This window comes from Clostridium sp. LY3-2 (assembly GCF_024705715.1).
GTDB lineage: Bacteria > Bacillota > Clostridia > Clostridiales > Clostridiaceae > Clostridium.
In genome coordinates this window covers 1-57671 of sequence record NZ_JAMDLQ010000005.1, presented here as the reverse complement: position 1 = coordinate 57671, position 57671 = coordinate 1, and the positions used below count along the sequence as shown (strand labels likewise).

Genomic DNA, 57671 nt, shown 5'->3' with positions numbered 1-57671 from the left:
AAGGCCGTTTATTATAACATCTATAATTCGAGTTTTTGAAATGAGTTTTTGTGTATAAATAAAATTGAGTTTAATAATAAATTAACTTTCAAAATAAAGGATGAATAACAAAAAAGCTACCCATCCTTTTAAAATTATTTAATAAGTATCCAAGATTCATCGCTTCCAGGGATAGAGTTTGTCCACCAAGCTGCTTTATAAGTTTTACCTTTATAAATAGTAGTTTCTCCGCCATTATAAGCTTTATCCTTTACGTAAGTATCTTTAGAAGAATCAGGTTTAGTTTCTGGCTTTGTTTCAGGTTTAGTTTGATCTTCTGGTTTTGAAGGCTCTGTAGGTTTATTAGAGTCTTCTGGTTTTGTTTCTGGTTTAGCAGGAGTTTCTTTATTTTCTCCTTTAAATAAGATTTGTTTTCCAAACTCAGGGCCTTTTTCTGTTATCCTTTGAGTTAAGTAAACTTCTTTTAATGAACTTAAATCAGTAGGCGCTTTTGAAGTATTTAAAGTCATAGTGTAAGTTGCACCTCTATCTATAAGTTTTGCAGAGTATATGCTACCTAAATCTATAACTGCATATCCATCTTTGTGAGTGATATTTCCTACAGTGTAGTCTCCAGAATTTATATCTAATCCTTCAGTTTTAATATATATTTTTGCGTTTTTAATAGTTTCAGCAGTTTTTTCTACCGATTCTAAAACTTCACCTTTTTCATCAGCTTTTTCGTTATTTTTAATACTTATAGTGTAGCCGCCTTTGTCGCTCCAAGATTCTTTAAAAGGTTTTACAGTGCAAGTTAAATCTAAATTATCATATTTAATTTCGTATTCTTTAAGTTTTGAACTTCCAAATAAACCTTCTTTTGAAGCGTTTGTAAGTTCTCCTCTGACAGAAGAATTATCTATAGGCGCATCTTGAGATGACATCCAAGCTATCATTCCTCCTAAGTTTTTAGAGTTTACGTAGTTACATTTTTCTTTTATAGATTTTACGTTATCGTAAGTGAAAAATGCACCTGACTCTGAATCGTATAAATAAGGAGCTTTTGCAGTATCATCCCAGTATTCTTTAAGTCCTGGGTAATCTTTTTTAAGCTTATCTAAATTTCTGTAAGCCCAAACCCCTCCAAGTCTTCCTCCGTCACCAGACTTACAAGGGAAGCCGTTTTTAGCACCGGATGTTAAGGTTTGGTCTGCATCTTTATTAACTTTTAAAACATCTTTAAACAGACCAGGGTTATTTTTATCTACATCTTTACCAGTTGATTTTTCCCATCCACGAGAGTAGTAAGCAGCACCTACAACAATCTTAGAAGGGTCAGCACCTTTTTTGATTAAGTAATTTACACTTTCATCAACAGAAAGGCCTTTTCCTTTATAAGGGTCATTTGGGTTTGTGTAAAGTCCAGTTTGATGACCTGTTATAGGGTCCCAAGCACCTCTCATGTCGTATGTCATAATATTTGCAAAGTCAACTGTATCAAATAGATTTTTTACATCTATACCAGCATCGATTTTAGCTATAGGTGCAGGAAGTGCAACTGATAATTCGTAAGTTTTACCGAGCTCTTTTCCTTGTTTATCAAGTCCTTCTCTGAAAGCTTTTAAAAGCTTAATATAGTTTTCTTTATCTTCTGGGATTGAGTTTTTAGTACCTTCATCGTTTTGGTTGTCGACAAGGTCAGGCTCGCGGACAGCAGTAGGGTATTCCCAATCTAAATCCACAAAGTCCATGTTTGTATATCTTATAAAGCTTAATACGTTATCTACGAAAGCCTTAGTCTTTTGAGGGTCTTTTGAAACACTCGTAAAATCACCTGATTTTGACCAACCTCCAAGAGATATACCTATCTTTAGGTTTGGATTTTTTTCTTTAAGCTCTTGAAAAGCGCAAAGCAAACCAGAATTAGCGTCTCCCCAAGTTACACCATCCATCCCTACAGGAGCCTCAACTGCTGCACCTTTATCTGTGAATTTTAAATTACCATTAGAATCAAAATCCATAAAGGCATAGTTAAGGTGAGTTAATTTGTCAGCTGGAATATCTTTTGGATAAAAGTTATTTTCACCACCCCAAATAGACCAGTCTCCGTAATACATAACGTTTCTCTTTTGATTTTTCATTTGTGTAGTTAAAGCATTATCATTTGTTTTGCTAGTAGAAAGAGCGAAAGCTGGAGTTGCACCTACAAAAACAGTAGTAACAACAGCACATGCTAGGAAAATATTAATATTTTTTCTTAAGGCTCTTTTTGCCATCTAAAACACTCCTTTTATTTTATTTGTAAAAGTTACAATTATCTGTAAACAATTACAAATAAATCATAACAAAGATTGGAAATAAAAGGATGAACATAAATTGAAGTTTATGATAATTAAGTAAGATTATCGATTAGAAAAATTTAGAAATTATTTTTGATAAAATAACATGAAAACTTAGATAAAAGTATTAGAAGATATAAAATATTTAGTTATTTTATATAAAGATATGTTTTTCTAAGGTTAATAAATTTAATAATTTATGAATTAATCATTAAAAGAAGAAAAGTGCCAAAAAAGGCACTTTTTAATTTCTAATTATTATAAATGCTAAATATGCTACGTAAAATAACACAAGAAGGATTCCTTCACTTCTATTTAGCTTTTTGATATCAGTTTTCTTGTTTGCAAAAATTAAAACTCCGATTATAAGAGTTACAACAAATAAGAAAATAATATCTACAAAGAGATTTCCAGCAACAGCTATAGGGCTTATAGCTGAAGAAAGACCTAATATTAAAAGTATATTAAAGATATTAGACCCTAAAACATTACCTATAGCGATTTCAGTTTCGCCTTTAAGTGCTGCAACTATAGAAGTTACAAGTTCAGGAAGGGAAGTACCTATAGCTACTATAGTAAGTCCTACAAGTTTTTCGCTCATTCCTATACTTAAAGCTATATTAGTTGCAGAATCTACAACTAACTTACCACCAAAAACTATTCCGATTACTCCAAGTATTACAAAGAAAAGGTTTGGAAGTACTCTTATACTAGATAACTCTTTTCTTTCACCTTCTGTTATAGAGATAGATTTTTTATTTTTTAAAGTACTAAAAATTAAAAATAAAAGATAAGCTAAGCAGCATACTAATAAAATAATTCCATCAGTTCTACTTAAAAAGCCGTCTTTTCCGCTAAACATAAAGCCGAAAGTTAAAATATATAAAAGTATTATTACTAATATATTTACAAAATAATCTTTTCCTACTAGTTTTTTCTTGATTATTAAAGGCATTGCAAGTGAAGTTCCACCTAAAACTACTAAAGTATTAAAGATGTTTGAACCTAAAACATTTCCAACAGCAATACCGTTGTTACCATTAATAGAAGAAATTAAACTAACTGCAAGTTCTGGCGCACTAGTTCCTAAAGATACAATAGTTAAACCGACTATAACAGACGGTATACCAATCTTTCTTGCAATCTTTGAAGAGCCATCTACAAAAATATCAGCTCCCTTAATTAAAAAGAAAAATCCTACTATTAAAATAAGCACATTAATTATACCACTCATAAATCGTCCCCCTTAAGTCTATTTAACAAAGTTGTTCATAGTTTTAACTAATTTTTTAATCTTTTCGTGATCTTCTACAGTTTCACCTAGGTCTAAACAGTTAAGTGCATAGTTTTCAATAAGTAAAGCTCCAACTTTGTTAATAGCAGATCTTATAGCAGCAACTTGAACTAATACATCACCGCAGCAAGTGTTTTTATCTACCATTCCTTGAATCCCTTTAACTTGCCCTTCGATTCTCTTTAATCTATTTGAGATATCTTTTCTTAATTTTTCATTTTCTTCATTAAATAAGAATTCTTGTTCTTTATCCAATTTTTAACCTCCTTATACCACTATAGGGTATCTTATCATACTTATAATATTTTACCCCATTTACATAAATTTTAAAAGTCTCTTAAGTTTTACTTTACAACATCTTATAGTTTGAATTAAACTAAGGAATGTATATTTAAATGTATGGAGGAAAGCGAATGAGCGTAGTTACTGTTAAAAATATAAGTCACGGGTTTGGTGACAGAGCAATATTTGAAGATGTTTCATTTAGATTATTAAAAGGTGAGCACGTAGGACTTATCGGAGCAAACGGAGAAGGTAAGTCAACGTTTATGAATATAATAACAGGTAAGTTAATGCCAGACGAAGGTAAAGTTATTTGGTCAAACAACGTAAGAGTTGGATATATGGACCAACACGCAGTACTTACAAAAGGAACAACTATAAGAGATGCATTAAGAGATGCTTTTAAGTATCTTTTTGATTTAGAATTAGAGATGAATGAACTTTACGGTAAAATGGGTGAAGTTTCAGAAGATGAATTAAATAAAATGCTTGAAAGAACAGCAGTTATTCAAGATATGCTAGATAATAATGGATTTTATTTAATAGATGCAAAGGTTGAAGAAGTTGCTAAGGGGCTTGGACTTTTAGATGTAGGTTTAGATAAAGATGTAGATGATTTATCAGGAGGACAAAGAACAAAGATCCTTCTTGGAAAACTACTTTTAGAAAACCCAGATATATTACTTTTAGATGAGCCTACTAACTACTTAGATGAAGAGCACATAAACTGGCTTAAAAGATATCTTCAAAACTATGAAAACGCCTTTATCTTAATATCACACGATATTCCGTTTTTAAATGAAGTAATAAACTTAATCTATCACGTAGAAGATAGAAAACTTACTAGATACGTAGGAGATTATAACGAGTTTAGAAGAATCTACGAAGAAAATAAAAAGAGATTAGAGCAAGCTTACGAAAAGCAACAAAAAGAAATAGCAAGACTTGAAGATTTCGTAGCTAGAAATAAAGCTAACGTTGCAACTACAGGTATGGCAAAATCAAGACAAAAGAAATTAGATAAGATGGATAGAATAGAATTATCTCAAGAAAAGCCAAAGCCAGAGTTTAGATTTATGCAAGGAAGAACTTCAGGAAAAGTTATCTTTGAAACAGAGGATCTAGTAATAGGATACGATTCACCTCTAACAAAGCCACTTAATATAAAGATGGAAAGAGGTCAAAAGATAGCCTTAGTTGGAGCTAACGGACTTGGAAAATCAACTCTTTTAAAAAGCTTACTTGGAAAAGTTAAACCTATTTCAGGAACAGTTCACTTAGGAGACTACCAACAAATCGGATACTTCGAACAAGAAGACAGAGAAGATAACAACAACACTTGTATAGAAGAAATCTGGAACGAGTTCCCAGGGAAAACTCAATACGAAATAAGAGCAGCTCTAGCTAAGTGCGGCCTTACAAACAAGCAAATCGAATCAAAGATAAGAGTACTTTCAGGAGGAGAAGCTGCAAAGGTAAGACTTTGTAAAATCTTAAATACTGAAACAAACATCCTAATCTTCGACGAGCCTACAAACCACTTAGACGTAGATGCAAAGGAAGAACTTAAAAGAGCAATGCAAGAATTTAAAGGAACAATCCTTTTAGTTTCCCACGAACCTGAATTCTATAGAGATATAGTAACAGAAGTATGGAACTGTGAGGACTGGACAACTAAAATAGTATAAAGTTTTACAAAAGGAGTTAGTTTAATAAGCTGACTCCTTTATTATAAGTTAATATAGTATTTTGTTAGAAGAATCAGAAGAGAATGGTTGGAGAATATTGAGTAATAAAAATATTACGAGATGTATCTCAATAGTATAGTTAAATAAACAACTTTAATTTTATAACGAAGTAGTGTCAGTAGTTTGTAATTATAAAGACTAAACACTTAAGTTATATTAATAGTTTCTAAATAAAATACTTATTATGTCATAATTTATAGTTGTATGGTAATATATAGTTATAAATATTGGGGGTACAATTATGAGTAATAATAACATAGATACATTATGGAAGAATTATTTATGTTCAATTAGAGAAGATGAAAATACTACAAGGTTAACATATGATTCATGACATTTTGGGTGTACTGAGCAACTTGCAAAGGAATTGGCAGAAATTGTTCTAAATGAAGAAAAGACAGCAACAACTTCATTAAACTATCTATATGAAGTAGAAAATGAAGATTTACCTAAAATAGGTAAATTATCAGTAGTAACAGATTTTGATGGAAATGCTAAATGTATAATTCGAATAAATAGTGTTAATGTTTTACCTTTTTCTAATGTAGATTCAGAATTTGCATATAAAGAAGGAGAAGGAGATAGGTCATTAGAGTATTGGAGAGAAGGTCATATTAAATTTTTTAATATGCAATTAGAAGAATTAAATATGAAGTTCTCCGAGAATATGTTAGTTGTTTGTGAAGAATTTGAAGTGGTATATAAATAAGATAACTTTTATGGAATTGTCATAAAGGTATGATGGATGGACAACTAAGATCGTATAAAGGTTTGCAAGAGGAGTTAGTTTAAGAAGTGACTCCTTTATTTAAATTAATCTGAATTAGATTGGGAAATTAAATATTTTATTTTGAGGGAGTTATCTGGTAAGTGTGTATTAGCAATGTATAAGGTAATAAAGCATGATGAGATAGATGAAAACAAGAAATATTCTCTACGAAGTTCAATTTGGAAATATTTTGATGGACAGTGGAAAATGATATTTCATCAAGGAACATTAACTTCAAAATTTTAAAATAACTGTGGAAAGGTATGTGACGATTGGATAACTAAAATAGTATGATAAATTGTTTTAGTACTATTAGATTTAGGATTATAAAGATTGAACCGTATAATAAGTAAATGAGTTTTTTCAAAAGGCATATTAAAAAATGGGTATTATTTGTTATAATTTATAGAGATATATTTTGGGAGGATGGAACTTATGAGGATAAAAAAGGTGGAAGTAAAAAATAATATTGTTTTAGGAGACATGAGTATTTTATTTACAGATGAAAATATGAAGGTTAAAGACATAATAATTTTAGCTGGTGAAAATGGATGTGGAAAAACTACATTATTAGAGATAATATATAACTTTGTTTCAGGAGAGTGTGCAAATAATGAAAATACAAGAGATGAGATAAATAAAATTACTGTTGAATTTTCAGATTATGAAATTGAAAAATTGAAAAGAAGTAATATTCTAAATTATTATTTTAATAATTTAGATGGGAAAGAAGTTAACTTTATTATGGATTATAACTTAAAATATGGTCAAGGATTTAAAATTAATTATAAAACTAACAATAAGGAAATAAAAGAAGTAAATATAAATATTATCAATGACTCAGATATAAGGGAAATAATGAAAGTTGTATATTCAACTGCAGAAATTAACTTTCGTTCAGCACCAATAGGAACTGTGACGTCAAAAGAATTAGATATTGATATTAGAAGTCTAAAACAGAGTTCAGAATTAGGTACAGAAATATCTCAATTATTAGTTGATATAAAGGCATTAGATGATGCAGATTTATCTGATTGGGTAAATGAACATTCAGGAGAAGTTCCACCCGAAGAGATTAAAGAGATTAGATTAAAAAGATTTAAGAGGGCTTTTTCATATATATTTGATGGGAAACGATTTAAAGGAATTAAAAATATAAATGGTAGTAAAGAAGTTATTTTTGAGGAAAATGGAATTGAAACATCTATTAACAAATTAAGTTCAGGAGAAAAACAGATAGTATTTAGAGGTGGATTTTTATTAAAAGATTCCAATAAGGCAGATGGAGCTATTGTTTTAATTGATGAACCAGAACTGAGTTTACATCCAAGATGGCAAATGAAAATACTAGAGTTTTTTAGAAGAATATTTGAAGATATAAATGGGAAACAAAGGTCACAATTATTTGTTAGTACGCATTCTCCATTTATTTTGCATAATGATAGTAGAATAAATGATAAGGTTATTGTTATGAAGAAAAATAAACAAGGGAATGTAGTTCAGATTGACAATCCAAGCTTTTATTCTTGTAATAAAGAGGAAGTAATAAAAGAAGCCTTTGAAGTGGATACATTTATTGAATCTGTAAATATGATAGGCGATAGACATTTAATAATTACTGAAGGAAAAACAGATTGGAAACATATGAAGAACGCATATGAAAAATTATTAGAATTAGAAGAAATAGAAAGTCTTGATATTAAATTTTTAGAATATAAAGATTCATTAGGTGATTCAAGATTACATCAATTAATTGAAAATATTTCAATGCTCGATAATAATAAAAAAATAATTTGTATATTTGATAGAGATATTCCTAAAACTGTAAAGGAATTTGAAGATGAATATAAATATCATAAAAATAAAGTATATTCAATGTTGATACCTATTCCTAAACACAGGGAAGAAACACCAGAAATTTCTATTGAACATTTATATTATGATGAAGATATTAAAAGAGAAAAGGATGGAAGAAGGTTATATATAGGAAATGAATTTTCAAAAAAATTTGGATTTCATAAAGAAGATAACAGTATAGTTTGTCAGAAAAAAGATAGATGTGGAAAAAATTCTTATAAAATAATAGATTCAGATAGTTTTGTTGCTAAAATTAATAATGAAGACATAAATATTGCTATGTCAAAAAATGATTTTGTAAAAAATATTATAGATGAAGTTGATGAATTTAAAGAATTTAATTTTTCAGGGTTTAAGCCATTATTTGAAAAAATAAATGAAATTATAATATTAGAAGATAGATAGTGTAGATGTACTATATACTAATATCTATAAAACCTCATTTAGTATCGATACGGAGAACCGTACTGTAAGTTATACCCAAAATCTACGATTTTGTTGGTAGAAATTGCACCTAGGAGCGAAGGCAAGTAGGTGCTTTCTTTTAAATAAGAAATGCAGAAAATAAAAAAGCAGAGTGAAGAACATAAGAGAATATGATTAACACTCTACAAATATATAGCTTAATGGAACTTTCAAATAGGTGTAATTATGTAGAAATATACACAATAATAAAATATAAAATATTAACTTAAGCTTTTAGGGTAAAGATTTTGTGTTTTAAATTTATATTTAAATTATTTAGAGAATTCAGGAATAGTTGTGATTGCAACTTTAGGTTTAAGTTCAGATTCATAACTAGCAATAAATTTCTTAAAGTAGTTTTTTAAATCTTTATCACAAATATAAATATAGGTTCCTCTTATACCTCTAGTTAAGATAGTTTTATATATGTTTAAAATATAATTTTTAATTTCATCATTATCTTTAATTCCATTTTTACCGTTTTTATCATAATAATTTTTAGGGTTTATACCTAATTCACCATCTCTATAAATAAGTTCATTTCCTATAATTATTCCAGCATAATTAATATCGTAACCTTGGGTTGTATGAATACAACCAACTTCTTCAAGAGCATTAGGAGAGTTTATCCAATCTTTTAATCTAGAATTCCATCTTAATTTATAATTATCAATTACAATATCATAATCTTTTGGATTTTTTTTTGTTTTCCAAGGCCAAGCATAACCAGCTATTAAACGACTTAATCCGAAATTTTTATTACGTTCTTTAATTTTTCTATGCATTTCCTGTAAATCATCAAAAATAAATAGTTCATATTTACCAAAGTTTTTATAAGGTTGATCAACTTCATTGAGAATATTATCGATATATTGGATATAATCTCCTCCAGCTAAAACTCTCATTTGGGATGTTAATCTATGCTTTGTAAAGTTTATTTCTTCGAACTTTTCAGCTCTTACATCGGAAGGCTTAATTGATTGATTTTTATCATAACAGAGAATCATATGTTTGCAGGATAATTTTATCCAGTCAAGTTGATCTCCTTCCTGTGTATCTAAACCTAATTTGGAATTGTTCTTGTCAAAGCTGCCCATGTAAGAAATATTCTTTCTTCTATTTAAACGATGTGCTTCATCAACAATAAGAATATCATAGTTTCCACCAATAACATCAGATGGACCTAAAACCATAGAAGCCTTTAGATTTTGTACCTTTTTAAAAACTTTTTTTAAGCTATCTCTAAGAGGTGTCATAGAAATTACTAATCCAACCTTAAGGTCTTTAGTTTCAGGAAGCTCCATTAGATATTTAATTAGATAAATAGCAACGATGGTTTTTCCAGTACCAGGTTCTCCTTGAATTAAATGATTACTAGTTTTATTGGTTACTATACTATTGACAATAGCATCTATAACTAAGGCTTGTTCATGATTTAAAGACTTATAAGGTGAGAACTTAAATAGTTCACTATTTCTTATTTCAAATAATCCTTTAGTTACAATTTTCTTTTCTTTCAATTCTCCCCAAATACTATTAAATTTTTCTGTATATTTTTCTTTATTATAGAAGTTATGGTTACTAAGACCACCATTACCATTTTGAAGAGTGTATTTGCCATCTGCTGACATATATTCAATAAGAAATGATTCAAGTTCTAAGGTTACCGATTTATTAAAATCATCATCCCCAATAACGTCAATTGTAGTTAGTTTTTTTCTTTTATTATTTTTATAGTGCTCTTGGCTACGATAATAAACTCTTGTAGATTCACCAATATAAGCCTCTTTACTATCTCTAATAATATAAACAACAGGCCAATTAAGTCCATATTTATATTGCTTTATCTGATCTGAAAATTCCGCTTCATAACTAAATGTTTTAATTAATTCCATAATGTCCTCCTAAGATTAGTCATAAATTAATTATACAATTGTTAAGAAAAATTTACCATAAGAATAAGGTTTAAGCTAAATATAAACAATTTAAATAATCATACTTAACACTTATTATAGAAATTGTTAGGTTGATAGAAAATAATTTGTGCTACAATTATATTAAGCAATCAACGAAATAAAATAAAAAGGTAGAGGTAAGAAAAATGGAAAATGTGAAAAAAAGAGTAAGAAAATTTAGGGATGATAGAGATTGGACACAGTTCCATACACCAGAAAATTTAGCTAAGGCGATAAGCATTGAAGCAGGGGAGTTATTAGAGCATTTCCTTTGGGATAATAATTATGATAAAGAAGCAGTAGGGGAAGAGCTAGCAGATGTGATGGTTTATTGTTTGCATATGGCTGATTCTTTAGGTGTTAATATAGAAGAAGTAATAGAGAAGAAGATGGATAAAAATGAAAAGAAATACCCTGTAGAGAAAGCTAAGGGAACAAGCAAGAAGTACACTGAGCTTTAAAGATAGAAGGAATTAAATATTGTTAAAAAAGGAGAAATATATTTATGAAATTTTAAAAAGACTATAATATAAATAAGAAAAGCTTAGTGTTAAATCACTAAGCTTTCTTTAGGATATTTATTTGATTTTTTTGTTTTCTAAGTTGCTACGTCTACAATCCATAGGGTTTAAGTTTATGTGATATACAAATTCAGAGTCAGCAGGATTCATTATAAGTTTATCTAAATGAATTCTACCTTGTGGAGTATTTGCGATAACATCGATAACTCCATTCTTCTTATATTGAACCCAGCTAAATTCGTCAGTTATAACAGTATTTAAATCTTCTAAAGAGATTAATGCCTTAGCATGTGGAGCACCATATTTATTAGTTAGTATGATAGCAATAGTGTTATCATCAACTTTTTCATATTGATTTTTCTGATCTCTTTGTACTATTTCTAAATTAGACTTTCTGTTATCTAGCATATTTCCATTAATATGTTTAACAGGAGTTTTTGGTGTAGAATTTAAAATAACTGTTTGAAGACTTTGTTTTAAAGGTTTAGCTCCTTTTGATTTGCTTATATTTTGAATTGTATAAGCATTAAAGTCTTTATGCCATTCAGCAAACCAAGTTCCCATAGATTTTACTCTTTCAACATCGTCAGCATCTATTTGGAAAGTTAATTCACTTCCATCTTTCTTTAAAGCAGTAGCATAAGCGATGTTTTCTTTAACATCAAATTTATTTTCAAAAGTTTTATAATTCACTAAATATTTACCTTCTTTCGTTATGATATAAATGAAAGTATAACATAGTATGAGCAAATTAGCTCTGTTATCTTTCAATTTAATTAATATTATTTAAATAAAGTTTTGAGAAATGATTAAGAAATTTTTTTCGAAGCTTTTAAACAATAAAAAAACCTTACAGTAAGAGTAAGGTTTTGGTTGCGGGAGCAGGACTTGAACCTACGACCTTTGGGTTATGAGCCCAACGAGCTACCAACTGCTCCATCCCGCGTTATTAAGTTTACATATTGGCTTAACCAACTTGTATCCTTAGTATATGCTTAATAAAGATTAATGTCAAAGCGATATAACATCATATTATGGGCTATGGTGATAAGAGGTTGCTTAGCATAGCATATGATATCAAATGCTACGAAATAAGAAAAAGTTAAATTAAGAGCTAAAAACATATTTAATGACTTATAATAAATAAAATCTATTCAAAACTAAATTATATTATAGGAAAAAGCAATTTAAATATATTTTTCAAAATATCTAGAAATATTGGGTATTTATATAGGAGTATATAAATGTGGGAGTAATTAAAAAAAAGTTTAAAGGAAATCTGTGAAGACTGCTATGAAAAGGAGCACTAAAAATATAAAGTTATATTGTTTTGGAACAGCTTGTGAAGGTTGAACAACTAAAATAGTATAAGAATTTATTAAAGAGTTAGTATAAAAATTAACTCTTTTTATTATAAATAAGGAAAAATAGGTTTATTGTATTTGTGAGGGGTGTATATATGAATAGAAAATATATAGAAATAGATATAGTGATTGGATCAGAAGATGATATAGATGAAGTTGAATTACTTTATAATGATTTAAATGATGCTTTGGAAAAAGGAATAAATTATCCTGGGTGGAAAAAAGGAATTTACCCAATTAGAAGTATTGCAGAGAAAGGGGTTAGTGAAGGAAATTTATATATTGCAAAATATAAGGGAAAGATAGTAGGGTCAATTATTTTAAACCACGAACCAGAGAGTGCTTACGAGGGTGTAAAATGGAAAATTACTGATAACTATAGTGAAATTTTAGTTATTCATACTCTTGTAGTAAATCCTAATTATTTTAGACTAAAAATAGGTGAAAAATTAATGGATTTTGCGTATGAACTTGCTGAAAAATTAAACATGAAATCAATAAGGTTAGATGTATATGAAAATAATAAACCTGCAATTAAACTATATGAAAAATGTGGATATGTTTATATTGATACTGTAGACTTAGGGTTAATAGAATACGGGTTAGATTGGTTTAAATTGTATGAAAAGGTATTATAAAGTATTAGTTTTACAGGTTTAATTTAAATTTATCTAATATATGCCTATATAAAAAAGAATTTTTATTATATGATAGCTTTTAGCTTGAGATTAACATATAATGAAGATATAAAAAATATGTTTAAAACAGAGGAGAAAAATATGAATACATATACTATAAACTTTTATTTACAAGAAGAAGCAAGTGAATGCGGATGTGGGTGTGGTGATCACAATCATGAACACAAACACGAAGTTCGTGATGATTACGAAGTAGTAGGAACTATTAAAACTTTTGGAGCTTGGGCAAACATCATGCCAGACAGCTTTATAGTTAAAAGTGAACTTAAAGCTGAAGAGATGAAAGAGAAGCTTATGGCACACTTAAAGCCAAACGATATACTTCTTATTACAAAAGTTGATGGAGCTGATAGTGCATCTTCAATCGATCAAGCTATTGAATGGATAAATAAATAATTTAAAGATTTATTATATGAGTAAAATATTCTCATAAATTCCATAAAACATACGATGAAAATTATTTGTAGGTAGAATATTCTTAAAATAATATTTCAAATAAAAACGCAAATCTATAAAAAATTTAGATTTGCGTTTTATTATAATATTTAAATAAAAGGTAATAAGGAATTAAGATTATTTTCTAGAAAAAAGGTTAAGGAGGGGAATATGATAAAAAAGCGATATTTTACAAAACTATTATTAATAGTAGTGGGAGTTATTTTAGTAGGGGGATTAGGGTTAACTATAAATTTATATAATAAACAAAATGAATATAATAAAGAGTTAAGAAGTGAAATAGAGAAATTAAAAGAAGAATTATCAAATAATCAGACGCAGGTGAAGAGTGATCAAGATGATGAAAAAATAGATAAAGAATTAAATAAAAAAGAGAAATTGGAAGAGGAATATAAACAAGTTGATGAAGAGTTAAATAAAGTTTGGCAGCAAATAGTTAATTATAAGGCAGATTATCCGAAAGTAATTCAAAAACAAAAGGAATGGATTAAATATAAAGATAGCAAAGATTTATCAACTAAAATAATTATAACAAAGCAAAGAATAGAAGCCCTAAAAAAATGGTTTAGTTACCAGATAAGAATACAAGGACGTAATGGGGCTCAATTTGCCTTAGAGAATCCAGAACCTAGTTTAGATTGGTAGATATAAGATAATTAAATTTAAATAAATTGTGTAAAATTATATACTTAGAGGTGATAGTTTATGTTCGAATGTGAAATATGCGGTGAATATTTTGAGGAAGAGGATATGAAAGAGTGTCCTGAATGTTTAAAAGAAATGTGTGAAGAATGCAATGAAAAGCATGTTCCTATTTGTTTTTACGTTTCTCAAAATGATGAGATAGAAAGTTATAATGAATAATATAAACAAACAAAAGAAGAATTTAAAAAGTAATGTATACAGAATCTTATAAAAATATCTGTATGCATTATTTTTTTTTATATTGAATTTCAAATAAGGGAACACTAGTTTAAATTAGTTTAAAACCAGTATGGTATAATATCCTTGAATTAGTAGAGAAGAGGTAAATAATGTGAACGAAAGAGATAAGTTAGTATTAATTAAGGGTGAAGATAAAACAAAAGATATTCACTCTCTTAGGTATGATGGGGGAAAATACTTTATAAAATTCAAAGGAACTGATAGAGAATACGGATACGCTTATAGTAATGTAGAAGTGAAAAAGGCAAACAATATTTTTGAAAACAGAAGCTACATAGCTTATGAGGATAATATACCTGTCTTTGGAGTGAAGGATATTGTTGTTTTTGATAGATATATTAAATTAATTTTTGAAGACGAAAGAACTAGGTTATACGAGAAGCATAAAATAAAGCTAGTTCAAAATGAACTTAAAAACAAAAAGAGCAAGGATGTTTTTTCTTATCTTAAGGAATTATCAAAGTATATAGTTATAGAAGAAGATAAGGGATCACATTTGTTTAAACAATACGATAAAATTCAAGCTATAAGTAAAGAAAGTATTCTTTCAAATTATCTAAATAAAGAAGATTTTAAAGAAGTAAGAGGGAATGAAGATTTAGTTTATCCTTTCAGTTTTAATATAAGTCAAAAGGAAGCAACTGAAAAAGCTTTTAGTAATAGAATAAGTGTTATTGAAGGGCCTCCAGGGACTGGTAAAACTCAAACTATTTTAAATATTATTGCAAACGCTTATATAAATAATAAAACTGTTTGTGTAGTTTCTAATAATAACTCTGCAACTTCTAATGTAATTGAAAAGTTAGAAAAGTATGGAGTTGGCTTTATAGCAGCATTTTTAGGAAACGCTAAAAATAAAGAAGCATTTATAGAAAAACAAATAGAAAAATATCCTAATATGAGTGATTGGAACTTAAGTCTTGAAGAAAAGAAGAATCTTAAAGAAGAACTAAATTCTATGAGATTAAAGCTAGATGAGATGTTAGAATACCAAAACAGTTTAGCTAAGTTAAAAGAAGAACGAGAAGAGATAATTACTGAACATACTTATTTTAATAAAATTAAAAGTGAGGATTTAAGTATAATTGGAGATTCTTTTAAAAATAAGATATCAAAAAAAGAAACCTTAAAGTTATTAATAGAATTAGAATATATCTATGAAAATAAAAGAGATATAACTTTTATAGATAAGATAAAGTTTTTATTTAAATACAAGATAACTTCCTTTAAATTCTATAAAAATCCGTCAGATAAAATATTTGAGTTTCTTCAAAGTTTATATTACGAAAAAAGGTTAAAAGATATAGAAAAAGAGATCTATAGTTTCGAAAGAAAATTAGAAAGATATGATTTTTCAAAAAATATGAAAGACTATAGTGAAAAATCTATGAAAATATTAAAATCTAAGATAGTTAATTCTAAAGGGGAGACACCTCCTAAATTCGAGTTAAAGGATTTAAAGAAAAACTTTAATAAATTCATAAAAGAGTATCCTGTAATTTTAAGTACAACTCACTCAATAAGATCTTGCATAACTGAAAATTATCTATTTGATTACGTTATTATTGATGAATCATCACAGGTAGATATTGTAACTGGTGCTTTAGCCTTTTCTTGTGCTAAAAACGTAGTTATAGTAGGTGATTTAAAGCAACTTCCAAACGTAGTTCCAAATGATTTTAAAAAAGTTGCAGATAATGTTTTAGAAAAATATAACATATCTAAAGCGTATAGTTATGCTGATGAGAGCTTGTTATCATCTATTACAAAGATATATCCTAAAGTTTCTAAGACATTATTAAAAGAACATTACCGCTGCAACAACAAAATAATAGGGTATTGCAATAAAAAATTCTACAACGGTGAGCTTGTAATATTAACAAAAAACAAAGAAGAAAAGCCTTTAGTAGTTTATAAGACAGCTAAAGGAAATCATGCAAGTGACAAAACAAATTTAAGGGAAATAGAAGTTATAAAAGAAGAGGTTATCCCAAACCTAAAAGGCAATGATTCTATAGGGATAATTTCACCTTACAGAAATCAAGTAGAAGCTATTAAGAAAATAATTAAAAACGATAAAATAGAAGTAGATACTGTACATAAATACCAAGGAAGAGAAAAGGACGTAATAATACTTTCAACAGTTTCAAATGAAGTTAATAATTTCGTAGATGATGATAGTTTGATTAATGTTGCTGTTTCTAGGGCTGTAAGCAAATTAGCTATAGTAGTATCTTCAAACGAATCTATGTTAAACAAAAAAAGTAACATAGGAGATTTAGTTAAATACGTAAGATATAACAATTACGAAGTATTAGATAGTAACATCCATTCTGTTTTTGATTTGTTATATAGTAATTATAAAGAGGAACTTTTAGAGTTTGTTAAAAATAAAAAAGTATCTACGTATGATTCTGAAAATATCTTAAATGTTATTCTTGAAAAGATATTAGAAGAAGATAGGTTCAAAGATATGGATTTTGCGATGCATGAGCCTTTAAAATTACTATTAAAAAACACAGATTTACTTAATGAAGAAGAATTAAAATATGCTATGCACCCTTGGACTCACACAGATTTTATCATTTTTGATAAGTATGATAAAAGCCCTATTTTAGTTATAGAAGTTGACGGATATTCTTATCACGATAAAAACGAAAAGCAGCTAAGAAGGGATAAATTAAAAGATAGTATATTAGAAAAATACAATATAAAATATTTAAGATTAAATACTAAAGGTAGCAAAGAAGAAGAAAAAATTATAAAAGAGTTAGAAAGTGCTATTTAAATTTTAGGGGGGAGTATTTTTGAAAAAAGTAATTTATGGTGGGGTATTATTTTTTACTGGTATGTTTATTATTAGCATGCTTATCTTAGGATATGTTATTAATCCGTATGAGGCTGATAAATTCTCAGGGTTTTTAGGTCACATAACTGGGACTAGTTCTTTATTATGGTTTGTAATAGCTGTAGTTATAAGTATATCAGGGTTTGTTATATGCAGATTTAATGCAAAAGAATAGTAAGTTTAAAATATAAAAGGAACTAGATTTTAGTTCCTTTTAATTTCGTAATATATTAAATTATCTATAGTTTTGTAATAGGTAAAGTTACACTTTTCTATAACTCTTTTAGACCTTAGATTATCACTAAAATGAGCACAAAAGATTCTATTTGCGTAAAGGTTATTAAAAGCATAACTTAAAACAGAATCTATAACGACTTTCATTATGCCTCTTCCCCAGTACCCCTTAGATAAAACAAAGCCTAGTTCAAAGGTTTGAGGGTCAGGGAAAAGGTTACAGTCATGTATTTCTATCCAACCTATAACTGTGTCTGTAGGTTTATAAACTACAGCCCAAAGTCTGTTTTCTAGTTCCCACATAAATTTATCTAATATAAGTAAAGTATCTCTTAAAGTATCCTTTACTTTAAATCCTGCATTCTTAGCAACATCAGAGTCTGACATAATTCTGTGAAGGTCATTTAAATCTGTTATTTTAAATGTTCTAAGATAAATAGAATCGCTACAATATATATCCATTAGTAAGCTCCTTAAATTAAAATACCGTTATAAAAATTATACATCACTTTTAAGGAGAAAATTATATTATTTTAATTAATATTAAATTTTTGATTATGGATAAATATATGCTTTATATTATTTTCATCTAGTGGTGAGCTACTAAAAAATTTGTGATAAGTTGTATTTGAATCTTCTTTTACAACTTTTTTAGTTAAAGTAATTATAGAGCCGTCAATCATCTCTAACTTAATAGAATCTAAATTTGAAAACTTTGATTCAGTAAGTATGAAAATTCCTATAGGTGAAATTTTTATATCTTTAATTAACCCTAAATCAGTATTTAAATTAGGGGAGATTTCTTTTTTGAATGTAAGTGGTTCTAATTTAAATTTCAAGTTCCAGTTACCTTCTATTAAGTTTTCATTGTATGAAGAGTATGCATTTAAGTTTAATTTAGTAGGGTCAAATTCTTCTAGATCATATATAAATTCAACGTAATCATTTCCTTGTATTGCATCACCATACTCATTAAAGCTTAAAGAAATATTGGAACTATTTAATTTCAAAGTTTCATCTTTGTTATTTGTCAAATAAAGATACCCGTGATTATTATGTTTTTCTTTATTCCATTTAGTTTGGATATGCAAAGAGTTATTAATTATCCCTATATTTGTTATAGTCATGTTTGGAATATCTTTAAATTTATGATTTAAAGTGCCTTTATTTAAAACATCTATAGATTCAAAATTTCCTATATCTCCTGAAGTACCTAGCATTTCTTTAGGATTTAATTTAACTGTAGATGGTTTAGTTTTGATTAATTCTAAAAAAGTATTTTTATCTAAAACACTAGATTCTTCTACTTTTCCACTTAAAAAAGACGATAAAGACAGGCTTAGGTTATCACTTAAAGAATTACCAGTCCCTTGTATTTTTAAAGTTGCAGTTTGAGTTTCTTTATCGAAGTAAGAGAGTTCACTTGTAAATGAATCTAAGCCTTTTATTTTTAAACTATCGTTTAAATCTAGATTTTCATCTATCCTATTTCCATTAAGGTCTTGAAGGGTTATATATATAATTGCTGTATCATTATCCTTAACTCCGGATACTACTTCAAGTTTTATATTATTGTCTTCTTTTTTAATTTCTAAAGGATTAAATAGTGATAAGAATTTATCTTCTACAAAATTTATTAAGTTATTAAAGCTACTAGAGGAGTTAGCTAAAACTGGGATTGATATAGTAAAAGATAAAAGAATAACTATTGCAAAAGCGATCCTTTTAGGGAAAAATAAAGGTTTCTTTTTATTAAGTTTATTATGAACATTATATTTTAAATTATTGTCTTTAATTTTAATTGAGTTTAAAGCTTCAAAAATTATTTTTTCATCATTATCTAATTTCATAAATACCTCCTAAATATTAAACTTATTTTCTTTTAGAATTTTTGCGAGCTTTTTCTTAGCTCTTTCATAACGCTTCCTTAAAGTTTGAGATGAGACGTTATAAATTATTTCAAGTTCTTTAAAATCTTTTTTGTCAAAGACTCGGCTAAAGATTAAAGCTCTATCTTTTGGAGGTATTTTTAATAAAGCTTCTTTTAATTCATCACTAATTCCAGAAGGAGGTGAGTTAAAAGTATAGCTTTTTATATCTTTAGTTAAATATAAGTGAAATTTTTTCTTTCTTAGATTATCTATGCAAGTTCTATATGCAATTTTATAAAGCCAAGAGGAAAAAGAAGTGCCATCTTTAAATTTAGATTTCTTTTTGTAAGCTTTTATAAATATATCTTGAGTTACTTCTTCTGCTTCGTGATAATCACATAAAATACTATTGCAGTATCTTAATATATTTTTACCGTATAGAGTTATTGCTAAATCTAATAAGGTTTCATCACAGGTAGAAAAGTAGTCATCTAGTTTTTTATAGTCCTTTGCAGTTATGTCCATTCTATTTTAACCCCCTATATCTATTTCAATCTTTAAACGCATCAGAATTGAAATATGTGACATATTAATAAAAATTATACAAAATATTTTAATTTAATGGAATATAGGGTTCTGTTTAGGAAAATAGATAGAATTCTAATAAAAAGAAGTAGCTTTAATTAGCTACTTCTTCTTTTTGGATTAAATAATCCTCTTTTAAAATTTTCGTATCATCTACTATTTCATAAAGGTAAGATAAAATTATTTTAACCTTTATATCTAACTTATAATCTATAAATAATCTATCCTTAGCTTTATAAGTTTTTGGGATACTATCTATAATTTCTTTTAAATATTTATTTTCTTTTTCATTTAAGTTATAAGATTTTATAAGGTTTGTAAACTCATAAATTGATGACGCTAATTGCATCTTTTTATCGCTTATATCGTAGTAGTTATTGTAAGCGCTCTTATCTTTTAAAAGCTCTATGTTTTCTAGTATAGTTTTCTCTATATGAGAAACTAAAAGGTAAGAGTTATTAACGTAGCTGTCTAAATTTTTCTTATCTATAATATTCTTAAGATTTTTGCATAAATCTTTTAATACTTTAGAAGAGCTATCGTCTAGGTTTGCGTTAGCTTTAGCTACGTTATAGCTAAATATAAATTTGTTTATAATTAATGCAATAACTGTACCTATTAAAACATAACAAATTCTAATTAAAGCTAAAGTTATAGGACCTGCTTGACCAAAGTCTCCTATAACAGGAGGAGTAGTCATAGCTGCCATAGCAACTGATGATAAAGTTCCTATAATAATTTGGCTCTTATAAGTTTTAGCATACATATTTAAGTACCCTATAAATAACATTATTATTCCGCGTAAAGTAGAGTCTGTAACAACAGTAAATAATATACTTACTATAAATGCAGCGATTAATGTTGCAACAAATCTATCTTTAGATTTAGCTATAGATTTTTCGTAGTATGGAGTAGTAAGTGAGAACACTGTGAAGATTATCCATCTACCTTGATCTAACTTAAAGTATTGCATGATAAAACAAGTAACTGTAACTAATATACTTAATCTTAAAGCAAAGGCAACTTGTATAGAGTTAAATTTTATATCTTTAAGAGTAAATGCATCTTTTTTAACATTTCTTATTTCTGTTAAATTAAGTTTCTTTTTATTATCTTTATAATCTATAATAGAGTTTTTTATAAAGATAAGGTTTGACATAATTTGAAGGTCTAAAGTATTTGAAGTATCCTTATTTTTCGTAACTATATTGTCTATAAATTCTATTAGATTTTCTTTGTTATAAGAATTTAGTTGAGTAAGTATAAAAATAAGATAACTTCTTAAATCTTCAAGAGTTATGGTAGAGCTTTTATCCTTATTAACTTTATCAATTAAGTAATTTAGCTTTTCTAAAGAAACTAAAACATTTAAAGAAACTTTACCGTCTTCTGAAATATAGAAATGCTTCTCTTTTCTTTCGTATATTATTACTTTTAAAGAAGTAACAAGTGAAAAGGCTTTAAGATTTATTTCTTCTACTTTGCTTTTATCATTTATTAAATCAATCTTTTGGATAAGTAGATTTATATATTCAGAAAAAGTCTTGTCGCTTACTTTTTTGATTTTATTTTTATTTACTATAAATTGTGCAATCATAATTAATAAGGCACCTGTAACTAAAGATATTAATCTTAAAGGTAAATCTTTAAATGGAATAGGTTCACTTATTAAGAATAAGTACATAAAGACAAAGGGTAAATATAATGGCGCTTTTAAAATATATCCAAACTTTTTAATAATACAAAATATGATTATAAAGTTTATTGGCACTGCTAAATAAATATTTCTAGCTGTTATAAAAGAACCAATACCTATACATACAAAAAATAATACGAGTGTTACTGTATTTTTTAGGGGTTCTGCTGTTAAGTCACTACTTAAAAACATAAGAAGTGCTGTAAAAGACATAACTCCAATTAACATATTATTTTCTGTAAATATACTTTTAAAAAGTAATAAAAAAGCCATCATTACTATAAAAAATAATGTGTTTGATATGATTTTCTTTTTCATCTGAATTTTCTCCTTTTGTTAGTTTATCTAGTTAAAAATTATATCACAGCAATTTAAAAAAAATTCAGACTAAAGTTTGAACAAATTAATAAATATAGATGATATATTTTTACAGTAGAGGAAGTAAATTAGAGGTATTATATTAAATTTTATTATTTTATTTAAAATAAATCTAAATAGATAAAAGTATGAACTAAATATTAAAAATATATTGACGGAAGTTAAAATATAATTATATAATTACCCTAAGAAAACTAGTCCTTTAAATTAAGTCCAGAGAGACTTATAAGGTCGAAAAGAGATACGGCAATTAAATAATTAGGTAGGGAAAACTATTCTTATATTTTAAGATTAGTTATATCTAATTATCTGTTATGCGACCTTTCTAAAAAAGAAAGGTCGTTTTTTTATAACGAAAGAGTACTGGTTTTCCTAAACAAAAGATTTAGGAGGATGAAAAATGGAACAAACTATTTTAGTAAACGAAAGAGTAGAGGCGGAGGATCACGATTACGCATTAGATCATGTAAACAAAAAGGACAAAAAGGGGTTCTTTTCAATGTTTGTTGTAATGCTAGGATTTACGTTTTTCTCAGCTAGTATGTTAACTGGGGGTAATTTAGGGACAGGCTTACCTTTAGTTGATTTCTTTAAAGCAGTACTTATAGGAAATTTAATTCTTGCTCTTTATACAGGGGCATTAGCGTATATCGGAGCAGATACGGGGCTTTCAATGCACTTACTTGCAAGATATTCTTTTGGAGTAAAGGGTTCTTACTTAGCATCTTTTATAACAAGCCTTACGCAGATAGGTTGGTTTGGAGTTGGGATTGCGATGTTTGCAATACCAGTTGCTAATAGATTTAACGTAAATCTATATTTATTAGTAGGGATAACGGGAATACTAATGACAGCAACAGCTTACTTTGGAATGAAATCATTAACTCTTTTAAGTGCAATAGCAGTACCAGCTATAGCTATCTTAGGGAGTACGTCAGCTACTATGGCTGCAAACTCAGTTGGGGGAGTTACAGGTCTTATGAATATAGACCCGACAAACAAGATGGCTTTAGTTACAGCAGTAACTTTGTGTGTAGGTTCATTTATAAGTGGGGGAACAGCTACACCAGATTTTGCAAGGTTTTCTAAAAATAAAAAGGTAGCAGTCGGGACAACTGTTATAGCTTTCTTTATAGGAAACTCTTTAATGTTCTTATTTGGGGCGATAGGGGCTATGGTTACAGGGAATTCAGATATAGCAGATGTTATGTTTTCTCAAGGCTTAGTTTTACCTGCAATATTAGTTCTTGGATTAAACATTTGGACTACAAACGATAATGCAATATATACAGCGGGGCTTGGCCTTTCAAACATAACTAAACTTCCTAAAAATAAGCTTGTAATAGGATGCGGACTTTTAGGGACAGTAGGTGCGATTTGGCTAAACAATAATTTCGTTCAATTTTTAACTTTCTTAAATACAATGCTACCTCCAGTAGGTGGAATAATAATTGCAGATTATTTCTTCTTAAGAAAGAGAAAATATAAAAAGATAAGTGAAGAAGATTTTAAAGAAATAAATTGGAATGCCATAATAGCATTTGTTTTAGGGTTTTTAGTAGCAAACTTTGTAAGTGTTGGAGTAATTGCAGTAAATGCAATCTTAACTACTATGATAGTTTATGTTATACTTAGCAAAATAACGAAAAGATAAGGTGATTTAAATGTTAATTAAAAAGGTAAGGTTATTAGATAAAGAAGGCTTATTTGATATAAGAATTGAAAATGGTAAATTTTCATTAATAGAAAAGGAAATAGAACCTTTAAAGGATGAAGAAATAATAGAAGGAAATGGAGCTTTAGCTTCAAGCCCATTTGTTGAACCGCACGTTCACTTAGATACTACTCTTACAGCAGGAGAACCTGAGTGGAATAAAAGTGGAACTCTTTTTGAAGGGATAGAAAGATGGTCACAAAGAAAGGAATCTTTAACTAAAGAGGACGTTAAAACTAGAGCTTTAAAAGCTATAGAGTGGCAAGTTGCAAACGGAATTCAATATATCAGAACACACGTAGATATAACTGATCCTAGTTTAATTGCATTAAAAGCAATGCTTGAGGTAAAAGAAGAGGTTAAAGATTACGTAACTCTTCAGATAGTTGCATTTCCTCAAGAAGGGATTTTATCTTATAAAAACGGGTTAGAGCTTTTAGAGGAAGCTTTAAAGCTTGGAGCTGACGTAGTTGGAGCTATTCCTCACTTTGAATTTACTCGTGAGTATGGCGTAGAATCTATAAACAAAGTATTCGATTTAGCTAAAAAATATAATGCTTTAATAGATGTTCACTGCGACGAAATAGATGACGAGCAATCTAGATTCTTAGAAGTAGTAGCAGCAAGAGCTTTAGAAACAGGACTTAAAAACAAAGTAACAGCAAGTCACACTACAGCTATGGGTTCATATAACGATGCATACACTTATAAGTTATTTAGACTTTTAAAGATGTCTAACATTAACTTTATTTCTAATCCTTTAGTAAATACTCACCTTCAAGGAAGATTTGATTCATATCCTAAAAGAAGAGGTATAACTAGAGTTAAAGAGTTAAACGAAGCTTCAATAAACGTATGCTTTGGACACGATGATATATTTGACCCTTGGTACCCTATGGGAACTGGAAATATGCTTGAAGTTGTGCATTTTGGATTACACGTATGTCAGATGATGGGGTATGACGACATAAATGAGTCTTTAAAATTCATATCAAAAAACAGTGCAAAAACTTTAAATATAGAAGAAGAATACGGGATAGAGATCGGAAAACCTGGAAACCTTATTCTTTTAAATGCAGATAGCGGATACGATGCAGTTAGAAGAAGAGCAGAGGTATTATATTCTATAAGAAAAGGAAAAGTTATCTCAAAAACTATTCCAAGCAAAACAGTAATCAGCGTAAGAGATGAAAAGGTAGTAACATTTAAAAGATAGAATTTTTAAAATGGGCAACTAAGGTTGCCCATTTATTTTTATGACATTAAGTAGACAAGGGTCTTCTTACGTTATGGAGTATAATTCGCCTATGGGCATATAAGTAAAAGGAGTGAACAAATCAGCTTGTCCACTCCTTTTTTATAAGCAAGTTACTCTATCAATTGATTCAATTTTAAGTATTTGAGTTAAAGTGTTACCTTTTTTATCAGTATAAGTAAACTTAATCCACTCATCATCAACATCTAAAATAACATGTACAATTAATTAGTACATTAATCCATAAAAGTTTATATTTGTATATTATAAGGTGTTAATTTGTTATAATTTAGATGTAATCAATTTTATGATTTATTAATATTAGTAATGTAATAGGTGTATTAGAAAAAATGAAAAACCTTGTATGAAGAATAACAAGAGTTCTTGACTATAAAATATTTTTAGGAGGCAATGATGAATAATAAAGAAAATAAAATAGGAAAATATATGACGCTCTATATGAGTCTTGGGATGTGTTTTGGGGTTTCTGCTGGCATAATATTTAGTAGCTTTTTTTCTCCTGACAATATTAGTCTTGGGTTGTGTTTTGGAATTCCAATTGGGATGTTTATAGGAATGGGGATAGGCCGAGCAAAAGATAAAAGACTTTCTAAAAACATAATGATAATAAGAAAAATCGAAGCTATTTATAAATCCACAGATGTATTAGTTTATGTAACTGATAAAAATGGAATAGAAAAGAAATACAGAATTACTCAAAAAAAAATGAAGGAAGAAAAATTAGTAGAAGGCGATAGGGTAGGACAAGAAATAAATGGCTCTTTAGTTTCTTTAGAGAGTAAATAAAAGTGGACAAGGTATAATCTTGTCCACTTTCTAATTTTATATTACAAATATCGTCTTCTAAATCCTTTTAATGATTACCTAAAACTCCTGAAAGGACAATCATTCCAATACCTAATTCTGCTTTTAAAAATCCAGTTGAAGAAATATCCATATAAAGTTTACCGACACCTTTACTAAGATTTTGTTTATCCTTATTAAATTTACTAAGTGCTAGAAATCTTAAAGATTCAGCGAGTCTCATAGTTTCTGATTCAAAATCTTTTCCTTTCTCAACTTCGTTTTTAAATTTAATAAGTTCAATTCTTTCATCTTCAGTAGTTTCTTTATCTAAAATTAAATCATAAATTCTATTTAAAAAAGCCTCTTCTTTTAATTTTATTTTTTCTTTTCTGCCCAAAACTTAAACACCTCTAATTCTCAAATTGTAAATCCTCATAAAATTATCTTTTTTTGTTAAATATATCTATATTTTAACATTTCTGATTTTTCTTATGTGTAAATATTTTATAAACTAGATAAGAATATTTGTAATTTTTGATGACATAAAGAGTTAATTATTATAAATGTTAATAAATTTGTTATTTAACACATAAGCTTCTCTTATATAATCAATGATAGCTGGATATAATTATTATTAGCAAAAGTTAATCTTTTCTTAAATCTTATTAAGCTTAATATGGATTTAACATTAGAAAAGTAAAATAAATAAAGTAACTAAGGAGGAAGTTATTATGAACTTAAACCTAGATTGGTTTAGAAGCATAAATGATTTAGCTTTGAGAAATGAAACTTTAGACAAATTTATGATGTTTTGCTCTAAAGGGATACCTTATATTTTTGCACTATTTGTTGTAGGGATTTATATAGCAGGTGCTATTAAAAAGAAAGAATCCTTAAGAGAGATGGCAGTAAACACTGTTATTTTTTCTATTATTAATTTAGCTATAAATATGGCGATTGGAATTTTTATATATGAACCTAGACCTTTTGTAAGTCATAAGGTAAATCTTTTATATCCTCATGCCGCTGACTCAGGCTTTCCAAGCGATCATTCATCATTTACTATGAGTGTATCTGTAGGGTTTGGTATGTTTGATAAGATTTTAGGGGCAATTTTTATGCTTATGACGATACTTGTTGGGATTTCAAGAGTTTACGTAGGACATCATTATCCTTTTGATGTAATTACAGCATATATAATTGTTTTTATAAGCGGATTTTTCTATAATAAATATTTAAAAAATAGAGTGTCAAAGCTATACATATTTTTAGAAAGTAAGGTTATATCAATAATAAGGAAGTGATAATATGGACTTAATTAATAAATTTATAGATATACTTTTTCACCTAGATAAGTATTTAGGAGCTTTAATTACAGATTACGGAACGCTAGTATATTTAATAATCTTTTTAGTTATATTCTTTGAAACGGCTTTAGTTGTAACTCCGTTTTTACCAGGGGATTCAGTTATTTTTGCAACTGCACTTTTTGCAGCAAAGGGATTATTAAATATATGGGTTGTTGTTTTACTTTTAATTGTAGCTGCTATCTTAGGAGATACGGTAAATTACAGTATAGGTAAATTTATAGGAACCAAAATTTTAGAAAGTAACTCTAAAATTATTAAAAAAGAGTATGTAGAAAAGACAAACAGTTATTTTGATAAGTATGGCGGAAAAACTATAGTTATCGCAAGGTTTGTTCCGATAGTTAGAACTTTTGCACCGTTTATTGCAGGGGTTGGAGAGATGCACTATAAAGAGTTTATTAAATTTAATGCCTTAGGAGGATTCCTTTGGGTAGGTTTAATATCAGCGATAGGTTATTTCTTTGGAAACATACCATTTATACAAAATAATTTCTCATTAGTAACAATCTTAATAATAATAGTTTCTGTGTTACCAGTTTTTATATCATTATTAAAATCAAAAGTAGCACAAAATGCTTAATAGTTTATAAAAGAGTTAGTATTATACTAACTCTTTTTTTGGTATAATTAAACATAAGTAAATATTTTCAATATTTCAAAAGAAGAGAAAGGGAGGACATAAAATGAAAAATATAGATTTAGGCAAAAGTTCTATAAATGCATCAGAAATAGGACTAGGGTGTATGAGGATTGCTGAATTATCTAAAGATAAGGCAGAGGTTTTAATAAAAACAGCTCTAGAAAATGGGATAAACTTTTTTGATCACGCAGATATATATGCAGGAGGTAGATCAGAAGAACTTTTTTCAAAAGCTATTAATATGGATTCAAATATTAGAGAAAAGATGATTATACAAAGTAAATGCGGAATTATTCCAGGAGAGATGTATGATTTTTCAAAAGATCACATTTTAAGTTCAGTTGATAAAAGTTTAAAAAGATTAAAAACTGATTATTTAGATACTTTTCTTCTTCACCGTCCTGATATTTTAGTAGAACCAGAAGAAGTGGCAGAAGCTTTTAGTATATTAAAAAAGAGTGGTAAGGTAAAAAGATTTGGGGTAAGCAATCACACTCCATACCAAATAGAATTATTAAATAAATATTTAGACGAAAAGCTTATTGTAAATCAACTTCAGTTTGGAATAATGCATACAGGTATGCTAGACTCTGGAGTAAACATGAATATGAAAAACGAAGCATCTTTAGATAGAGACGGGTATGTTTTAGATTATTGTAGATTAAATGATATAACTATTCAAGCTTGGTCTCCATACCAATATGGATTCTTCGAAGGTGTATTTTTAAACAACGATAAATTCAAAAAATTAAACGAAAAAATAGATGAAATTGCAAAAAAATATAATGTATCTAATACTGTTATAGCTACAGCTTGGATACTTAGACATCCTGCAAAAATTCAAACTATAGTCGGAACTACAAATAGCGATAGATTAAAAGATATTTCAAATGCTTCAAATGTTGTACTTACTAGAAAAGAATGGTATGAAATTTATTTAGCTGCAGGAAACGAACTTCCATAAGATTTTGACATAGTATAATAAAGGGGGAGAGTTTATGGAACAAAAAGGAACAGTTACTTTAGAAACAGATAGACTAATTTTAAGAAAATTAAAGCATAGTGATGCCGAAAATATGTTTAATAATTGGGTTTCAGATAAAGAAGTTACAAAATACCTAACTTGGGCACCACACAAATATCTTTACGATACAAAAGAGCTTTTAGAAGCTTGGATTGGTAGATATAATAATTTAAGATTTTATCAATGGGGAATAGCGCTAAAAGATTCTGATGAAGTTATAGGAACTATAAGTTCTGTTGGAATGAATGAGAAAATAGGCTTAGTTCATATAGGATATTGCATAAGTAAAGATTATTGGAATAAGGGAATAACATCTGAAGCTTTAAAAGAGATTATAAGATTCTTCTTTGAAGAAGTTAAGGCAAATAAAGTAGAATCAAGGCATGACCCTAAAAATCCTTTTTCAGGGAAGGTTATGGAAAAGTGCGGTATGAAATATGAAGGTACGTTAAGACAAGCTGACTGGAATAATTCAGGAGTTTGTGATACTAGTTATTATGGAATACTTGCAGAAGAATATAAAAACATGTAAAATATGGTATATAAGAATAAATTAAGGAGGTAAGACTTATGATAAACGATTCTAAAAATGACAGAACTCAAATTTTATCTAGCAGTTCATGTACTCTTGTATATGACTTTTCAAGAAATTGGGTTACTGCGCAATTTTTTAGAAAGTTTTTGTAAGATTTACTTATAAAAATTTCATTACGCAGTAACTTAGATAGACCGATTTATTAAATCTCGGTCTATTTTTACGTTCAAAATTAAATTTTAGGAGTGTAATGAAATGAATAGAATAAAAGAAAATATTAGATTAGATTATTTTTATAGATTTTTTTCAAACTTTAGTATAACGTCAGCAATTTGGGTTTTATACTTAGGTTATAAAGGGATGAGCTTAATCCAAATAGGGCTTTTAGAGAGCATATTTCATATTACAGGATTAATTTTTGAAATACCAACAGGTGCTATAGCAGATCTTTTAGGGAGAAAAAAGACTATAGTTATAGGGAGAGTTTTAAGTTTAGTTGCATGTTTAATAGTTATGTTTTCAAATAACTTTATATATCTTGCAATTGGTTTTAGTATTGATGCTTTAAGTTATAATTTAAATTCTGGCTCTGAAGACGCCTTAGTTTACGATAGCTTAAAGATTTTAGGAAAAGAAAATGAATATGAAAAGATTTTAGGAAGATATAACTTAATAATAGAAGTAGCAGGAGGGATTGCTGTTTTTGTAGGTGGGGCTTTAGCTAATATAAGTTTTACATTAAGCTATGCAGCTGCTATATTTATAAATTTAATTTCTTTATTTTTTTCTTTAAGGTTTTTTGAAGTTTTAAATAAAGAAAAAGAGGTTAGAGGCTCTTTAAAAGAAACTTTAAGAGAGCATTTTAAAGGGAGTTATTTTATTTTAAAAGAAAATAAAAGACTTAGAAAACTACTAGTATTTTTCCCTTTAGTTAGCGTCTTTTCAGCTACAGTGTTTTTTTACGGGCAACAATATTTTAGTGATTCTGGACTAAGTAAGATTCAAATATCTTTAATATTTTTAGCGCATGGAATCTTTTCAGGGCTTGGCTCACTTTTAAGTAGCAAGATAAATAGAGCTCTAAAAGAAAAAGGATATTTATTTATTCCTCTTGGAATTTCAGTATCTATAATACTTTTTTCTTTAGTTGATTATAAATTTTCTATTTTATCATTTTGCTTTTTAGGATTTTTTACAGCTATGCTTTATCCTATAAGTTCAAATATGATAAATGAACTTATTCCATCAAAAATGCGTGCAACTATTATATCTATAGATAGTATGATTTTTTCTATAGGGATGGTAGTACTTTTCCCAATAGCTGGGGTTATAGGAGAATATATAAGTTTAAGATTTGCCTTTTTAATTATTGGAATAATAATAAGTATTTTAGGAAGTGTAATCTTTTATTTAAAGAATATAAGAAAATAAATATTAAAAAACAGATTTTAAGATTTGTTTAAAAATAAAATAATTAGAAAATTTTAGAAAATAATAGTAAATTAAAGAGAGGAAGAGCTAATTTTAAATAATTAGCTCCTTTTCTTTTAACAGATAAAATTTGTTTTAATATAATAGTAAAAAATGAAAAAGGAAACTTGTTATAAAGAGGGAGTAAATAATAGAGGTTAGTTAAAGAGAGTCTAACGTTTGGTGAGAGTTAGGTGCTGTAGCTATTATTGAATGGGTCTTTTAGAGGATAGCTTGAAATTATTTTAAAGTAGGGCTATACGGAGAGTCTACCGTTAAAAGGACAGGATATCGAAAACATTTCCGTATCTTTTACTTAAGCATAGGTGGTATAGCGAATATTTACATTTCGTCCTATTTTGGATGAGGTGTTTTTTTTATAAGCTAAATTACTTTTATGATATAAAAATGAGTGGCATAACCACTTCGTCTCATTTTAGGCGAAGTGGTTTATTTTATTTTTGGAGGGATTTAAATGATTAATATTTCAAAAGAGTTATTTTATGAATTAAAAGATAAAAATAAAACATTTTCTTTAATTAGCACATTTAGAGGAGATTATTTAACACCTATAAATATTTATAAAAGTTTTAAAGGAAAATATAAATTTCTACTAGAAAGCGGTGCTGATTTTGAAAGAAGTGGGAGATATTCTTTTTTAGGAGAAAATCCAAAGGAAGTATATTTTACTCAAGGGAATAAAGGCTTTAAATATATTAAAAAGTTTTTAGAAGAAGATTTTTATAAAGAGAGTAATGAATTTCCTTTTAAGGGAGGTCTTATATCTTTTATAAGCTACGAGGCTGTTAGAGATATTTCAAAAAAACTTAAATCTATTAAAACTAATGATTTTGAAGATGTAGGACTAGCCTTTTATGATGAGTATATCTGTTATGATTCTTTTAATCATAAGGTAAGTTTTATATCAAATATCAATTCTAAAGAAACTAGAAGCTATGAAGAAATAAAAGGTCAGCATAAAGAAAAGCTTAGAGAAATAAAAAGTTTTAAGGATTTAGATCTAGAATGTAGTGAAGAGAAAAAGGAAGTTATATTTGATTCTTTAACTAGCAGAGAGGAATTTATAGAAAAGGTTAAGAAAGCTAAAAACCTTATAGAGGAAGGGGAAATATTTCAAGTGGTTTTATCTTTAAAAGAAAAGTGCAAAAGAAATAAAGAACCTTTTGAAATCTATAGGAAATTAAGAGAAGATAATCCTTCTTCTTATATGTTTCTTTTAGAATTTGAAAAAATAAATATAATAGGCTCATCTCCTGAAAGCTTAGTTTCTTTAAAAGATAATATAGTAAAAACTAACCCAATAGCTGGAACTAGGCCTAGAGGAAAAACCTTAATAGAAGATAAAAAGTTAGAAGAAGATTTATTAAAAGATGAAAAAGAAAAGGCAGAACACGTGATGCTAGTGGATTTAGGAAGAAATGATATAAATAAAATTTCTAAATTTAAAAAAACTGAAGTTACATCTTTTATGGAAATAAAGAAGTTTTCATGCGTTATGCATATATCATCTGTTGTAAGAGGGGAGATTTTAGATAATAAAGATAGTTTAGACGCTTTAATAGCATGTTTTCCAGCTGGAACAGTTTCAGGTGCACCGAAGATACGAGCTATGGAAATAATAGATGAAATCGAAGACTTTAGTAGAGGAATATATTCAGGGAGCGTTGGATATTTTTCTTATGGTGGAAATATGGATATGAGCATAGCAATTAGAACTATTGTAGTTAGGGGAGATGAATGCTTTCTTCAAGGGGGAGCTGGCATAGTTTATGATTCAGTTCCAGGGACTGAATACGATGAAATAAAAAATAAGATTAAAGCTTTAAAGGAGGCTTTATTATGATAATACTAATAGATAATTACGATTCATTTTCTTATAACCTTTATAGTATGATAGGGGAATTAACAGATGTTAAAATCTTTAAAAACGATGAGATCACCTTAAAAGAAATAGAAGATATAAACCCTTCTGGAATTATTATTTCACCAGGGCCTGGAAGACCAGAAAATGCAGGGATAATAATAGACCTTATAAAAAACTTTTATAAAACTATTCCTATTTTAGGAGTTTGTTTAGGGCATCAAGCTATAGCAAAAGCTTTTGGAGGAGAAATAATAAAATGCAGCAAAGTATACCACGGGAAAAAATCAACTATAAGGCTTAATGAAAAGGAGCTATTTAAAAATATTAAAAGAAAGATAGAGGTTATGAGATACCACTCTTTAGTAGTAGATGAAAATACATTACCTCAAAATATTGAAGTCATAGGAAGAAATATTGGAGATGATTTGATTATGGCTTTAAAGGTAAAGGGATTTAAAACTTTCGGAGTGCAGTTTCACCCAGAATCTATCTATACAGATAAAGGAAAAGAAATTATAGAAAACTTTATCTTTGATATTTGCAAGGTGTAAGGAGAGGAGAGCTTATGGATATTAAAGAGGATTTAAAAAGAATTTCAGAGAGAAAAGATATAGAAAGGTTTAGGATGAAAGAAATAACTAGAGAAATAATAAAAGGAAATATATCATCAGCTCAAATAGGAGGACTTTTAATAGGACTTAAAAGTAAGGGAGAAACTTTTTTTGAGATACTTGGAATAGTAGAAGCACTTAGAGAAGATATGAAAAAGATAGATTTAAATGAGGAGTATTTAATAGATACTTGCGGGACTGGAGGAGATTCTTTAAACACTTTTAATATCTCAACTATAACTGCAATCATAGCTTGTAGCGGAGGAGTAAAGGTTGCAAAGCACGGTAATCGGTCTATAACAAGTAAATGCGGAAGTAAGGATGTATTAGAAGAACTAGGAATTAATAGTGACTTACCTTTAGATAAAAGTAAGAGGATGATTAAAGATTATGGAATGAGTTTTCTTTTTGCAAAAGATTATCACGAAGGTATGAAAAACGTATCAAAAGAAAGAAAAGAGCTAGGAGTTAGAACTATATTTAATTTAATCGGACCTCTTATAAACCCAGCAGAAGTTAAAGGCCAGCTTTTAGGGATTTATGATGGAGATTTGCTAGAAGTTGTAGCTAAAGTCTCTAAAGAAGTAGGACTTTTAAATGGGCTTATAGTACACGGAGGTGACGGGTTAGATGAAATAAGTTTATCTTCTCACACTGATATTTGCGAAATTAAAGATAAGAAAATTACAAAGTATTCGATTAAACCTGAAGACTTCGGCTTTAAAAGATGCAAAATAGAAGAGGTATCTGGAGGAACTCCTAAAGAAAACGCAGAAATTATCTTAGATATTTTAAAAGGGAAAAAGGGACCTAAGCGAGATATAGTTTTATTAAATGCAGGTGCAGCCCTTTATGTTGGAAAATCATCAGAAAGTATTTTTAAAGGAATTAAACTTGCAGAAAAGCTTTTAGATAGCGGCGCGGCCTATTTAAAATATCTAAGCCTTAAAGAAAAATCTAATAGTATTTAAAATTTAAAGTTTAGGAGGGGCTATGTATTTAGAAAAGATAAGTTTTGTAAAACTTGAAAAAATTAATTCTTTAAAAGAAAATAAGGAGTTATTTAAAAAGGCTTTATTAAAAGAAGATTTAACTATTATAGGAGAATTAAAAAAAGCATCTCCATCTAAAGGAGAGATAGTTAAAGACTTTAATTTAGAAAAAATAAATGAATTTCATAAAAAAGAAAATATAGATGCTTATTCAATTTTAACTGAAGAGGAATTTTTCAAAGGAAAAGATGAATATATAAGTCTTATAAAAGGAATAAGTGATAAACCTATCTTAAGGAAAGATTTTATAATAGATAAATATCAAATATACGAAAGTAAATTTTTAGGGGCAGATTGCATTTTATTAATAGTAGCCCTTTTAAAAGATAAATTAAAAGAATTTTATGAATTAGGAAAAGAACTAGGATTAGATATTTTAGTTGAAGTTCACTCTAAAGAGGAGCTAGATTTAGCTTTAAAAATAAACCCCGAGATTATCGGCATAAATAATAGAAATCTAAAAAATTTTAAAGTAGATTTAGAAAATACAAAAGAATTAATTAAATATATCCCAAAAGGAATCTTAACTATTTCAGAAAGCGGTATAAATAGCTTTGAAGATATAGATTATATTAAATCTTTAGGGGTAGACGGAGTTCTTGTTGGAGAGTTTTTTATGAGGAGATTCATAAATGAAAATAAAGATCTGTGGAATTAAAAATATTAAAAGAAAAGAAGAACTTAAAGATTTAGATATAGACTATTTAGGGTATGTTTTTTCTAAAAGTAAAAGAAAAATAACTTATGAGGAGTTTGAAAAAATATATATAAAAGAAAAAAGTTCAGTTGCAGTTTTTAAAGATGAAAAAATAGATTTTGTTTTAGAAGGAATTAAAAGATTTAACTTTAACTCAGTTCAGCTTCACGGAGATGAAGATATTAATTATATAAATAAAGTAAAGGACTTTGGAAATATCTATAATAAAAATTTTAAGATTTTTAAAGGGGTAAATTTAGAGAATCTAAAAGATTATAAAGATAAAGATATAGATTTTTTAATAGTTGATAACAAAGTACCAGGAAGCGGACAAGCTATAAATTTAAATAAAATAAAAGAATCTTTAGATAAGAAATTCTTAAAGGAAAAAGTATTTTTAGCTGGGGGACTTAATTTAGAAAATATAGAAATTATATTAAAAAATATAGATTTATATGGAGTTGATGTTTCGTCTGGAGTAGAGAAAAAGGGAGAAAAAGATTTAGATTTAATAAAAGATTTTATTAGGAGGGTAAGAAAGAATGGATAATAAAAATTTAAAAGGTAAGTTTAGTGAGTTTGGAGGGCAATACGTTCCAGAGACTGTTATGTCTTCTTTAACAGAATTAGAAGAAGGATTTAATAAATATATAAAAGACGAGGAGTTTTTAAAAGAATATAATTACTATTTAAAAGATTATGTAGGAAGGCCAACTTCTTTATATTTTGCAGAGAATATAAGCAAAGATTTAGAGTTTAAGGTTTATTTAAAAAGAGAAGACTTAAATCACACAGGGGCACACAAAATAAATAATGCAATAGGTCAAATTCTTTTAGCTAAAAGGATGGGTAAAAAGAAAGTAATAGCAGAGACAGGTGCAGGGCAACACGGCTTAGCTACAGCTACAGTATGTGCAAAGTTTGGGATGGAATGCATAATATTTATGGGTGAATTAGATATAAAAAGGCAAGACTTAAACGTAAAGAAAATGGAACTTTTAGGAGCAAAGATAGTTCCTGTAACGTCTGGAAGTAAAAGCTTAAGTGATGCTGTAAGCGAAGCTATAAAGTATTGGGTAAGTAACGTTTCAGATTCTTATTACCTTATAGGTTCAGCTGTAGGTCCACACCCTTACCCTACTATAGTACGTGAATTTCAAAAAATAATAGGAAAAGAAATAAAAGAAGAGATCCTTTTAAAAGAAGGAAGGCTTCCAGACTATATAATAGCGCCAGTTGGGGGAGGTAGTAACGCAATCGGAGCTTTCTTCGAGTTTTTAAAAGATGATAAAGTAGAACTTATAGGAGTAGAAGGCGGAGGTTTTGGAGTAGATACAAAGTTTACAGCAGCTACAATCACAAAAAATAAAAAAGGAATAATACATGGGATGTTTACTTATGTATTAAGAGATGATTTTGGAAATATAGAAGAAGCTTATTCTATTTCAGCGGGGCTTGATTATCCTGGAGTTGGACCTGAACATGCCTTCTTAAATAGTATAGGAAGAGTAAAATACTATCCTATAAACGACGATGAGGCTATGAAATCTTTAGTTTATTTAAGTAAGAGAGAAGGGATTATTCCAGCTATAGAATCAGCTCATGCTGTAGCTTATGCAGTTAGCCTTAAAGGAAAGCTAAAGCCTTCTGATGTAGTCGTAATTAACCTTTCAGGAAGAGGGGATAAGGATATGGACTCTATAAATAACTATTTTTTAGGAGGAAAAATTGAATAAGCTAAAAGAAGTTTTAAAAGAAGACAAAAAGTATTTAACTACATTTACAGTAGGGGGATATCCTAATATAGAAAAATCAAAAGAAATAATATTAAACCTTTATAAAAGCGGAAGCGATATTATTGAAGTTGGAATTCCTTACAAAGAAGCTTTAGCTGACGGAGAAGTTATCAAAGAAGCTTATGATTATGTTTTAAAAAATAATATAAAAATAAATGATGTATTTAATATGATAAAAAGCTTAGAGGAATTTAATATTCCTATAGTTATTATGAGTTACTATAATCTTATTTACTGCTATGGAATTGATTTATTTGTAGAAAAATTAAAAGAAATAGGGGTAGATGGACTTATAGTTCCAGACCTTCCTTTAGAAGAAAGTTTAGTTTTAAAAGAAAAATTAATAAAAGAAGATATATGTTATATTCCTCTTGTAACTAGAACTTCAAAATCTAGAATTAAAAATATAGTAGGTAAAGACTCAGGGTTTATCTATGCAGTATCAGTAAATGGAACTACAGGAGAAAACGAAAATATATCTTTTAAAATAGAAGATTATATAAAGGAAATTAGAAGTTTTACAGATAATAAAATATTTTTAGGTTTTGGAATTTCAACTATTTATGATGTATTAAATATAAAAGATTATGTAGATGGCGTAATTATAGGAAGTAAGATACTTAAAATAATAAAAGAAAAGGGTGATTACGAGGATTTTATAAAGGAAATAAAAAAAGTAATAAAGTAACAATAAATGTTACAAAAATACAATAGGATAAAAGCTATTTTTATTATATAATATTTATAGTTTGAAAAAGATAGGTGTGAGGGAAAATGCGTAGGAAATTTGAGATTTTTTTTGACAGTGGTAGTGTGCTTGGGGTGTGCATTTTAATTTATGCTTTAATCACTAAAAAAATGGAATTCGGATTCTTTGGGGTGTGTTTATTTTTTATATGCGAACTCTTTAGTTTTATAGACCATTTTATAGATAGGCAAGAAAGTAGAGATTTAAAATACGAAGATGAACCTAAATATACAGCTTTAGATTATGGAAAGCTTTGGGAAGTTGTTGCTTATATTTTAGTAGTAGTTACATTAATCTTGAGTTTGCAGGGAAAATACTATGCAAAAGGTGTAGATGAATATGAAAAGATAATTTTAAATATAATAGCGCTACTTAGCTTAATTATATTATTAAAGATATATTATTTTAAAGGATTTAGATTAAAGATTTTTAAAGACGGAATGATTTATCCAAACGGTGAGTGGATACCTTTTGAAAAAATAGACGACTTTAAAATCAAAGATAGGTGGATAACAAATAGGGTAACTATCGATTTAAGAGTAGGCGGATACAAGGGAGAATTTTTAAGTAAGAACTACAAAGTAAATTTAAGTAAAGATAATTTAAAAGAAATAGAAGACTATATTAAAAATAGTATGGAATAAACAAAAAGGAACGTCAAAATTTTGACGTTCTTTTTTATATTTCAAATTTGTATTACAAAATGTGACAAAACATTATTTTAGAAACTAAAAATAACCATATAATTACATTGGATTGATATTAAATAAAAAGATAAGTAAGGAAGTTTTTAATAAAATGATAAAGAATTAAATAAAAGGAAGTAAAACAATCAAAAATAAGAAAGATTTTACAAAAATCGTTTATTTTGTGAAGAAATTATAGTATAATTAATGAAAAATTTAAAATTTATTCATAAAATAAGGAGGACGGATATTGAGTAAAAGAGATAATCATTTATTTAAGAGCAAAAGAAGAGCCTTCTTAGTGTATTTATTTTTAGTCTTTTTCTCAATTATTCTTAGAACAAACTGGCTAAATGATAGTACGGCTAGTAATTTATTTAATTTCTCTAATATGATTTACTTAATAATAATTTTTATCTACGGGAGAAAGATTGGATATTTCACAAGTGGTATACTTATAGTATTTTCTTCCTTTTTTCTAAAGGATAACTCGTTAGATCTTATTTATTTTGGTGAGTTAGTATTTATCTATGAAATATATAAAAGAAAAAAAATAAGCATAATTTTGTTAGATTTAGTTTGCTGGCTTTTTATAATAATTCCAGTAATATTTTTGTGTAAAAATTTGATCAAAGATTTTCAGTATTATGAATTCTTTGATGCACTTTTGATTTTTATAAATTCCTTATTAAATACGTTTTTAGCAGAGATTATTTTAAGATATTTTGTGTTTGGGAACATTTTAAAAGGAAAATTAAATATAAGCTTAAAAGATATGTTTATACATATAACAGCAGCTATGATTTTAGTGCCATTTATTATAAATATTTATATAGATATTTATAATAGTTACGATTATATTTACAAAACAAATGAAGAAAGTGCTAATGGAATTCATAGTTTAATAGAAAAATCTATTGATTTTTGGGACGCAGACGAAATATTAAATTTAAAAATGGGAAATATAGTTGAAGTTGCTAAAATAAAAAAGGATATAAAAAGATTAGTAGATGATAGAAATATTTTGATATATTTAACTGACGAAAATGGACATATTATCTTAGCTACAGGTAGTAGGGAAGTTAACCCAAATATAATAGTAAACAAGGTAAGTGAAAAATCATACAAAGTAACTTTAGACAATGGAAATAAAGCCAAAATAGGATATAACTTAAATGATAGTTCTATTTTATATAAAGATAAGATAGAAAATGGTAACTTAGATATTTATATAAGTACTCCTATGAATGCTTATAGGGAGAGAATAGTTCAAGAGCAATTTAGTCAAATCAAATTCCTAATTTTATTTATATTTTTTATAGGTCTTTATTTGATTGTTTTAAATAAAACATTATTTAAATCAGCAGCATTAATTTCAATTAATACTAGAAATTTACCATATAAACTTAAAAATAATGAAGTAGTTAACTGGCCAAAGAGTGGAATATCAGAAGTTAATTCGTTTATATCTAATATGGAAACTATGTCAGAAGAGATGAGAAAGATATTTAAAAAATTAAATAAGTCTCAACATAAGTTATATAAATTAGCTTATTATGATAATTTAACTAATCTTAGAAATAGACTTTCTTTTAGAAATAAAATAACAGAATACGTTAAAGAAAATGAAGAATTTTCAGTTATGATCTTAGATATAGATAAGTTTAAGAGTATAAATGATACTTTAGGACATAATGCAGGTGATGAGCTTTTAGTTGAGGTATCTAAAAGGCTAAATGAAATAAAAGATAGCATAACTAAAGTTTATAGAATCGGTGGAGATGAATTTGTTGTAGTTATTAAATCAGGTGATGAAGAAACAATTTTTAATACGTCTTTAAAAATTATTGAAGGATTTAAAAGAGCCATTAAGGTTAATGAAGTTTTTTTAAATATTAATTGTAGTATGGGGGTTAGTATTTATCCAAAAGATAGTAATAACCTTGACGATATTATAAAGTTTTCTGATATTGCAATGTATGAATCTAAGGCTAAAGGGTATGGAAAATTAGAATTTTTTAATTTAGCAATGAAAGAGAAGATAGATAGAAGAGTTTTAATTGAAAATAATTTAACAGAAGCTATAAAGAATAATAATTTAAAGCTTTTTATGCAGCCTAAGATTTATAAGGATGGAAAAAGTATAGCTGGGTTTGAATGTTTACTTAGGTGGACAGATGACGAACTTGGAGTAGTTTATCCTGACGAATTTATAAGCGTTGCAGAGGAAAGTAATTTGATAATAGCTTTAGATGAGTGGGTTATTAAAGAAGGTCTTAAAATAAATAAAAATCTTCAAGATAAAAATATTGCATTTGTTCCTGTATCTATAAATATTTCGGGGAAACATTTTACTAAAGATTATCTAATAAATTCTGTTAAAAATAATCTTGAAAGGTTCAATATAGAACCTAGATATTTAAAACTTGAAGTAACAGAGAGTGTATTAATAGAAGATACAAAAAAAGCAATAGAAAATATGGAAAAGTTAAAATCTTTAGGAGTTAAGATTTCTATGGATGATTTTGGAAAGGGATATTCTTCTTTAACGCAGTTAATTCAATTGCCTATTGAAGAACTTAAAGTTGATAGGGAATTTATTAAAGAAGTTAATAAAGATACAAGAAAGAAGAATATAGTAAAACTTATTGTAAATACAGCTAAGGAACTTGGACTTAATATAGTAGCTGAAGGGGTTGAAAATGACGATGAAAAGAAATACGTTATAGATTCAGGATGCGATGAAGTTCAAGGTTACTATTATAGTAAACCTCTGCCAGAAGAGGAGTTTATAAAGTATTTGAAAGAGAGGACAAGGTATGAGTAAAATTTTAAAACTTTTAGGAATAGGAATTCTTTCTTTAGGATTAATTGGGTGTGGGAAAGAAGTTGCATTAAGTGAAAAGGGAGAAAATGAGAAAATTAATAGTAATGAAGAGGTTACTTTAGAACTTTGGTCACATTATGATGGTTTCGAAGATGCTATAAAAGGATTTAATGAGAAATATCCAAAGGTAAAAATAAATGTTAAAGTTATTCCTCATGAAAATTATATTTCAGAATATAAAAAAGGACTAACATCTGATAATGGTCCAGACCTTTTAATAATAGATAGTAATGACTATGGAGAATTTAATACAGCGAAAAGCCTAGAAGATCTTTCAAAGGAAGAGTATGGAATTAAAAAGTACGAAGAAAACTTTGATAAAGAACTTTGGAATTTAGGAAAGTCTTTAGATAAAAAAGAGATACTTGGAATACCTTTTGCATCAGCACCTATGGTTACATACTATAGAGCAGATATTTTAGAAAAGTATGGGTTTCCAAGCGAGCCAGAAGCTTTAAGTGAATTTATGAAAGATCCAAATAACTGGCTTGATATGGCTAGAAAACTTAAAAAAGAAGGTATATATATTCTTCAGTGGATAGCAGAAGCTACAAAACTTTATACAGCTAATATGCCTTATTATGATGAAAATTTAATTTATCAAAGAAATACAGAACAATTTAAAGAAGGGATTGAAATAGCTCAAGAAGTTCAAAAAGAGAAAATGTTTGCATATACTGATATTTGGTCTGATTTAGGTAAAAAATATCTTAAAGAAGGAAAGCTTGCAATGCTTTATTTAGGGTCTTGGGGAGCTAGTGAACTTCAAGGGTTAGTTCCAGAACAAGAAGGTAAATGGAGAGCAACTTCACTTCCTTTTGGTAGATATGGTTGGAATAATTCTACAATAATTTCTATGAGTAGTGGAAGTAAAAATAAAAATATGGCAGCTAAGTTTATAGAATATTATGCTTTTGAATACGTAGATACTAATGCGGTTTCAAGTGTTCCAGGGTATATGCCTTTAAGAGAGAAAAAAGAGTCTGTAAAGATAAATAATAAATTCCTTGGAAATCAGGATGAAAAAGGGCTTTATGAAAGTCTTATGAATAAAACAGAGGAATATCCTATTACCCCTTTTGATAGCAAAGCATTTTTACTTTGGGATACTGCTTTAAATAAAGGAATAGAGGAGGGGTTAAAACCTGATAAAATAATGGAAAAAATTAAAAAAGAAGAAGAAACATCTTTTAAAGAGGGGAAAGAAATAATTTTAGAATCTATGAAAGAGTAATCTATAAGCTATACCAAAATTTTGTTTTGGTATAGCTTTATTTTTGTTATAATTAAGAAAAGTAATACAGGAGATAAGTGTTTTATGGGAAAATTAAGAGAAGATTATGATAAGTATTTAGAAGGATTAGAGATTGAAAATCTTGTAGATGAAGCTATAGATTTTGAAGAGTATGAATATATGTATTCATTATATTTAAAAAAATTAGGTTTTTTTGAAAACTCTGAAGAGGGGCTGGATTTAGCACTTATGGAGTTAGATAAATTAAGTAAGATTGACTTTATAGACGTTAGAGAACTTGGGATTGAAGTAGCTATAAGGGAAGGATTCCACGGCAAATTAAAAGAAGAAATTTCAAATAGTACTGTGGAGTTTGAAAGATTTAATGTTGTTTCAAGAGAAAACAGCAGAGAATATATTGAAACTGATATTGGAATAGTAAATTTTGATTTACCTAAATTTTTAAGAGAAAATACATCGTTAAGAGTTAAAGATGGATATAATATAGTAATTTATAGAATCAAAAATAATTTTGAAGATAAGTACAAGCTTGTTGCATTTAGAAATTTTGGAATGGATTATATTTTAAAAGATGATGTAGTTTTAGATACTTATTTTGAAGGTGTAGATTTATGCTTTCCTAAAGGATATGAAAATTATTTAGAATTTTTAAAAGGGGATGGAAGTCTTTTTAGTTTTGTTGATACTTTAAGTTTATTTAATGAAATTAATAATTTAAATGATGAGGAAGAAGAGATATTACATGGTGAAAATAGATATTTAAGTAATTCATATATTCCAAAGGAGCCGACTTTATATGAGGTGGAAGATAAGATTTATATAGATTATACATCTATTCAAAAAGGTGATAGTGGAAATTATGATACGTTTATTAAAAATATAGTTTTATTTAAAAATAGAGAGTTTTCTTTAAAGAAATTTAGAAAAGAAGTGGGTTCAATTTAAGGTAGTGAAAGCTACCTTTTTTATTTTTTAAGGTAAAAGAAATTCTAAAAATAATACTAAAGGAGAAATTAGTGAGTAGAGGTATATAATAAAAAATAAAAAAGCAGATTTTCCTACAGAAATGTTACGAGAAATTATTGGTACAAGGGATTTTCGCTATATTAGGGTAAATTTTTAATGTTTTGGACAAGTAAAAATATTTAGACAAACTATAAAAATTTGGTTGTATTAGACAAGTAAAAGTCAGAGGGACAAGCTATTAAAACAGATCTATATTAGGAGTTATTTTAAGGAAAATTAAATCACTTTTACACAAAAAATAGAACTTATTAAATTAGATAAAATAGTATGTTTTTCATAAGATCCTTCATAAATATAAACGAACCAATTTAAATAAACTTGAAGATACTTTGTAGCAACACTTCTAAATTTTCTAAGCCATCTTCTTAAATTTAATATAAAATCAGAGCAATGACTAAGTAAATTTTCCCCTTCCTCTTTAGAAATTTCTAATTCTTTCTTTTTATGAAGAGCATAGTTTAACTTTTTTGATACAAGATAAGAAAACCTATCTTTTCCTGGCAAGAAATAAGTATTAAATACAGGATTGAATGCATTTAATAAACCTTCTATAGATTCCTTTGTAGGGCTCATAGAATCAAAGGATATCTTAGCTAGAGAGTAATTATTTTTATTAATAGTAGTAGCTACAAAGATATTTTTTCTTCTAGAAATAGTGCAAACGGGTGGAGCCTTTTGCCCTTTAAAGTTTTCTAAAAACTTAGTATGTCTCATAGCTGTAACTATATGAGTTCTTCTTGAATCCGTATAAGTTTCTATATGTTTTAGTATCTTATGTCTCCATCTAAAAGAAGTTTCAATGCAGATATTTAATATACCTGCACAATCTCTTATAGTAGCCCCAGATAGCATAAGACGAGTATATTTATCCCAAAGGTCTATACTTTTTCTAGTGTTATGCCAGACAAGCCCTGTTCCTTCGTTAAAAGTCTTAAGACAATCCTTGCATTGATACCTTTGGACGCATCTATATTTACCGTATTTAATAAAATGTTTTGAATCGCAATGGGGACAAGTAGATGTATGTACCATAGTCTCACCTCGAAAATTTTTGATTTTTTTACTTATTTTGATTATGGACATAAAAAAGTGCCTTTATTCAGGCTATTTTAGCAAAATACCAACAAAGAAGCAAAACAATGTTGTAGTAGAAGTTTAGATTACTATAAAGGTATGTAAGTAACTGTATATTAAAAAATATTTCACATAATGTTCAAAAATATATTGGAAGAAATAGGTTGTTATTATATAATTAATTTATTAGAAGAAGGGGGATTCAATATTATATGAAAAAAATTATATTATTTATTAGTTTGATATTTGTTTTTGGGTCTGTGCTTGTAGGGTGCAAAGAAGCTCAAAAAGACATAGATGTTGAAGCTACGGGAAATGAAATAGTAACAGCATTAGATGGAAAGACAAAAAAACTTCAAAAACTTAATGAGGAAGAAGCAAAGGGAATACTTCCAGATTTAACTTTAGTTGAAGAATACAGCGTATACGGATCTATGATGTCACCGATTGAAACGGTTGGGATATTTAAAGTTAAAGATGGAAACGTAGAGAAGGTTAAAGAAGAATTAGAAAAAACAAAAAAAGCTAAAAAAGAAGCAGCTTTTTATCCAGCTGATAAGGATGCGGTTTCTAATGACGGTGCCTTAAAGGTTGTTTCAAATGGTAATTATGTTGGAATTTTTATCTTACCTGATTATGAAAATGCAACAGCTGATATTACAGATGAAGCTGTAACTATATTTAATAATAAGTTTAAGTAATTTATGCGGGGTTAATCCCGCTTTTTTTAAGGGGTTAAAATGGTATTTAGTAGTTTAGTTTTTTTATTTAGATTTCTACCTTTAGCATTTATAGCTTATTTTATAACTCCCAATAAATATAAGAACTTCGTATTATTAATTTTCAGCTTAGTATTTTATTCTTTCGGCGAAGGTAGATATTTTTTTGTTATGCTATCATCAGTTTTTATTGATTATTTTATGAGTCGGCTTATAGATAAAAATAGGGATAATGAAAAGAAAAAAAGACTTTTTTTAATAATGTCTTTAGTATTTAATTTAGGATTACTATTTTATTTTAAATATTCTAATTTCTTCATTTCTAATATAAATAATGTATTTAATCTTAATATAACTGTACTAGAAAAAGTCTTACCTTTAGGGATAAGTTTTTATACGTTTCAGACTATGTCTTATACTATAGATGTTTATAAGGGGAAGGTTAGGCTTCAAAAGAGTTTTATAGATTTTGCTACATTTGTTTGTATGTTTCCTCAACTAATCGCAGGACCTATAGTTAAATATAAAGATATATCTAAAGAATTAGGTGTAAGAAAGATATCTTTAAGTATGCTAAGCCTCGGGGTGGAATATTTTATACTTGGGCTAGCTTCTAAGGTTATTTTAGCAAATAATGTTGGATTATTATTTAATGAAGTAAAAGAAATAGGTTTTAATAATGCTTCAACGATTCTAGTTTGGATTTCAATTATTAGCTTTGGTTTGCAGATATATTTTGACTTTTTAGGGTATTCCCTTATGGCAATAGGGCTTGGCAAAGCATTAGGATTTAATTTTCCAAAGAATTTTGATTACCCTTATATATCAAGAAGCATAAGTGAATTTTGGAGAAGATGGCATATAACTCTTGGAAGTTGGTTTAGGGAGTATGTTTATATACCGCTTGGAGGAAATAGAACTAGAGTTTATTTAAACCTTTTTATAGTTTGGTTTTTAACAGGACTTTGGCATGGGGCAGAATACAATTTTATTTTGTGGGGATTATACTTTTTTGTATTTATATCTATAGAAAAATTATTTCTTTTAAAGTTTTTAAATAAAAAGAAAGTATTTTCTCATATCTACACAATAATAATCCTTATAATAGGGTGGGCTATATTTTCTATGGATAATATAGAAGATTTAATATTATTATTTAAATCAATGTTTTCTTTAAGAATATCTTTTGATTTTTTATATTATTTATTAAATTATGGTGTAATACTTATTTTATGTATTTTATTTTCTACAAAGGTTATAAGCAGAGTATATGAAAAGATAAATAGTAACACGATAAAGGAAATTCTTCTTTTAGTGCTTTTTATAATATCAGTAGCTTATATAGTAAGCAGCAGTTATAATCCATTTTTATATTTTAGATTTTAGGAGGAAAAATGAAGGGGAGATTATTTTACTTATTTAGTGGAATTATATTAGTAATAACATTACTTGATATACTATCAAAAGATAAGGATATATCAGAAATAGAAAACAGAAAACTTCAAAATAAACCTAAATTTAAAACTGAGGATTATATAAATGGAAACTTTAAAGATAAATATAATAAATATTTAGACGATCAGTTTATTTTTAGAGATAAATTTATTACCTTAAAAGGAGTTAGTGAAAAACTTCTATTAAAAAAAGAAAATAATGGGGTTTACTTTGGAAAAGATGGGTATCTTTTAGAAAAAGTATTAGAAGTTTCCGATTTAAAGATAGAAAATAATATAAAATATATAAATAAATTTATAGAAAATAATAATTTAAAAACTTCAATTATGATAGTTCCAAACTCCTTTTATATTTTAAGAGATAAGCTTCCTATAAAAGCAAAGGAAATAGAGAGTAAAGAAATAATAGATAAAATTTATAAAGAAGTAGATAAAGCTTCTTCTATAGATTTAATAAAGCCTTTAGAAGATAAAAAGGATGATTATATTTTTTATAAAACTGATCACCACTGGACCACTTTAGGTGCTTTTATAGGATATAAAGAGTATTTAAACTCATTAGGAAAAGAAGCTATAACTCTAGAAAACTTTAAAGAAGAAAAAGAATTTAATTTTTTAGGAAGTTACTTTTCTAAAAGTAAAAATATCTTTATAGATCCTGATATAATTAGCTATTACGATTTTAATAACTTAGAAATCTTTATAGATGGAGTAAAAAAAGAATCATTAATAGATAAAGATTACTTTAAAGGAAGAGATAAATATTCTGCCTTTTTAAGTAGTAATAACAAATTAACTAAAATTATAAATAAAGATTTAAAAACAAATGAAAAATTATTAGTAATAAAAGATTCTTATGGGAATTCTTTAGTACCATTTTTAACGCAAAGCTTTAAAGAAGTTCATGTAGTTGATTTAAGATATTTTGATGAAAGTATAAAATCTTATATTAAAGAAAATAATATAAGTGAGTGTTTAATCATTTATAATCTAATAAATTTTACAAGAGATACAAGTGTTGTAAAATTAATCTATTAAATGTACCGATACATTTTAAGTATCGGTATTTTTTTAGTATAATCACTTTAGAGAAAAAAGCACTAAGGCTTTAAGATAGAGGTGTAATTAATGGAAGTTACAAATAAACAAGATTTAAAAATCAGAAAATTAACTTTAACAGGACTTATGATAGCATTTACTTTTATAGCTGGAAGTATAATAAAGATACCAACACTAAACGGGATGATTCAACTTGGAGATTGTATGGTTCTCTTATCAGCTGTTTTACTTGGTAAAAAATATGGCTTTTTTGCAGCGGCAACAGGAATGGCGCTAGTTGATATACTAGGAGGTTATGTGCTTTGGGCACCTTTTACTTTTGTAATAAAAGGATTAGTTGCACTTACAGTTTCAATAATAATAAGTAGGTCTAAAGAAAAAGACTTTAAAACATTTTTATTTGCATTTATTTTAGGTGGAATAGTAAATGTAGCCGGGTATTTTATAGGGAATGCAATTATGGGCGGAATAATAGTTGGAGCTTCAAAGGGATTTTTAGGAAGTATGATTTACGCATTCTCACATCTTTTTGGAGATATAATTCAAACAGTAGCAGGAATTGTAATTGCACTTCCTTTAGCTAAAATGGTTTATAAATTTAAACTTAAAGCATTTAATTAGATACTAACTAAAATAAAAAACTGCATCCTTTTTAAAAGGTGCAGTTTTTTAAATTAATCTATTAATAGATTAACAAATCAATTAATTACTCTAAAAATAAATAACTAAGAAATTTTAAAAACAGTTTAAAAATAAATTATTTATCTATCTATTGAAACAGTTCTAACATCTATTTTTTTATCTATAAATTCTTCTATATCTTTTAGCATTTTTTCATTTTTAGGATCTATGAAAAGGCAAGTATAACCTTTTTCACCAGCTCTTCCTGTTCTACCTATTCTGTGAATATATCCCTCAACGCTTTCTGGAATATCGTAGTTGTAAATATTATCTACTCCTGAAATATCAAGACCTCTTGCAGCTACGTCAGTTGCTATAAGGTATTGAACGTCTGCATTTCTAAAAGATTTAATTATTCTCTCACGTTTATTTTGAGGTATATCACTATGGATTTTTTTGCAGTTAAATTTAGCTTTTACCATAGCTTCTTCTAACATATCAACTCTTCTTTTAGTTCTACAAAAAATTATAGCCATAAAAGGATTATCTTCTTCTAATACTTTAAATAATGAAGCTTGCTTCCATCTATCAGTTGTTTTAACTACTTCTTGGTCTATATTAGTTAAAGTAACTTCTTCTTTTTCTATAGTTATAAGAGAAGGGTTATTCATATATCTGTAAGCAAGTTTTTTTACTTTTGAATCCATAGTTGCTGAGAAACAAAGCATTTGATATTTTTTTGGCATTTCGCCCATTATAGAATCTATTTCATTTCTAAATCCCATAAATAAAAGTTGGTCTGCTTCGTCTAAAACTATAGTTTTAACTCCTTTTAAACTTATAGATTCTCTCTTTAAGTGGTCTATAAGTCTTCCAGGGGTTGCTATAACTATATGAATATTTTTCTTAAGTTTTTTTATTTGAGAACCTACATCTTTACCGCCATACATAGATAATACATTTGTGTTAAAAGCTTCTGATAGTTTTTCAGCTTCTTCAGAGATTTGAAGGGCTAATTCTCTAGTTGGAGAAATTATTAAAGCTTGAACAGAATCATTAGTAATATCTATATTTTGCATTATCGGAAGTAAAAAAGCTAAAGTTTTACCACTTCCAGTTTGAGATTCACAAATCGTATCTAGTCCGTTAAGGATTTTTGGTATGCTTTCCTCTTGGATTGGAGTAGGCTTAATAATACCATTATTATTTAGTATTTTTATTAGTTTATCATTTATGTTTAAATCTTTAAAATTCATCTTAACTCCTTTTTCTAAACAAATTCATAAGATAAATTATACAATACTTAGAAAAGGATAGAAACAAAAAAATTTACATAATTAAAAATAGGTACATGTTTAATCAGGTTTTCATATAATATATAAGGAAAAGTGGGTGAATATAGATGAAAAAGAAGGTTAGTATTATAGTAGCCTTAGGGGTAATCTTGATGCTCCTATTTAATTTTATTATATTCTTCTCTTTTAACTCTTTAGAAAATGAATTAAATAAAAATAATAATACTAGATATGATATAGAAAATTTAGCTGAGTTTAGAAATGATGTTGTAGAGATGGCACAAATGCAAAAACTTTGGGTTAGTACTAATAACAACTATTATGAGGGCGAATTTCAAAAAAAGGTTCAAGAGGTAAATGAAGATTTGAAAAGACTTGAAAAGAGTAATCAAATAATAAAAGATGATAGTGAATCTCTTAGAGCATATGTAGATGAATATGTGAAATTAGCTTATAAATTTAAACCAGTTAATAAAGACAGTATAATTTCAAAGGAGATGGAGAGACAATTTTTAGAATCAAATAAAATACAAATTGAAATTTTAAAAAAGTCTTCTAATTCAGTAGTTGATATAAATAATAATATAGAAGAAAGGAATAACCTAATTTTAGATAAAAATGATATAGAAAAAAATATTCTTAGAGCTTTAGGTGCTTTTGTCACATTTCTTTTTTCTTTGCCTTTATATTTTTTAAAGAAATTAAATAAAGGAATTGAAAATTTATCAGATAATGATACTATAGATAAAATAGTAAATATATATGATAAAAATCTAGAAAACAATAAAAATAATAACGACAGTTATAAAAATTTAGATATAATAATAGATAAAGATAAAGATGAAATAGATAATAGAAAGATTAAATGCAAAGAAATGCTTATATACTCAGAAGAGATATATGAAGAAGCAATAAGACAAGATGAAAGGTTAAATCAATGCTTTGAAACTTTATCTAAAATAGAAGTTATGATTCATTATTTAAAAGAAGAAATTAAAATTATAGATGGCATAGAAGATAAAGATTCTAAAATAAGATATATTGAAGATATTGAAGAGGAGTTTGGGGAATTAAAAATATTATTTAAAACTCTTCCAAGTTACAATAGTATTATAATTAATATGTCTAAAAAGAATAAAATTTAAAATAATTAAAATCCGAACAATAAATAAAAATAATAAGAAAAAATATGTATTATAACGAAAAAAATATCTTTAAATTTTCAAAAAGTGTGTTATAATTCATTTATATCATAAAACTGCTCGTATAAATTTAGGGATATGGCCTAAAAGTTTCTACCTACTGACCGTTAATCAGTGGACTACGAGGGACGTATTTAAAAGTCTTAGTATTTTTACTTTGAATTTAAGTATCCACCTCAAGAGAAAATCTTAAGGTGGATTTTTTTTTTAACAAGCAGTTTATGAAAAAAACTTGTTAAAAGGATGTGTAATTAAAAAATGGACAACACGAATAATTCTAATGGAAGCTATAATTTAATGTATGGCATAAACGACAATCCTAAACTAACTGAGAAAATTATATTAGGATTTCAAAATATTTTTGCAGCCTTTGGAGGAATTATAGCAGTACCTTTAGTTGTATCTGGAGCCCTTGGCTTTGATGGTGCAACATCTACAGCACTTTTAAGTGCTTCTATTTTAGCCTCTGGGATAGCTACAGTACTTCAAGCTAAGGGAATTGGAAAAGTAGGTTCAAAACTTCCTTGTGTAATGGGGACAGACTTTACTTTTGTAGCACCTTCAATTGCAGTTGGTTCAGTTGCTGGTTTACCTGGAATAATAGGGGCGACTATATTAGGTTCTTTATTAGAATTTATTTTAAGCTTCTTTATAAGACCAATAATGAAGTTTTTCCCACCACTTGTTATAGGAACTGTAGTTTGTCTAATCGGGCTTACTTTACTTCCTGTTTCTATGGACTGGGCAGCTGGAGGAGTTGGTTCTTCTGATTATGGCAGTTTAAGAAATGTTTCAATCGCTTTATTTGTAATGATTATAACTTTATTAATTAATAGATACGGAAAAGGCTTAGTTAGTAGCGCAGCTATTTTAATTGGAATGGGAATAGGATATGTTTTATGTATAGGACTTGGAATGGTAGACTTTACTTTAGTTAAAGAATCAAGTTTCTTTGCAATTCCTAAAATTTTAGAATATGGAGTAAACTTTAACCCAGCATACGCTTTAGCATTTATTCCAGCATATTTTGTAACTACAGTAGAAACTGTTGGATGTTTATCTACAATTTGCGAAGTATCAAAGGTTGATTCAAGTAAAGATAGATTATCAAGAGGAGTTTTAGCAGATGGTGTTGGAAGTATGGCAGCAGGTCTAGTTGGATCTTTTCCAAACACAACATTTAGCCAAAACGTAGGATTAATTCCTTTAACTAGAAATGCAAGTAGATCAGTTGCTACTATGGCAGGTATATTACTTATCCTTTTAGGATTTTCACCTAAGTTTGCAGCTTTTATAAACATAATGCCTCAACCTGTACTAGGTGGAGTTGGAATAGTTATGTTTGGAACTATTGCAGCAGCTGGAATTAAAACTTTAAGTAAGGTAAATATAAATAACAGAAATTTATTAATTATTGCAACTTCTTTAGGGCTTGGACTTGGAGTAACATTTAGACCAGAACTTATAAGTGGACTACCTGAAGGTTTAAAGATGGTATTTTCATCAGGAATAACAACAGGAACAATAACTGCACTTTTACTTAATATAATTTTAAAGGAAGAATCAGAAAAAGAAGAGGAATCAGAAATTGTAAAAGTAGAAGAAGAAGTTTCAAAGAAAAGTTCAATATCAGTAGATATTAATGACAGAGAAGTTACTGCATAAATTTTATAAAAACACCGTAAGCTAGAGTTAATAGCTTACGGTGTTTTTTATTTTAAGAGATATATTAATTTTAAGAGGTCTAATGGTTTAATCATTATATTATATGTATTAAAATATAAATGTGACTTATTAATAAATTAATTAGGGGGATAAAGGGTGAATTAAATGCAAGAGTTTATAAAAAACAAGAATATAGAAATAATATATGATATTTTCATAGGTTTTTTATCAGTTATAGCGGTTTTAGTCGTGGTTTTAAATTTTAATAAAGGTGTATCAAGTGAGCAATCAATGTTTTTAGAAAGGGCTGATAACATAATCTATGTGATTTTTTTAATAGATGGAATTATTAAATGTTTTTTGGTTAAAGAACCTTTAAAATTTATAAGAAAAAATAAAATAGATTATATAGCGTTAATTCCTTTTCAATTTTTTATTAGTGGAAGCTTTGGAAGCATATTTAAACTTCTTAGAGTAGTAACTTATATACTTAGGATTTTAGATAATATGAAAGTATTTTTATTTTCTACAGGATTTCTTCAATTAATAATTTTTACTGGGTTTATAACAGCTTTAGGTTCTTTTACTATATACTTCTTTGAAAAGGGTAAAGGAAACATAGAGTGCTATAGTGATGCTCTTTGGTTAAGTTTAGTTACATTAACTACTGTAGGATATGGAGATGTAAGTCCAAGTACTGCAGAAGGAAAGCTTATTGCTGTAATGTTAATGTTATCTGGAATAGGATTTTTATCTATGTTAACCTCAACTATATCAACTTACATAATCGGTCTTAAGAAAAATCGATATAGTGATTTGAAGAAAGAAGATGAAAAAGTATATTTAGATATAACTGAATTAAGCGATGAAAAGCGAGAAACTTTAAAAAAATTCTATGAGTTCCTAAAAGAAGAATAAAAAATGCGAACATTTGTTCGTATTTTTTCTACTTTTAGCTAAGTTTTACATATATAATATATGTAGAGATTAGTTAAGGGGGAATAAAAAGGTATGGAATTAATCTTAAAAGCTAAAAATAATGATGAAATTTCAAAAAATATTATTATTAATAAATATAAGCCACTTTTATATAAAAATTTAAATAAGTATAAGTATATAGTAGGGTATGAGTTTGAAGATTTATATCAATATGGGGTACTAACTATATTAAAAGCTATAAAAGAATTTGATGAAGAAAAAAGTAGTTCTTTTGGAGCATATTTAAAGTTTGCTTTAAATAATAATTTCGCCTACCTTTGTAGAAGGGAAAACGACGAAAACAAAAAGACTACTAGTTTAAATGTAACAAATGAAGAAGGCTTAGAAATAATAGACTTATTAGAAGATGAGAAAACTATTGAAAAGATTTATATGGAAAATATGGAAGTTCAGAGGCTATTAGACTCTATAGAAAAGTTAGATATAGAAGAAAAAGAACTTTGCAAGCATTTAATTAAAGATGAATCTAGAGGTAGCCTTAAGAATTTTTCAGATAATAAAAATATTCCGTATCATAAAATTTTATATAGAAAAAAAGTATTAAGTAAAAAATTAAAAGCTATACTAAAAAATGTATAATAGATAAAAGACTAGATAATTAAAAGTATATTATAAATAAACTGTAAACAATTTCAAAATATAAAATTATTATATGGATAATTGATAAATAGATAATTTATTAAAAAACAATTTTATAGACAAATAATAATACTATTTGACATTTTTCTGAGATTTGTTACAATTACGTAGTAGAATTAAATATTGGGTAAGATAGAGGTCGCAATAATGAAAAGTAGTATTAAGGAGTAAAGCAGCAGTGAATTAATATGAAAGGCATTGTTGCCGAAGTGTATATATAAAGCTTTAAAAATATACGCTGGTTTTGTATAAAATATATGCAAGACTGTCACAAAAAAATTTGTGGAGTGCTATCTTTGTTGTTTGTAATTCAAGCTCAAAGACTAGCCTTTGGGTTATTTTTTTACCCTAGACATCTTAGGAGGAAAAAATGGAAGAAAGAAATTTAAAAAAAGAGATTGGCCTGTTTATGGCTACCATGCTTGTTTGTGGTAACATGATAGGTTCTGGAGTATTTATGCTTCCAGCGACCTTAGCGCAATTATCAGGGCCAATGGCAACAATTATTGCTTGGGTTATAACATCATTAGGTTCAATCCTTATAGCGTTATCCTTTGCGAACTTAGGATCAAAGTTTACAGTTACTGGAGGTCCTTACCAATATACTAAACACGCCTTTGGAGAATTTGCAGGGTTTTTATGTGCATGGTTATACTGGAACGGTTCATGGATTGGAAATGCAGCTATTTTAGTAGCTCTTACAAGTTATAGTGCAGCTATTATACCAGCTTTATCAAATCCACTATATTCAATTATCTTTTCAAGTGCTATGCTTTGGATTTTCACAATAATCAATATTGTTGGTGTTAAACAAGCTGGTAAACTTCAAACTATAGCAACAGTATTTAAAATTGCATTCTTTGCTATATTTGTAGTAGTAGCTTTATTACATTTTAATGTAGCTAATATAACACCTATGATACCAACAGGAAAAGGATTAAATACTATTCCTCTTGCAGCAACTTCAACTTTATGGGCTTTCGTAGGTCTAGAAAGTGCAAGTGTTACAGCAGGTGAAATTAAAAATCCAGAGAAAAACGTTAAAAAGAGTACTATTTACGGAATGATAATTGCAGCTTGTGTTTATATATTAATAAGTGTTGCAAGTATGGGCGCTATGCCAAATGCTGAACTTGCACAAAGTCAAGCACCGCTTACTGATATATTAACAAATATTTTAGGTTCATCAATCGGTAGACCAATAACAATTGCAGTTGTAATTTGTATATTAGGTACAACAATAGGTTGGCTTTTATCTACAGCTCGTGTTGCTTTTGCAGCAGGAGAAGATGGAGTATTCCCAAAATTCTTTGGAAAGCTTCACCCAGTTCATAAAACACCAGCTAATGCATTAATTGCAGGGTCAGTTTTAGTTAATATATTATTAGTTATGAATTTCCAAAAGAGTATGGTATCAGCATTTACTTTTATAACATTACTTGCTACGCTATCATTCTTACCAATATATTTATTAACTTCTTGTGCTGAAATAATGCTAATGTTTAAAAAAGGTGAGAAGTTTAACTTTGGAATATTCGTAAAGAGAGCATTTATTCCTTTATTAGCATTTATTTATTCTGTTTGGACTATTTATGGATCTGGTGCAGAAACAGTAATGTGGGGATTCATCCTTATGTTAATCGGCGTACCTTTTTATATATTTAACTACCACAAGAATAAATTAGATACACAAAATACAGATATTATTTAAAAGATTAGCTACCTAATTTTGAATTAATCACTTAAGGGTTTTAAGGAAGATTCATTTTAGGTAGTTTTTTTGCGTCTTAAATATTTATAGAAGATATATTTTCAAAGTATTAAAACCTTTAAAAGTAAATACAAAGTTATAAAAATTAATACCTTTATTTTAATTATTCTCTTTTAGCATAAATATATAATTACATCAATATACTTATGTTAAGGAGGGGAAGATATGGGTAAAATCAGTCTTTGTATAATAGCTAAGGATGAAGAAAAACTTATTTCTAATGCAATAAATAGTGCTAAAGATTTTGTAGATGAGATTATAGTTGTAGATACAGGTTCTAAAGATAGAACGGTAGAGATAGCAAAATCATTTACAGATAAAGTATTTAAAGTGAATTTTGAAAATGATTTTTCAAAGATAAGAAACTTTGGAATATCTAAAGCAAACTCAGAGTGGGTGCTATTTTTAGATTGCGATGAGGAATTAGATAGTTTTAGTTCGGAAAATTTAAAAAATGTAATAGAAGATGAATATGTAGCTATAAGTTTTAGAGTAAGTGGAATTTTAGATAGGGTTAAGAGAAGCGCCGTTAATGATATTAGATTAATTAAAAAAGATAGAGATATATTTTTTAGCGGAAAAATCGGGGAGAGTGCCTTAAAATCAATAATAAATACCTTTGGGCGAGAAAAAATTAATTACACAACTTTAGAAATAAAGCACTTTGGAAATGATAAGAATTTAGTGAATTTAGAAAGTAAGGTTTCTAGAAATTTAAAGATATATAATTCAATTAATAATAAAGAAAGAGATGGAGAATATTATTTTAAGCTAGGAAACGAATATGGAAGGCTAAATAATTTTAAAAAAGCCCTTGAGATGTATAACATATCCCTTTTAAAATGCGACTGTGGAGATTGGATTGAAGAATTACCAAGACTTATTATAAATAAAGTAAAAGCTCTTCATATGCTTAAATGTTTTGATGAAGAAGAGATGTTTATAAGTAAATGGTTAAAGGTATATAAGGAATTTAAGGATTTGTATTTTATGAAGACACTTCTATATAGAGATAAGGGTGAGTTTAAAAAATCATATGATAGTTTGCTTTCTTATTTAGAAAAAAGAGAAAATATTATTTATCCATCAAGTGCATTTGATGAATTTATAGATCTAAAAAAATTTAAAGATGAATTATTTTATTTATCTCAAATTATTAGTTAAAAAAAGACACACATGCGAAAGTTTAATTCACATGTGTGCTTTTTATTTTTTACCGTTTAATCTATCTTTTTTTAGAAGTCTCTTTGTTTTAGCTAAATAGTACTGCCTTGTTATTGTAGAAACGAACATAACACCAAGGGCTAAAGTACCAGCACTTGCTAAAGTATTTAAGCCAAGTTCAAGAGCTTTTGATACATCACCGCTTACAGCAGAATACATAGTGTAATACATTCCAGCACCAGGAACTAGTGGAAGTAGAGCACAAAC

Annotated in this window: 52 protein-coding genes, 1 tRNA gene, 1 pseudogene and 2 riboswitches; of the genes and pseudogenes, 40 read left to right on the top strand and 14 right to left on the bottom strand. The window is 27.6% G+C overall.

Features of this window, described 5'->3' with window-relative positions:
* Positions 1-134: 134 nt before the first annotated feature.
* The 3 genes from M4I33_RS00530 to M4I33_RS00520 all read right to left on the bottom strand — a co-directional run bounded on the left by M4I33_RS00530 (position 135) and on the right by M4I33_RS00520 (position 3867).
* Complete coding sequence (locus M4I33_RS00530; protein ID WP_257914680.1) at positions 135-2255, bottom strand: glycosyl hydrolase family 18 protein; 2121 nt, start codon at positions 2253-2255, stop codon at positions 135-137.
* A 307-nt stretch (positions 2256-2562) separates the two neighbouring features.
* Complete coding sequence (locus tag M4I33_RS00525; RefSeq protein ID WP_257914735.1) at positions 2563-3540, bottom strand: calcium/sodium antiporter; 978 nt, start codon at positions 3538-3540, stop codon at positions 2563-2565.
* 30 nt (positions 3541-3570) lie between these two features.
* Complete coding sequence (locus tag M4I33_RS00520) at positions 3571-3867, bottom strand: metal-sensitive transcriptional regulator (protein ID WP_194190680.1); 297 nt, start codon at positions 3865-3867, stop codon at positions 3571-3573.
* A gap of 158 nt (positions 3868-4025) precedes the next feature.
* Between M4I33_RS00520 and M4I33_RS00515 the strand changes: the two genes are divergently transcribed.
* The 4 genes and pseudogenes from M4I33_RS00515 to M4I33_RS00500 all read left to right on the top strand — a co-directional run bounded on the left by M4I33_RS00515 (position 4026) and on the right by M4I33_RS00500 (position 8673).
* On the top strand, positions 4026-5582 hold the full coding sequence (locus M4I33_RS00515) for an ABC-F family ATP-binding cassette domain-containing protein (RefSeq protein ID WP_257914678.1): 1557 nt from the start codon (positions 4026-4028) through the stop codon (positions 5580-5582).
* A gap of 427 nt (positions 5583-6009) precedes the next feature.
* Complete coding sequence (locus M4I33_RS00510) at positions 6010-6351, top strand: ASCH domain-containing protein (protein ID WP_257914676.1); 342 nt, start codon at positions 6010-6012, stop codon at positions 6349-6351.
* A gap of 114 nt (positions 6352-6465) precedes the next feature.
* Positions 6466-6657, top strand: a pseudogene (locus tag M4I33_RS00505) (DUF4440 domain-containing protein); the annotation flags it as partial.
* A 189-nt stretch (positions 6658-6846) separates the two neighbouring features.
* Positions 6847-8673, top strand: a complete 1827-nt coding sequence (locus M4I33_RS00500) for an ATP-binding protein (protein ID WP_257914669.1) — start codon at positions 6847-6849, stop codon at positions 8671-8673.
* A 332-nt stretch (positions 8674-9005) separates the two neighbouring features.
* Here M4I33_RS00500 and M4I33_RS00495 read toward each other — a convergent pair whose 3' ends face one another.
* Complete coding sequence (locus M4I33_RS00495) at positions 9006-10628, bottom strand: DNA/RNA helicase domain-containing protein (RefSeq protein WP_257914667.1); 1623 nt, start codon at positions 10626-10628, stop codon at positions 9006-9008.
* A gap of 206 nt (positions 10629-10834) precedes the next feature.
* On the opposite strand from M4I33_RS00495, the gene M4I33_RS00490 reads away from it, so the two are divergent.
* The gene (locus tag M4I33_RS00490; RefSeq protein WP_257914665.1) at positions 10835-11149 is read left to right on the top strand and encodes a nucleotide pyrophosphohydrolase; all 315 of its coding nucleotides are present in this window, start codon (positions 10835-10837) and stop codon (positions 11147-11149) included.
* 117 nt (positions 11150-11266) lie between these two features.
* Here the strand turns inward: M4I33_RS00490 and M4I33_RS00485 are convergent, their stop codons facing one another.
* Both M4I33_RS00485 and M4I33_RS00480 read right to left on the bottom strand, forming a co-directional pair.
* On the bottom strand, positions 11267-11902 hold the full coding sequence (locus tag M4I33_RS00485; protein WP_257914663.1) for a hypothetical protein: 636 nt from the start codon (positions 11900-11902) through the stop codon (positions 11267-11269).
* A gap of 177 nt (positions 11903-12079) precedes the next feature.
* A tRNA-Met gene (locus M4I33_RS00480) sits at positions 12080-12155 on the bottom strand.
* A 513-nt stretch (positions 12156-12668) separates the two neighbouring features.
* On the opposite strand from M4I33_RS00480, the gene M4I33_RS00475 reads away from it, so the two are divergent.
* The 6 genes from M4I33_RS00475 (at position 12669) to M4I33_RS00450 (ending at position 17695) form a co-directional block, all read left to right on the top strand.
* Positions 12669-13211, top strand: coding sequence for a GNAT family N-acetyltransferase (locus tag M4I33_RS00475; protein ID WP_257914661.1), 543 nt, complete (start codon positions 12669-12671; stop codon positions 13209-13211).
* Between the two features lie 141 nt (positions 13212-13352).
* Positions 13353-13667: a hypothetical protein gene (locus tag M4I33_RS00470; protein WP_257914659.1), complete on the top strand. Its 315-nt coding sequence runs from the start codon at positions 13353-13355 to the stop codon at positions 13665-13667.
* 210 nt (positions 13668-13877) lie between these two features.
* The gene (locus M4I33_RS00465) at positions 13878-14372 is read left to right on the top strand and encodes a lysozyme inhibitor LprI family protein (RefSeq protein ID WP_257914657.1); all 495 of its coding nucleotides are present in this window, start codon (positions 13878-13880) and stop codon (positions 14370-14372) included.
* A 60-nt stretch (positions 14373-14432) separates the two neighbouring features.
* Positions 14433-14591, top strand: coding sequence for a hypothetical protein (locus tag M4I33_RS00460; RefSeq protein ID WP_257914655.1), 159 nt, complete (start codon positions 14433-14435; stop codon positions 14589-14591).
* Between the two features lie 172 nt (positions 14592-14763).
* Positions 14764-17460, top strand: coding sequence for an AAA domain-containing protein (locus M4I33_RS00455; protein ID WP_257914654.1), 2697 nt, complete (start codon positions 14764-14766; stop codon positions 17458-17460).
* A 19-nt stretch (positions 17461-17479) separates the two neighbouring features.
* On the top strand, positions 17480-17695 hold the full coding sequence (locus M4I33_RS00450) for a hypothetical protein (RefSeq protein ID WP_257914652.1): 216 nt from the start codon (positions 17480-17482) through the stop codon (positions 17693-17695).
* A gap of 29 nt (positions 17696-17724) precedes the next feature.
* Here the strand turns inward: M4I33_RS00450 and M4I33_RS00445 are convergent, their stop codons facing one another.
* From M4I33_RS00445 to M4I33_RS00430, 4 genes are all read right to left on the bottom strand, one after another.
* Entirely contained in the window at positions 17725-18216 is a 492-nt protein-coding gene (locus M4I33_RS00445) for a GNAT family N-acetyltransferase (protein WP_257914650.1), read from the bottom strand.
* A 71-nt stretch (positions 18217-18287) separates the two neighbouring features.
* Positions 18288-19604 carry a hypothetical protein gene (locus M4I33_RS00440; RefSeq protein ID WP_257914649.1) on the bottom strand — a complete coding sequence of 439 codons (1317 nt, stop codon included), beginning with the start codon at positions 19602-19604 and terminating at the stop codon, positions 18288-18290.
* Between the two features lie 9 nt (positions 19605-19613).
* On the bottom strand, positions 19614-20150 hold the full coding sequence (locus tag M4I33_RS00435) for an RNA polymerase sigma factor (protein ID WP_257914647.1): 537 nt from the start codon (positions 20148-20150) through the stop codon (positions 19614-19616).
* A 154-nt stretch (positions 20151-20304) separates the two neighbouring features.
* On the bottom strand, positions 20305-22224 hold the full coding sequence (locus tag M4I33_RS00430; RefSeq protein WP_257914646.1) for an FUSC family protein: 1920 nt from the start codon (positions 22222-22224) through the stop codon (positions 20305-20307).
* Between the two features lie 460 nt (positions 22225-22684).
* Between M4I33_RS00430 and codB the strand changes: the two genes are divergently transcribed.
* The 3 genes from codB to M4I33_RS00415 all read left to right on the top strand — a co-directional run bounded on the left by codB (position 22685) and on the right by M4I33_RS00415 (position 26060).
* Entirely contained in the window at positions 22685-23938 is a 1254-nt protein-coding gene (gene codB, locus M4I33_RS00425) for a cytosine permease (protein WP_257914644.1), read from the top strand.
* 10 nt (positions 23939-23948) lie between these two features.
* On the top strand, positions 23949-25214 hold the full coding sequence (gene codA, locus M4I33_RS00420) for a cytosine deaminase (RefSeq protein WP_257914642.1): 1266 nt from the start codon (positions 23949-23951) through the stop codon (positions 25212-25214).
* Between the two features lie 453 nt (positions 25215-25667).
* On the top strand, positions 25668-26060 hold the full coding sequence (locus M4I33_RS00415) for a hypothetical protein (protein WP_257914640.1): 393 nt from the start codon (positions 25668-25670) through the stop codon (positions 26058-26060).
* A gap of 67 nt (positions 26061-26127) precedes the next feature.
* On the opposite strand, the gene M4I33_RS00410 is transcribed toward M4I33_RS00415, so the two are convergent.
* Complete coding sequence (locus M4I33_RS00410; RefSeq protein WP_257914638.1) at positions 26128-26457, bottom strand: bacteriocin immunity protein; 330 nt, start codon at positions 26455-26457, stop codon at positions 26128-26130.
* 334 nt (positions 26458-26791) lie between these two features.
* Here M4I33_RS00410 and M4I33_RS00405 point away from each other — a divergent pair, with 334 nt between their 5' ends.
* The 16 genes from M4I33_RS00405 (at position 26792) to M4I33_RS00330 (ending at position 43661) form a co-directional block, all read left to right on the top strand.
* Positions 26792-27364, top strand: coding sequence for an undecaprenyl-diphosphatase (locus M4I33_RS00405; protein ID WP_257914636.1), 573 nt, complete (start codon positions 26792-26794; stop codon positions 27362-27364).
* A 4-nt stretch (positions 27365-27368) separates the two neighbouring features.
* Positions 27369-28010, top strand: a complete 642-nt coding sequence (locus tag M4I33_RS00400; RefSeq protein ID WP_257914634.1) for a DedA family protein — start codon at positions 27369-27371, stop codon at positions 28008-28010.
* A 103-nt stretch (positions 28011-28113) separates the two neighbouring features.
* A complete protein-coding gene (locus M4I33_RS00395; protein WP_257914626.1) occupies positions 28114-29034 on the top strand; it encodes an aldo/keto reductase family oxidoreductase in 921 nt (306 codons plus the stop codon).
* Between the two features lie 34 nt (positions 29035-29068).
* Positions 29069-29626 (top strand): GNAT family N-acetyltransferase, encoded by a 558-nt coding sequence (locus M4I33_RS00390; protein ID WP_257914624.1) that lies wholly within the window; start codon positions 29069-29071, stop codon positions 29624-29626.
* A gap of 258 nt (positions 29627-29884) precedes the next feature.
* The gene (locus tag M4I33_RS00385) at positions 29885-31060 is read left to right on the top strand and encodes an MFS transporter (RefSeq protein WP_257914622.1); all 1176 of its coding nucleotides are present in this window, start codon (positions 29885-29887) and stop codon (positions 31058-31060) included.
* Between the two features lie 514 nt (positions 31061-31574).
* Complete coding sequence (locus M4I33_RS00380; RefSeq protein WP_257914620.1) at positions 31575-32963, top strand: anthranilate synthase component I family protein; 1389 nt, start codon at positions 31575-31577, stop codon at positions 32961-32963.
* Positions 32960-33535 (top strand): aminodeoxychorismate/anthranilate synthase component II, encoded by a 576-nt coding sequence (locus tag M4I33_RS00375; RefSeq protein WP_257914618.1) that lies wholly within the window; start codon positions 32960-32962, stop codon positions 33533-33535. Before M4I33_RS00380 ends, M4I33_RS00375 begins: the two co-directional genes overlap by 4 nt.
* A gap of 14 nt (positions 33536-33549) precedes the next feature.
* A complete protein-coding gene (gene trpD / locus M4I33_RS00370) occupies positions 33550-34566 on the top strand; it encodes an anthranilate phosphoribosyltransferase (RefSeq protein WP_257914616.1) in 1017 nt (338 codons plus the stop codon).
* Between the two features lie 22 nt (positions 34567-34588).
* Positions 34589-35305, top strand: a complete 717-nt coding sequence (gene trpC / locus M4I33_RS00365) for an indole-3-glycerol phosphate synthase TrpC (RefSeq protein ID WP_257914614.1) — start codon at positions 34589-34591, stop codon at positions 35303-35305.
* Positions 35280-35894: a phosphoribosylanthranilate isomerase gene (locus M4I33_RS00360; protein WP_257914612.1), complete on the top strand. Its 615-nt coding sequence runs from the start codon at positions 35280-35282 to the stop codon at positions 35892-35894. Before trpC ends, M4I33_RS00360 begins: the two co-directional genes overlap by 26 nt.
* Complete coding sequence (gene trpB, locus M4I33_RS00355) at positions 35887-37080, top strand: tryptophan synthase subunit beta (protein WP_257914611.1); 1194 nt, start codon at positions 35887-35889, stop codon at positions 37078-37080. The genes M4I33_RS00360 and trpB overlap by 8 nt, the downstream gene beginning before the upstream one ends.
* The gene (trpA, locus tag M4I33_RS00350) at positions 37073-37828 is read left to right on the top strand and encodes a tryptophan synthase subunit alpha (protein ID WP_257914602.1); all 756 of its coding nucleotides are present in this window, start codon (positions 37073-37075) and stop codon (positions 37826-37828) included. Before trpB ends, trpA begins: the two co-directional genes overlap by 8 nt.
* A gap of 86 nt (positions 37829-37914) precedes the next feature.
* The gene (locus M4I33_RS00345; protein ID WP_257914600.1) at positions 37915-38532 is read left to right on the top strand and encodes a hypothetical protein; all 618 of its coding nucleotides are present in this window, start codon (positions 37915-37917) and stop codon (positions 38530-38532) included.
* A 292-nt stretch (positions 38533-38824) separates the two neighbouring features.
* On the top strand, positions 38825-41401 hold the full coding sequence (locus tag M4I33_RS00340) for an EAL domain-containing protein (RefSeq protein ID WP_257914598.1): 2577 nt from the start codon (positions 38825-38827) through the stop codon (positions 41399-41401).
* A complete protein-coding gene (locus M4I33_RS00335) occupies positions 41394-42695 on the top strand; it encodes an ABC transporter substrate-binding protein (protein WP_257914596.1) in 1302 nt (433 codons plus the stop codon). The genes M4I33_RS00340 and M4I33_RS00335 overlap by 8 nt, the downstream gene beginning before the upstream one ends.
* A gap of 84 nt (positions 42696-42779) precedes the next feature.
* Positions 42780-43661, top strand: a complete 882-nt coding sequence (locus M4I33_RS00330) for a hypothetical protein (RefSeq protein ID WP_257914589.1) — start codon at positions 42780-42782, stop codon at positions 43659-43661.
* A gap of 297 nt (positions 43662-43958) precedes the next feature.
* On the opposite strand, the gene M4I33_RS00325 is transcribed toward M4I33_RS00330, so the two are convergent.
* Positions 43959-44774: a hypothetical protein gene (locus tag M4I33_RS00325; RefSeq protein WP_257914587.1), complete on the bottom strand. Its 816-nt coding sequence runs from the start codon at positions 44772-44774 to the stop codon at positions 43959-43961.
* 254 nt (positions 44775-45028) lie between these two features.
* On the opposite strand from M4I33_RS00325, the gene M4I33_RS00320 reads away from it, so the two are divergent.
* The 4 genes from M4I33_RS00320 to M4I33_RS00305 all read left to right on the top strand — a co-directional run bounded on the left by M4I33_RS00320 (position 45029) and on the right by M4I33_RS00305 (position 48669).
* Positions 45029-45517: a DUF4358 domain-containing protein gene (locus M4I33_RS00320; protein ID WP_257914585.1), complete on the top strand. Its 489-nt coding sequence runs from the start codon at positions 45029-45031 to the stop codon at positions 45515-45517.
* Between the two features lie 39 nt (positions 45518-45556).
* Positions 45557-46921, top strand: coding sequence for an MBOAT family protein (locus M4I33_RS00315; RefSeq protein ID WP_257914579.1), 1365 nt, complete (start codon positions 45557-45559; stop codon positions 46919-46921).
* Positions 46922-46929: 8 nt separating this feature from the next.
* Entirely contained in the window at positions 46930-48027 is a 1098-nt protein-coding gene (locus M4I33_RS00310; protein ID WP_257914577.1) for a DHHW family protein, read from the top strand.
* Between the two features lie 90 nt (positions 48028-48117).
* Complete coding sequence (locus tag M4I33_RS00305; protein ID WP_257914569.1) at positions 48118-48669, top strand: ECF transporter S component; 552 nt, start codon at positions 48118-48120, stop codon at positions 48667-48669.
* 140 nt (positions 48670-48809) lie between these two features.
* On the opposite strand, the gene M4I33_RS00300 is transcribed toward M4I33_RS00305, so the two are convergent.
* Positions 48810-49925: a DEAD/DEAH box helicase gene (locus M4I33_RS00300; RefSeq protein WP_257914567.1), complete on the bottom strand. Its 1116-nt coding sequence runs from the start codon at positions 49923-49925 to the stop codon at positions 48810-48812.
* A gap of 146 nt (positions 49926-50071) precedes the next feature.
* Between M4I33_RS00300 and M4I33_RS00295 the strand changes: the two genes are divergently transcribed.
* The 6 genes from M4I33_RS00295 (at position 50072) to M4I33_RS00270 (ending at position 57404) form a co-directional block, all read left to right on the top strand.
* Positions 50072-51109 carry a hypothetical protein gene (locus tag M4I33_RS00295; protein WP_257914565.1) on the top strand — a complete coding sequence of 346 codons (1038 nt, stop codon included), beginning with the start codon at positions 50072-50074 and terminating at the stop codon, positions 51107-51109.
* Between the two features lie 97 nt (positions 51110-51206).
* A riboswitch (purine riboswitch) is annotated at positions 51207-51308 on the top strand.
* Between the two features lie 116 nt (positions 51309-51424).
* A complete protein-coding gene (locus M4I33_RS00290; RefSeq protein WP_257914563.1) occupies positions 51425-52831 on the top strand; it encodes a uracil-xanthine permease family protein in 1407 nt (468 codons plus the stop codon).
* A gap of 165 nt (positions 52832-52996) precedes the next feature.
* Positions 52997-53749 carry a potassium channel family protein gene (locus tag M4I33_RS00285; RefSeq protein ID WP_257914561.1) on the top strand — a complete coding sequence of 251 codons (753 nt, stop codon included), beginning with the start codon at positions 52997-52999 and terminating at the stop codon, positions 53747-53749.
* Positions 53750-53842: 93 nt separating this feature from the next.
* On the top strand, positions 53843-54409 hold the full coding sequence (locus M4I33_RS00280) for a sigma-70 family RNA polymerase sigma factor (RefSeq protein ID WP_257914559.1): 567 nt from the start codon (positions 53843-53845) through the stop codon (positions 54407-54409).
* Between the two features lie 185 nt (positions 54410-54594).
* A riboswitch (Lysine riboswitch) is annotated at positions 54595-54770 on the top strand.
* Between the two features lie 69 nt (positions 54771-54839).
* Complete coding sequence (locus M4I33_RS00275; RefSeq protein WP_257914557.1) at positions 54840-56180, top strand: APC family permease; 1341 nt, start codon at positions 54840-54842, stop codon at positions 56178-56180.
* A gap of 225 nt (positions 56181-56405) precedes the next feature.
* A complete protein-coding gene (locus M4I33_RS00270) occupies positions 56406-57404 on the top strand; it encodes a glycosyltransferase family 2 protein (protein WP_257914555.1) in 999 nt (332 codons plus the stop codon).
* A 42-nt stretch (positions 57405-57446) separates the two neighbouring features.
* Here the strand turns inward: M4I33_RS00270 and M4I33_RS00265 are convergent.
* On the bottom strand, positions 57447-57671 hold a 225-nt coding region (locus tag M4I33_RS00265), incomplete at its 5' end, for a threonine/serine exporter family protein (RefSeq protein ID WP_257914553.1).

Coding starts and splice junctions, on each gene's coding strand:
- M4I33_RS00530 (WP_257914680.1), bottom strand. CDS start 2,255: ATGGCAAAAAGAGCCTTAAGAAAAAATATTAATATTTTCCTAGCATGT.
- M4I33_RS00515 (WP_257914678.1), top strand. CDS start 4,026: ATGAGCGTAGTTACTGTTAAAAATATAAGTCACGGGTTTGGTGACAGA.
- M4I33_RS00500 (WP_257914669.1), top strand. CDS start 6,847: ATGAGGATAAAAAAGGTGGAAGTAAAAAATAATATTGTTTTAGGAGAC.
- M4I33_RS00495 (WP_257914667.1), bottom strand. CDS start 10,628: ATGGAATTAATTAAAACATTTAGTTATGAAGCGGAATTTTCAGATCAG.
- M4I33_RS00490 (WP_257914665.1), top strand. CDS start 10,835: ATGGAAAATGTGAAAAAAAGAGTAAGAAAATTTAGGGATGATAGAGAT.
- M4I33_RS00475 (WP_257914661.1), top strand. CDS start 12,669: ATGAATAGAAAATATATAGAAATAGATATAGTGATTGGATCAGAAGAT.
- M4I33_RS00470 (WP_257914659.1), top strand. CDS start 13,353: ATGAATACATATACTATAAACTTTTATTTACAAGAAGAAGCAAGTGAA.
- M4I33_RS00465 (WP_257914657.1), top strand. CDS start 13,878: ATGATAAAAAAGCGATATTTTACAAAACTATTATTAATAGTAGTGGGA.
- M4I33_RS00460 (WP_257914655.1), top strand. CDS start 14,433: ATGTTCGAATGTGAAATATGCGGTGAATATTTTGAGGAAGAGGATATG.
- M4I33_RS00445 (WP_257914650.1), bottom strand. CDS start 18,216: ATGGATATATATTGTAGCGATTCTATTTATCTTAGAACATTTAAAATA.
- M4I33_RS00440 (WP_257914649.1), bottom strand. CDS start 19,604: ATGAAATTAGATAATGATGAAAAAATAATTTTTGAAGCTTTAAACTCA.
- M4I33_RS00435 (WP_257914647.1), bottom strand. CDS start 20,150: ATGGACATAACTGCAAAGGACTATAAAAAACTAGATGACTACTTTTCT.
- M4I33_RS00430 (WP_257914646.1), bottom strand. CDS start 22,224: ATGAAAAAGAAAATCATATCAAACACATTATTTTTTATAGTAATGATG.
- codB (WP_257914644.1), top strand. CDS start 22,685: ATGGAACAAACTATTTTAGTAAACGAAAGAGTAGAGGCGGAGGATCAC.
- codA (WP_257914642.1), top strand. CDS start 23,949: ATGTTAATTAAAAAGGTAAGGTTATTAGATAAAGAAGGCTTATTTGAT.
- M4I33_RS00415 (WP_257914640.1), top strand. CDS start 25,668: ATGAATAATAAAGAAAATAAAATAGGAAAATATATGACGCTCTATATG.
- M4I33_RS00405 (WP_257914636.1), top strand. CDS start 26,792: ATGAACTTAAACCTAGATTGGTTTAGAAGCATAAATGATTTAGCTTTG.
- M4I33_RS00400 (WP_257914634.1), top strand. CDS start 27,369: ATGGACTTAATTAATAAATTTATAGATATACTTTTTCACCTAGATAAG.
- M4I33_RS00395 (WP_257914626.1), top strand. CDS start 28,114: ATGAAAAATATAGATTTAGGCAAAAGTTCTATAAATGCATCAGAAATA.
- M4I33_RS00390 (WP_257914624.1), top strand. CDS start 29,069: ATGGAACAAAAAGGAACAGTTACTTTAGAAACAGATAGACTAATTTTA.
- M4I33_RS00385 (WP_257914622.1), top strand. CDS start 29,885: ATGAATAGAATAAAAGAAAATATTAGATTAGATTATTTTTATAGATTT.
- M4I33_RS00380 (WP_257914620.1), top strand. CDS start 31,575: ATGATTAATATTTCAAAAGAGTTATTTTATGAATTAAAAGATAAAAAT.
- M4I33_RS00375 (WP_257914618.1), top strand. CDS start 32,960: ATGATAATACTAATAGATAATTACGATTCATTTTCTTATAACCTTTAT.
- trpD (WP_257914616.1), top strand. CDS start 33,550: ATGGATATTAAAGAGGATTTAAAAAGAATTTCAGAGAGAAAAGATATA.
- trpC (WP_257914614.1), top strand. CDS start 34,589: ATGTATTTAGAAAAGATAAGTTTTGTAAAACTTGAAAAAATTAATTCT.
- M4I33_RS00360 (WP_257914612.1), top strand. CDS start 35,280: ATGAAAATAAAGATCTGTGGAATTAAAAATATTAAAAGAAAAGAAGAA.
- trpB (WP_257914611.1), top strand. CDS start 35,887: ATGGATAATAAAAATTTAAAAGGTAAGTTTAGTGAGTTTGGAGGGCAA.
- M4I33_RS00345 (WP_257914600.1), top strand. CDS start 37,915: ATGCGTAGGAAATTTGAGATTTTTTTTGACAGTGGTAGTGTGCTTGGG.
- M4I33_RS00335 (WP_257914596.1), top strand. CDS start 41,394: ATGAGTAAAATTTTAAAACTTTTAGGAATAGGAATTCTTTCTTTAGGA.
- M4I33_RS00330 (WP_257914589.1), top strand. CDS start 42,780: ATGGGAAAATTAAGAGAAGATTATGATAAGTATTTAGAAGGATTAGAG.
- M4I33_RS00325 (WP_257914587.1), bottom strand. CDS start 44,774: ATGGTACATACATCTACTTGTCCCCATTGCGATTCAAAACATTTTATT.
- M4I33_RS00320 (WP_257914585.1), top strand. CDS start 45,029: ATGAAAAAAATTATATTATTTATTAGTTTGATATTTGTTTTTGGGTCT.
- M4I33_RS00315 (WP_257914579.1), top strand. CDS start 45,557: ATGGTATTTAGTAGTTTAGTTTTTTTATTTAGATTTCTACCTTTAGCA.
- M4I33_RS00310 (WP_257914577.1), top strand. CDS start 46,930: ATGAAGGGGAGATTATTTTACTTATTTAGTGGAATTATATTAGTAATA.
- M4I33_RS00305 (WP_257914569.1), top strand. CDS start 48,118: ATGGAAGTTACAAATAAACAAGATTTAAAAATCAGAAAATTAACTTTA.
- M4I33_RS00300 (WP_257914567.1), bottom strand. CDS start 49,925: ATGAATTTTAAAGATTTAAACATAAATGATAAACTAATAAAAATACTA.
- M4I33_RS00295 (WP_257914565.1), top strand. CDS start 50,072: ATGAAAAAGAAGGTTAGTATTATAGTAGCCTTAGGGGTAATCTTGATG.
- M4I33_RS00290 (WP_257914563.1), top strand. CDS start 51,425: ATGGACAACACGAATAATTCTAATGGAAGCTATAATTTAATGTATGGC.
- M4I33_RS00285 (WP_257914561.1), top strand. CDS start 52,997: ATGCAAGAGTTTATAAAAAACAAGAATATAGAAATAATATATGATATT.
- M4I33_RS00280 (WP_257914559.1), top strand. CDS start 53,843: ATGGAATTAATCTTAAAAGCTAAAAATAATGATGAAATTTCAAAAAAT.
- M4I33_RS00275 (WP_257914557.1), top strand. CDS start 54,840: ATGGAAGAAAGAAATTTAAAAAAAGAGATTGGCCTGTTTATGGCTACC.
- M4I33_RS00270 (WP_257914555.1), top strand. CDS start 56,406: ATGGGTAAAATCAGTCTTTGTATAATAGCTAAGGATGAAGAAAAACTT.